The organism is Streptomyces sp. NPDC057694 (assembly GCF_042799415.1).
Classification (GTDB): domain Bacteria; phylum Actinomycetota; class Actinomycetes; order Streptomycetales; family Streptomycetaceae; genus Streptomyces.
Genome location: NZ_JBHVIX010000025.1, coordinates 1 through 56,068 on the forward strand (window position 1 = coordinate 1; position 56,068 = coordinate 56,068).

General features: G+C 69.8%; 51 protein-coding genes and 2 pseudogenes (1 of these 53 cut by a window edge). 19 read left to right on the forward strand and 34 right to left on the reverse strand.

The genetic code is table 11. From position 1 onward, the window contains the following. Positions 1-229: 229 nt before the first annotated feature. Entirely contained in the window at positions 230-1,111 is an 882-nt protein-coding gene (panB, locus tag ACFVDP_RS35475) for a 3-methyl-2-oxobutanoate hydroxymethyltransferase (RefSeq protein ID WP_383498872.1), read from the reverse strand. Positions 1,112-1,306: 195 nt separating this feature from the next. Here panB and ACFVDP_RS35480 point away from each other — a divergent pair, with 195 nt between their 5' ends. The 4 genes from ACFVDP_RS35480 to ACFVDP_RS35495 all read left to right on the forward strand — a co-directional run bounded on the left by ACFVDP_RS35480 (position 1,307) and on the right by ACFVDP_RS35495 (position 6,357). Beyond that, positions 1,307-2,902 (forward strand): DHA2 family efflux MFS transporter permease subunit, encoded by a 1,596-nt coding sequence (locus ACFVDP_RS35480; protein ID WP_383498875.1) that lies wholly within the window; start codon positions 1,307-1,309, stop codon positions 2,900-2,902. Positions 2,903-3,050: 148 nt separating this feature from the next. Beyond that, positions 3,051-3,734 carry a TetR/AcrR family transcriptional regulator gene (locus ACFVDP_RS35485; protein WP_383499191.1) on the forward strand — a complete coding sequence of 228 codons (684 nt, stop codon included), beginning with the start codon at positions 3,051-3,053 and terminating at the stop codon, positions 3,732-3,734. A 209-nt stretch (positions 3,735-3,943) separates the two neighbouring features. After that, positions 3,944-4,963, forward strand: a complete 1,020-nt coding sequence (locus ACFVDP_RS35490) for an endonuclease/exonuclease/phosphatase family protein (protein ID WP_383498878.1) — start codon at positions 3,944-3,946, stop codon at positions 4,961-4,963. A gap of 173 nt (positions 4,964-5,136) precedes the next feature. Further along, complete coding sequence (locus ACFVDP_RS35495) at positions 5,137-6,357, forward strand: MFS transporter (RefSeq protein ID WP_383498880.1); 1,221 nt, start codon at positions 5,137-5,139, stop codon at positions 6,355-6,357. Positions 6,358-6,420: 63 nt separating this feature from the next. Here ACFVDP_RS35495 and ACFVDP_RS35500 read toward each other — a convergent pair whose 3' ends face one another. From ACFVDP_RS35500 to ACFVDP_RS35525, 6 genes are all read right to left on the reverse strand, one after another. Continuing rightward, complete coding sequence (locus ACFVDP_RS35500) at positions 6,421-8,094, reverse strand: multicopper oxidase family protein (protein ID WP_383498883.1); 1,674 nt, start codon at positions 8,092-8,094, stop codon at positions 6,421-6,423. Positions 8,095-8,201: 107 nt separating this feature from the next. Further along, the gene (locus ACFVDP_RS35505; RefSeq protein WP_383498886.1) at positions 8,202-8,639 is read right to left on the reverse strand and encodes a DUF6153 family protein; all 438 of its coding nucleotides are present in this window, start codon (positions 8,637-8,639) and stop codon (positions 8,202-8,204) included. Between the two features lie 44 nt (positions 8,640-8,683). Further along, on the reverse strand, positions 8,684-9,730 hold the full coding sequence (locus ACFVDP_RS35510) for a LacI family DNA-binding transcriptional regulator (RefSeq protein ID WP_383498888.1): 1,047 nt from the start codon (positions 9,728-9,730) through the stop codon (positions 8,684-8,686). Between the two features lie 84 nt (positions 9,731-9,814). Beyond that, entirely contained in the window at positions 9,815-11,464 is a 1,650-nt protein-coding gene (locus ACFVDP_RS35515) for a sugar ABC transporter substrate-binding protein (RefSeq protein WP_383498891.1), read from the reverse strand. Positions 11,465-11,522: 58 nt separating this feature from the next. Continuing rightward, on the reverse strand, positions 11,523-12,386 hold the full coding sequence (locus ACFVDP_RS35520) for a carbohydrate ABC transporter permease (protein ID WP_383499194.1): 864 nt from the start codon (positions 12,384-12,386) through the stop codon (positions 11,523-11,525). A gap of 32 nt (positions 12,387-12,418) precedes the next feature. After that, positions 12,419-13,273, reverse strand: coding sequence for an ABC transporter permease (locus ACFVDP_RS35525; RefSeq protein ID WP_383498894.1), 855 nt, complete (start codon positions 13,271-13,273; stop codon positions 12,419-12,421). Positions 13,274-13,634: 361 nt separating this feature from the next. On the opposite strand from ACFVDP_RS35525, the gene ACFVDP_RS35530 reads away from it, so the two are divergent. Then, entirely contained in the window at positions 13,635-14,606 is a 972-nt protein-coding gene (locus ACFVDP_RS35530; RefSeq protein ID WP_383499197.1) for a hydroxyacid dehydrogenase, read from the forward strand. Between the two features lie 252 nt (positions 14,607-14,858). On the opposite strand, the gene ACFVDP_RS35535 is transcribed toward ACFVDP_RS35530, so the two are convergent. The 3 genes from ACFVDP_RS35535 to ACFVDP_RS35545 form a co-directional block, all read right to left on the reverse strand. Continuing rightward, positions 14,859-16,793, reverse strand: a complete 1,935-nt coding sequence (locus tag ACFVDP_RS35535; protein WP_383498898.1) for a protease pro-enzyme activation domain-containing protein — start codon at positions 16,791-16,793, stop codon at positions 14,859-14,861. A 145-nt stretch (positions 16,794-16,938) separates the two neighbouring features. Continuing rightward, the gene (locus tag ACFVDP_RS35540) at positions 16,939-17,565 is read right to left on the reverse strand and encodes a DUF305 domain-containing protein (RefSeq protein ID WP_383498901.1); all 627 of its coding nucleotides are present in this window, start codon (positions 17,563-17,565) and stop codon (positions 16,939-16,941) included. Next, positions 17,562-18,245: a DUF3105 domain-containing protein gene (locus ACFVDP_RS35545; protein ID WP_383498904.1), complete on the reverse strand. Its 684-nt coding sequence runs from the start codon at positions 18,243-18,245 to the stop codon at positions 17,562-17,564. Before ACFVDP_RS35545 ends, ACFVDP_RS35540 begins: the two co-directional genes overlap by 4 nt. A 319-nt stretch (positions 18,246-18,564) precedes the next feature. Between ACFVDP_RS35545 and glnA the strand changes: the two genes are divergently transcribed. Further along, positions 18,565-19,926 (forward strand): type I glutamate--ammonia ligase, encoded by a 1,362-nt coding sequence (gene glnA, locus ACFVDP_RS35550; protein ID WP_383498907.1) that lies wholly within the window; start codon positions 18,565-18,567, stop codon positions 19,924-19,926. A 443-nt stretch (positions 19,927-20,369) separates the two neighbouring features. Here glnA and ACFVDP_RS35555 read toward each other — a convergent pair whose 3' ends face one another. The 4 genes from ACFVDP_RS35555 to ACFVDP_RS35570 all read right to left on the reverse strand — a co-directional run bounded on the left by ACFVDP_RS35555 (position 20,370) and on the right by ACFVDP_RS35570 (position 22,537). Further along, positions 20,370-20,861 carry a hypothetical protein gene (locus tag ACFVDP_RS35555; protein WP_383498910.1) on the reverse strand — a complete coding sequence of 164 codons (492 nt, stop codon included), beginning with the start codon at positions 20,859-20,861 and terminating at the stop codon, positions 20,370-20,372. A 2-nt stretch (positions 20,862-20,863) separates the two neighbouring features. Beyond that, entirely contained in the window at positions 20,864-21,343 is a 480-nt protein-coding gene (locus ACFVDP_RS35560) for a helix-turn-helix domain-containing protein (RefSeq protein WP_383498913.1), read from the reverse strand. Continuing rightward, positions 21,340-21,696: a type II toxin-antitoxin system RelE/ParE family toxin gene (locus ACFVDP_RS35565; RefSeq protein ID WP_383498916.1), complete on the reverse strand. Its 357-nt coding sequence runs from the start codon at positions 21,694-21,696 to the stop codon at positions 21,340-21,342. Before ACFVDP_RS35565 ends, ACFVDP_RS35560 begins: the two co-directional genes overlap by 4 nt. Positions 21,697-22,009: 313 nt before the next feature. Beyond that, positions 22,010-22,537, reverse strand: coding sequence for a helix-turn-helix domain-containing protein (locus ACFVDP_RS35570; RefSeq protein WP_383498918.1), 528 nt, complete (start codon positions 22,535-22,537; stop codon positions 22,010-22,012). Positions 22,538-22,860: 323 nt separating this feature from the next. Between ACFVDP_RS35570 and ACFVDP_RS35575 the strand changes: the two genes are divergently transcribed. Then, complete coding sequence (locus ACFVDP_RS35575) at positions 22,861-23,727, forward strand: DUF6602 domain-containing protein (protein ID WP_383498921.1); 867 nt, start codon at positions 22,861-22,863, stop codon at positions 23,725-23,727. Here the strand turns inward: ACFVDP_RS35575 and ACFVDP_RS35580 are convergent. Together ACFVDP_RS35580 and ACFVDP_RS35585 are read right to left on the reverse strand one after the other, a co-directional pair. Next, on the reverse strand, positions 23,719-24,171 hold the full coding sequence (locus ACFVDP_RS35580) for a hypothetical protein (protein ID WP_383498924.1): 453 nt from the start codon (positions 24,169-24,171) through the stop codon (positions 23,719-23,721). The genes ACFVDP_RS35575 and ACFVDP_RS35580 overlap by 9 nt on opposite strands. A 46-nt stretch (positions 24,172-24,217) precedes the next feature. Continuing rightward, positions 24,218-25,366, reverse strand: a complete 1,149-nt coding sequence (locus ACFVDP_RS35585; RefSeq protein WP_383498927.1) for an ImmA/IrrE family metallo-endopeptidase — start codon at positions 25,364-25,366, stop codon at positions 24,218-24,220. Positions 25,367-25,947: 581 nt separating this feature from the next. On the opposite strand from ACFVDP_RS35585, the pseudogene ACFVDP_RS35590 reads away from it, so the two are divergent. Then, positions 25,948-26,838: pseudogene (locus tag ACFVDP_RS35590) on the forward strand (ISAs1 family transposase); the annotation flags it as partial. Positions 26,839-27,046: 208 nt separating this feature from the next. Further along, a complete protein-coding gene (locus ACFVDP_RS35595; RefSeq protein ID WP_383498930.1) occupies positions 27,047-27,304 on the forward strand; it encodes a hypothetical protein in 258 nt (85 codons plus the stop codon). Here the strand turns inward: ACFVDP_RS35595 and ACFVDP_RS35600 are convergent. Both ACFVDP_RS35600 and ACFVDP_RS35605 read right to left on the reverse strand, forming a co-directional pair. Further along, the gene (locus tag ACFVDP_RS35600; protein ID WP_383499201.1) at positions 27,301-27,978 is read right to left on the reverse strand and encodes an ATP-binding protein; all 678 of its coding nucleotides are present in this window, start codon (positions 27,976-27,978) and stop codon (positions 27,301-27,303) included. The two genes, ACFVDP_RS35595 and ACFVDP_RS35600, sit on opposite strands and share 4 nt — an antisense overlap. Positions 27,979-28,169: 191 nt before the next feature. Further along, positions 28,170-28,499 carry a helix-turn-helix transcriptional regulator gene (locus ACFVDP_RS35605; RefSeq protein ID WP_383498932.1) on the reverse strand — a complete coding sequence of 110 codons (330 nt, stop codon included), beginning with the start codon at positions 28,497-28,499 and terminating at the stop codon, positions 28,170-28,172. Positions 28,500-28,803: 304 nt separating this feature from the next. Between ACFVDP_RS35605 and ACFVDP_RS35610 the strand changes: the two are divergent. Then, positions 28,804-28,896 (forward strand): annotated as a pseudogene (locus ACFVDP_RS35610) (glutamine synthetase); the annotation flags it as partial. Positions 28,897-28,996: 100 nt separating this feature from the next. Here ACFVDP_RS35610 and ACFVDP_RS35615 read toward each other — a convergent pair. Together ACFVDP_RS35615 and ACFVDP_RS35620 are read right to left on the reverse strand one after the other, a co-directional pair. Then, positions 28,997-29,374, reverse strand: coding sequence for a hypothetical protein (locus ACFVDP_RS35615; RefSeq protein ID WP_383498935.1), 378 nt, complete (start codon positions 29,372-29,374; stop codon positions 28,997-28,999). A 30-nt stretch (positions 29,375-29,404) separates the two neighbouring features. Beyond that, positions 29,405-30,502: a hypothetical protein gene (locus ACFVDP_RS35620; RefSeq protein WP_383498938.1), complete on the reverse strand. Its 1,098-nt coding sequence runs from the start codon at positions 30,500-30,502 to the stop codon at positions 29,405-29,407. A gap of 151 nt (positions 30,503-30,653) precedes the next feature. On the opposite strand from ACFVDP_RS35620, the gene ACFVDP_RS35625 reads away from it, so the two are divergent. The 4 genes from ACFVDP_RS35625 to ACFVDP_RS35640 all read left to right on the forward strand — a co-directional run bounded on the left by ACFVDP_RS35625 (position 30,654) and on the right by ACFVDP_RS35640 (position 32,555). After that, entirely contained in the window at positions 30,654-31,166 is a 513-nt protein-coding gene (locus ACFVDP_RS35625; protein ID WP_383498941.1) for a hypothetical protein, read from the forward strand. Positions 31,167-31,397: 231 nt separating this feature from the next. Then, entirely contained in the window at positions 31,398-31,826 is a 429-nt protein-coding gene (locus ACFVDP_RS35630) for a VOC family protein (RefSeq protein WP_383498943.1), read from the forward strand. 7 nt (positions 31,827-31,833) lie between these two features. Then, a complete protein-coding gene (locus ACFVDP_RS35635) occupies positions 31,834-32,109 on the forward strand; it encodes a hypothetical protein (RefSeq protein ID WP_383498946.1) in 276 nt (91 codons plus the stop codon). Next, complete coding sequence (locus ACFVDP_RS35640) at positions 32,106-32,555, forward strand: iron chaperone (RefSeq protein WP_383498948.1); 450 nt, start codon at positions 32,106-32,108, stop codon at positions 32,553-32,555. The genes ACFVDP_RS35635 and ACFVDP_RS35640 overlap by 4 nt, the downstream gene beginning before the upstream one ends. A 9-nt stretch (positions 32,556-32,564) precedes the next feature. Here ACFVDP_RS35640 and ACFVDP_RS35645 read toward each other — a convergent pair whose 3' ends face one another. The 5 genes from ACFVDP_RS35645 to ACFVDP_RS35665 all read right to left on the reverse strand — a co-directional run bounded on the left by ACFVDP_RS35645 (position 32,565) and on the right by ACFVDP_RS35665 (position 36,774). After that, complete coding sequence (locus tag ACFVDP_RS35645; protein WP_383498951.1) at positions 32,565-32,993, reverse strand: VOC family protein; 429 nt, start codon at positions 32,991-32,993, stop codon at positions 32,565-32,567. 3 nt (positions 32,994-32,996) lie between these two features. Then, complete coding sequence (locus ACFVDP_RS35650; RefSeq protein ID WP_383498954.1) at positions 32,997-34,022, reverse strand: TolB family protein; 1,026 nt, start codon at positions 34,020-34,022, stop codon at positions 32,997-32,999. Beyond that, complete coding sequence (locus ACFVDP_RS35655) at positions 34,019-35,305, reverse strand: MFS transporter (RefSeq protein ID WP_383498957.1); 1,287 nt, start codon at positions 35,303-35,305, stop codon at positions 34,019-34,021. The genes ACFVDP_RS35650 and ACFVDP_RS35655 overlap by 4 nt, the downstream gene beginning before the upstream one ends. Before the next feature lies 1 nt (position 35,306). Next, on the reverse strand, positions 35,307-36,140 hold the full coding sequence (locus tag ACFVDP_RS35660) for an alkaline phosphatase family protein (RefSeq protein ID WP_383499204.1): 834 nt from the start codon (positions 36,138-36,140) through the stop codon (positions 35,307-35,309). Between the two features lie 202 nt (positions 36,141-36,342). After that, on the reverse strand, positions 36,343-36,774 hold the full coding sequence (locus tag ACFVDP_RS35665; protein WP_383498960.1) for a VOC family protein: 432 nt from the start codon (positions 36,772-36,774) through the stop codon (positions 36,343-36,345). Positions 36,775-36,918: 144 nt separating this feature from the next. Here ACFVDP_RS35665 and ACFVDP_RS35670 point away from each other — a divergent pair, with 144 nt between their 5' ends. After that, a complete protein-coding gene (locus ACFVDP_RS35670; protein WP_383498963.1) occupies positions 36,919-39,909 on the forward strand; it encodes a bifunctional [glutamine synthetase] adenylyltransferase/[glutamine synthetase]-adenylyl-L-tyrosine phosphorylase in 2,991 nt (996 codons plus the stop codon). 495 nt (positions 39,910-40,404) lie between these two features. On the opposite strand, the gene ACFVDP_RS35675 is transcribed toward ACFVDP_RS35670, so the two are convergent. Continuing rightward, complete coding sequence (locus ACFVDP_RS35675) at positions 40,405-41,013, reverse strand: TetR/AcrR family transcriptional regulator (protein ID WP_383498966.1); 609 nt, start codon at positions 41,011-41,013, stop codon at positions 40,405-40,407. 160 nt (positions 41,014-41,173) lie between these two features. On the opposite strand from ACFVDP_RS35675, the gene ACFVDP_RS35680 reads away from it, so the two are divergent. Continuing rightward, positions 41,174-42,628, forward strand: coding sequence for an APC family permease (locus tag ACFVDP_RS35680; protein ID WP_383498969.1), 1,455 nt, complete (start codon positions 41,174-41,176; stop codon positions 42,626-42,628). Between the two features lie 195 nt (positions 42,629-42,823). Further along, positions 42,824-44,401: an amidohydrolase gene (locus ACFVDP_RS35685; RefSeq protein ID WP_383498971.1), complete on the forward strand. Its 1,578-nt coding sequence runs from the start codon at positions 42,824-42,826 to the stop codon at positions 44,399-44,401. Positions 44,402-44,450: 49 nt separating this feature from the next. Here the strand turns inward: ACFVDP_RS35685 and ACFVDP_RS35690 are convergent, their stop codons facing one another. Further along, positions 44,451-45,317 (reverse strand): phosphatase PAP2 family protein, encoded by an 867-nt coding sequence (locus ACFVDP_RS35690; protein ID WP_383498974.1) that lies wholly within the window; start codon positions 45,315-45,317, stop codon positions 44,451-44,453. A gap of 75 nt (positions 45,318-45,392) precedes the next feature. Continuing rightward, a complete protein-coding gene (locus ACFVDP_RS35695; RefSeq protein ID WP_383498977.1) occupies positions 45,393-46,427 on the reverse strand; it encodes a LacI family DNA-binding transcriptional regulator in 1,035 nt (344 codons plus the stop codon). A gap of 217 nt (positions 46,428-46,644) precedes the next feature. Here ACFVDP_RS35695 and ACFVDP_RS35700 point away from each other — a divergent pair, with 217 nt between their 5' ends. After that, positions 46,645-48,306: a SpoIIE family protein phosphatase gene (locus ACFVDP_RS35700; protein ID WP_383498980.1), complete on the forward strand. Its 1,662-nt coding sequence runs from the start codon at positions 46,645-46,647 to the stop codon at positions 48,304-48,306. Here ACFVDP_RS35700 and ACFVDP_RS35705 read toward each other — a convergent pair. Beyond that, positions 48,245-48,754: a GNAT family N-acetyltransferase gene (locus tag ACFVDP_RS35705; RefSeq protein ID WP_383498983.1), complete on the reverse strand. Its 510-nt coding sequence runs from the start codon at positions 48,752-48,754 to the stop codon at positions 48,245-48,247. The genes ACFVDP_RS35700 and ACFVDP_RS35705 overlap by 62 nt on opposite strands. 57 nt (positions 48,755-48,811) lie before the next feature. Here ACFVDP_RS35705 and ACFVDP_RS35710 point away from each other — a divergent pair, with 57 nt between their 5' ends. Beyond that, positions 48,812-49,162, forward strand: a complete 351-nt coding sequence (locus ACFVDP_RS35710; protein WP_383498986.1) for a 5-carboxymethyl-2-hydroxymuconate Delta-isomerase — start codon at positions 48,812-48,814, stop codon at positions 49,160-49,162. A 104-nt stretch (positions 49,163-49,266) separates the two neighbouring features. Here ACFVDP_RS35710 and ACFVDP_RS35715 read toward each other — a convergent pair whose 3' ends face one another. From ACFVDP_RS35715 to ACFVDP_RS35735, 5 genes are all read right to left on the reverse strand, one after another. Next, a complete protein-coding gene (locus ACFVDP_RS35715; protein WP_383498989.1) occupies positions 49,267-49,959 on the reverse strand; it encodes a TetR/AcrR family transcriptional regulator in 693 nt (230 codons plus the stop codon). Positions 49,960-50,005: 46 nt separating this feature from the next. Next, positions 50,006-51,076, reverse strand: coding sequence for a PDR/VanB family oxidoreductase (locus ACFVDP_RS35720; protein ID WP_383498992.1), 1,071 nt, complete (start codon positions 51,074-51,076; stop codon positions 50,006-50,008). Then, positions 51,073-51,966 (reverse strand): metal-dependent hydrolase, encoded by an 894-nt coding sequence (locus ACFVDP_RS35725; protein WP_383498995.1) that lies wholly within the window; start codon positions 51,964-51,966, stop codon positions 51,073-51,075. The genes ACFVDP_RS35720 and ACFVDP_RS35725 overlap by 4 nt, the downstream gene beginning before the upstream one ends. 132 nt (positions 51,967-52,098) lie before the next feature. Further along, entirely contained in the window at positions 52,099-53,985 is a 1,887-nt protein-coding gene (locus ACFVDP_RS35730; RefSeq protein ID WP_383498998.1) for a hypothetical protein, read from the reverse strand. A gap of 91 nt (positions 53,986-54,076) precedes the next feature. After that, positions 54,077-56,068, reverse strand: the 3' portion of a protein-coding gene (locus ACFVDP_RS35735) for an alpha-N-acetylglucosaminidase (RefSeq protein ID WP_383499001.1). 1,113 nt of this gene lie beyond the right edge of the window; 1,992 of the gene's 3,105 nt are visible here — the last part of the coding sequence; its start codon lies beyond the right edge, outside the window; its stop codon occupies positions 54,077-54,079.

The window sequence follows — 56,068 nt, forward strand, 5'->3', positions numbered from 1 at the left end:
GCGGTGATCACCGCCCACGGGCAGTCAGCCGCCGATGGCGGGGAGCTCCACTGGAAGACCGTTGGCCGACAACGGATTCGCACGGGTGGCTGCGGGTGGGTGCAGATCCCCGCGCAGGCCGAAGGCCGCGCCGAACACCCGCACCAAAAAAGGCCGCGGCCCGCCGACGGGGGAAGATCGGCGGGCCGCGTTGGTGCCGCGATGGATCAAGGGGTGGACCCGCTACGGGTCAGTGGACGGAGTGTTCCTCCTGAGGGAACGTTCCGCCGACGACATCCTCCGCAAACGCCTTCACCGCGTCGGACATCACAGAACGCAGATTCGCGTACGTCTTCACGAAGCGCGGCATCTTCCCCCCGGTGAGCCCGAGCGCGTCCGTCCAGACCAGAACCTGCGCGTCCGTCTCGGGCCCGGCGCCGATGCCGACCGTCGGGATGTGCAGGATCCGCGTCACCTCGGCCGCCAGCTCCGCCGGAACCAGCTCCAGGACGACCGCGAACGCGCCCGCGTCCTGCACCGCCTTCGCGTCCCGCAGCAACTGCTGCGCCGCCTCCTCGCCACGGCCCTGCACGCGGTACCCCTGCGTGTTGACCGACTGCGGGGTCAGCCCGATGTGCGCCATGACCGGGATCCCGGCCTCGGTGAGGAGCTTGATCTGGCTGTGCGAGCGCTCGCCGCCCTCCAGCTTCACGGCCCCGACCCCGGCCTCCTTCACCAGCCGCATCGCCGAGCGCAGCGCCTGCGTGGGGCTCTCCTGGTACGAGCCGAAGGGCAGGTCGCCCACGATCATCGCGCGCGAGGTGCCGCGTACGACCGCCGCCGAGAGCATGATCATCTGGTCCAGGGTGACCGGGACCGTCGTGTCGTAGCCGAGGTGACAGTTGCCCGCCGAGTCGCCGACCAGCATCACCGGGATGCCGGACTCGTCGAAGACCGAGGCCGTCATCGCGTCGTACGCGGTCAGCATCGGCCACTTCTCGCCCCGCTCCTTGGCGAGCGAGATGTCGCGCACCGTGATGCGCCGGCTGCTGGTGCCTCCGTACAGCGCCTTCGGATTGCTGCTGTCGGCGGACTGCGTCTGGGCAGCCTGGAGTGGCGTGTGTTGCGTCATCGCAACCGCTCCTTCAATTCCGTCGTCTCGAGGCACCCTGACGGCGTCCCCGGATCCCCTCCATGGTGGCACCCGGTGCCGGTCGGGCGCCAGAGGCCACCTCCGCGTAAAGGCCGGGTAAGGGATTTGCCCGGATGTTCTCAATACTTTCAATACGAGACGGGTCCGTATCGAAATGAGTCTAGGGTCGTACACATGACCACTCCTGCCGTTCCCGCGGCTCCCCGGATACCGGAGGCCGTGCATCGCCGTCGCTGGGCGATCCTCGGCGTGCTCATGCTGAGCCTGTTGATCGTCGTCCTCGACAACTCCATCCTGAACGTCGCGATCAAGACGATCTCGACCCCCGCGCCCACGGGCCTCGGTGCCACGCAGAGCGAGCTCGAGTGGGCGATCAACGCGTACACCCTCGTCTTCGCGGGGCTGCTGTTCACCGCCGGACTCCTCGGTGACCGCCTCGGGTGCAAGAAGGTCCTCATCGGGGGACTCCTGGTGTTCGGCATCGGCTCCGCGCTCGCCGCCGAGTCCGGCTCGTCGGTGCAGCTCATCGCGTTCCGCGCGGTGATGGGCCTCGGCGCCGCCTTCGTCATGCCGGCCACGCTCGCCGTGCTGATGAACGTCTTCGAGCGCGACGAGCAGCCGAAGGCCATCGGCATCTGGGCCGGCGGCGTCGGCCTCGCCATCGCCATCGGGCCGATCACCGGCGGACTGCTGCTCGACCACTTCTGGTGGGGCTCGGTCTTCCTGGTGAACGTGCCGATCGTGATCATCGCCGTGGTGCTGATGTTCGCGCTCGTGCCCGACTCCAAGGACCCGAAGCCGGGCCGGATCGACCTGATCGGCGTCGTCCTGTCCATCGTCGGTCTCGTGCTGCTGGTCTACGGGATCATCAAGGGCGGCGACGAGGGCGACTTCACCGGGCCCAAGGTCCTCGCCACGATCGTCGCGGGCATCGTCGTCCTCGCTGCCTTCGTCCTCTACGAGAAGCGCAGCGACCACCCGTCGATCGACATCGACTACTTCAAGAACAAGGTCTTCTCGGCCGCCATCGCCGCGATCGCGCTGGTCTTCTTCGCGCTGATGGGCGTCACGTTCTTCTCCGTCTTCTACACGCAGAGCGTGCGCGGCTACTCGCCGCTGCAGACCGGCGCCCTGATGCTGCCGCTCGCCGTGGCCCAGCTGATCTTCGCGCCGCGGGCCCGGCTCGTCGTGGAGAAGATCGGCGTGAAGGCCACCACCACGGGCGGCCTCGTGCTGCTCGCCGGAATGCTTGCCGCGTTCACGGTCCTCGACGCAGGCACCCCGATCTGGCTCCTGGAAGTCATCTTCTTCCTCATGGGCACGGGCATGGCGCACGTGATGACGCCGACCAGCGTCGTCATCATGCAGGCGCTGCCGCGCGAGAAGGCGGGCTCCGCGTCCGCGCTGAGCAACACCTTCCGCCAGGTCGGCGGCGCGCTCGGCATCGCCGTGCTCGGCTCGGTGCTCTCGACCACGTACCGCAGTGGCATCGAGGACAAGCTCGGTCTGCTGCCCGCCGGGGTGCGCGACACCGCGGGCGCGTCCATCGAGGCCACCCTCGGCGTCGCCGAGAAGATCGGGCCGCGCGCCCAGGGCCTGGTCGGCGCGGCCAACGACTCGTTCCTGCACGCCATGCACGTCACCGCCCTGTGGGGAGCGGCCATCGCGCTGCTGAGCGCCGTCGTCACCGGGCTGTTCCTGCCGGGCAGGACACCGGCCGCGCCCACCGCGCAGAGCGACGAACCGGAGAAGGTCGGCGCGGGCGGCTGAGCCGGGCGCACGCAACCGGGCGGCGCTGGGACAATCGCCCCGGAGCCCGGTCGGAGGACTGGATTCCGGTCGCAGGGCCGAGTTCGGGTCACCGGCCGGGATCCGGGGCCGAGGCGGAAGATGCGCGAGGTGGAAAGCCGTGGGAAGCATGGAGGGCGTCGACACCGGTCAGGGCGCGCGACGAGAGGGGCGGCACCAACTGCCCGCCTCCCGGGGCCCGGCCCCGGACGCCGCGGCGCCCGCCCGGGGCCGTCCGCGCAGCGAGGCCGCCGAACTGGCCATCGTCGAGGGCGTCATCCGGCTCTTGGAGGAGGGGGCGCCGCTCGCCGGGCTGTCCATCGAGCGCATCGCCCGCACCGCGGGTGTGGGAAAGGCCACGATCTACCGGCGCTGGTCCGGCAAGGAAGAACTCTTCGTCGACGTGGTCGCCTCCATCGAGGAGCCGGATCCCGACCTGCCCGGCACCTCGCTCCGCGACGACCTGGTCCGGCTCCTGGAGCACATGCGCCGGCGCGGCCTCAACCTGCGCACCTCGGCCCTGCTGCACAACGTCTTCGCGCAGATGAAAACCCTGCCCAAGCTCTGGGACGCGTACCACTCGGTCGTCGTGGAACCCCGGCGCCGCCTGCTCTACGACGTGCTGCGGCGCGGGGTCGCCGACGGCGAACTGCCGGCCGGGATCGACGTCGAACTGTCCGGCGACCTGTTCACCGGACCTATGCTGCTGCGCACCATGATGCGGTCCGACGCACCGCTGGCGGACGACCTCTCCGAGCGGATCGTCGACACCGTGCTCGCGGGACTGAAGGCGCAGGGCGCGCGCACCGAGTGACCGCCGGGCGAATGTGCAGGTTTCGTCACAGAGAGGCCCAGAAACCTCCACGTCCGGAACTCCGCACGCCGCCTCGCTCGTCCTCGTGGCAGTACGGACGAGACCGAACCGCCCCCTGGAGGGTGTGACGGGACCGAAAGCCGCTGAGCATCGCCTAGGGTCGGACGGGCGAGAACGGCGGGCACGGCAGGCAGTGAGGCGACGAGGGCATGGCGCAGGCGTACGACGGCGGGGACGCCGAGGGTTCCGGGCGGCAGAAGCCGGGTGCCCGGCTGCGGCTCTTCGGGGAGCGGCTGCGACGCGATCGCGGGTACTGGCGGCGCGGCATCGTGCTGGCGGTCCTCGCGGTGCTGGTCGCTCTGGTCATGCTCTTCCACGCCCAGATCCCCAACACCATCGGCAACCTCGGTTCGCTGACCGAGACGTTCCTGCCGTGGCTGGGCGTGTTCGTCCCGGTGCTGCTGGTCCTGGCCCTTCTGCGGAAGTCGGCGACCGCGGTGATCGCGGTGCTGATCCCGGTGATCGTGTGGTTCAGCGTCTTCGGCGGGCTGCTCACCGACAAGCAGAAGAGCGGCGGTGACCTCACGGTCGCCACCCACAACGTGAACGCGGACAACCCCGACCCCACCGGCACGGCCAAGGACGTCGCCGCGTCGGGCGCCGAGGTCGTCGCGCTGGAGGAACTGGCGAGCGACGCGCTGCCGACGTACAAGAAGGCGCTCGCGTCGACGTACCGGTACCACGCGGTCGAGGGCACCGTCGGGCTGTGGAGCAAGTACCCGCTCTCCGCCACGAAGCCCGTCGACATCAAGCTGGGCTGGACGCGCGCGCTGCGCACCACGGTCGCGACGCCCGAGGGCAAGGTGGCCGTGTACGTGGCCCACATGCCGTCGGTACGGGTCAAGGTCGACTCCGGGTTCACCGCCAGCGAGCGCGACGAGAGCGCGGACGCGCTCGGGGCGGCCATCGCCGCCGAGCCCCTCGGGAAGGTCATCCTGCTCGGTGACCTCAACGGCACGATGAACGACCGCGCCCTGACCGCCGTGACCTCCCAGATGCGCTCCACGCAGGGCGCGGCGGGCAGTGGCTTCGGCTTCAGCTGGCCGGCCGCGTTCCCGATGGCGCGGATCGACCAGATCATGGTCAAGGGCGTCGAGCCGGTGTCGTCGTGGACGCTGCCGAGGACGGGCAGCGACCATCTGCCGATCGCCGCGCGGGTACAGGTGTGACGCACGTCGCCCCGAGTCCCTTCGTCCGCACCGTCGCGTACACACGGCTTTAACCTGCCGGAATACTGGATGCGGCAGGCTTTGTTCCGCGAGTAAACTTATGAGTTCCGTTCGCGGGGCTCCGCGCGCACTCAGCCCTCTTTGCCCCCTCCAGTACTCCGGGAAGATCTTTCATGCCCCTCGCCCTGCTCGCGCTCGCCGTGGGCGCCTTCGGCATCGGCACGACCGAGTTCGTGATGATGGGCCTGCTGCCCAACGTCGCCGACGACCTGCACCTCTCCATCCCCACCGCCGGTCACCTCGTCTCCGCGTACGCGCTCGGTGTCGTCATCGGCGCCCCGCTGCTCGCCGCCCTCACCGCGCGGATGCCGCGCCGCCGGGTCCTGATCGGCCTGATGGTGCTGTTCGTCGTGGGCAACGCCGTGTCGGCCGCCGCCCCCGACTACCACTGGCTGATGGCGGCCCGCTTCGTCAGCGGCCTCCCGCACGGCGCGTTCTTCGGCGTCGGCGCGGTCGTCGCCACCTCGCTGGTGGCCCCCGAACGCAAGGCCCGCTCGGTCTCCCTGATGTTCCTCGGCCTGACCGTCGCCAACATCATCGGCGTCCCCGTCGCCACGGCCATGGGGCAGCAGCTCGGCTGGCGCGCCACGTTCCTCGCGGTCAGCGCGATCGGCCTGGCCGCCATCGCGGCGCTGGCCGCGCTCGTCCCCGCCGACCACGGGCACGGCGCGAGCGTCGGCATCCGCGGCGAACTGCGCGCCCTGAAGTCGCTGCCGGTCTGGCTGGCGCTCGGCACCACGGTCGCCGGATTCGGCGCGCTCTTCTCCGCGTACAGCTACATCACACCGATGCTCACGGACGCCGCCGGGTTCGCGGAGTCCAGCGTGACGCTGCTCCTCGCCCTGTTCGGCGTCGGCGCCACCATCGGCAACCTGCTGGGCGGCCGCCTCGCCGACCACTCGCTGCGCGCCACGCTCTTCGGCGGGCTGACGTCGCTGGGCGTGGTCCTCGCGTTCTTCCCGCTGCTGATGCGCACGGAGTGGAGCGCCCCGCTGGGCGTGCTGCTCCTCGGCCTCACCGCGTTCGTGACCGGCTCCCCGCTCCAGCTGATGGTCATGGAGAAGGCCGCCTCCGCCCCCTCCCTGGCCTCCTCCGCCAACCAGGGCGCCTTCAACCTGGCCAACGCGGGCGGCGCCTGGATCGGCGGCCTCGCCCTGGCCGCGGGCTTCGGCGTGACCTCCCCGGCACTGGCGGGCGCAGCACTGGCCGTGCTGGGCCTCGCCGTGGCCGGGATCGCCTTCACGGTCGACCGTCGGCGGGAGCCGGTCCACGCCGGACGGCTGGTGGCGGGCAGCGCCGCGGTGGCGGTCGAGGCGGAGTCCGTACGCGGTTGATCGCGCGGTCGATCGTGCGGTCGATCGCGTGGTGATGGGGACCCCGCCCCGGCCTCGCGGGGGTCAGCCCCGGTAGCCCAGCACCGTCATCATCCCGGCCTCCGAGTGGTAGACGTTGTGGCAGTGGAGCATCCACAGCCCCGGGTTGTCGGCGTCGAAGTCCACCGTCAGCGTCCCGTTCGGCAGCACGACCGCCGTGTCCTTGCGCGGGCCGCCCGCCACGTTCGCCAGCGAGAACGTGTGGCCGTGCAGATGGATCGGGTGCCACATCGCGGTGGAGTTGGCGACGACCAGACGCACCCGCTCGCCCGCGCGCACCGGGTGCCGCTGGTCCGCCGAGTACGGCTTCTTGTCGAACGCCCAGTCGTACGCGGCCATCCCGCCCGTCAGCTGCAACTCGACCGTGCGGTCCGGCTCGCGGGCGGGAAGGGCCACCTCGTCGGCCGCCTTCAGCTTGTCGGCCGTCAGCAGGCGACCGTCCAGCTCCTTCGGCCGGACCGACGCGGCGGGGGCCGCGCCGGCGCCCGTGCGCAGCACCGCGAGCGCCGACGCCTTCTTGCCCTCGGCCAGCGCCGTCAGCGGGAAGACACCGTCGCCCGCCGTGACCAGCACGTCGTAGCGCTCACCCATGCCGAGCAGCAGCGCGTCCGTCGTCGCGTGCCGGACCGGGTAGCCGTCCGTGTGCGTCACCGTCATCGCGTGGCCGCCGAGCGCGACCCGGAAGGCCGTGTCGCCGCCCGCGTTGATGAAACGGATCCTGATGCGGTCGCCCGGGCGGGCCCGGAAGGACGAAGGGGCCTTCGGGGTACGGCCGTTGACGACGTAGTACGGATAGGCCACGTCGCCCGCGTCACCGCCGAGCAGATCGCTGGCGGCGCCCATCATCATGCGGGACGGGCCGGAGGAGTCCGAGGAGCCCGAGGAGTCGGGGGAGGCCGTCCCGGAGGTCATCGACATGCCGCTCATCCCCGGCATGTCGTGGCCGGAGTGACCCCCCGAGCCGCCGCCCGAGCCCATGCCCGCGCGCAGCTCCTTCAGGACCGCGTCCGGCGTCGAGCCGTCCACCCCGTCGACCCAGTCGTCGAGGACGACGACCCACTCCTTGTCGTACGAGAGGGGCTCCCTGGGGTCGTCGACGATGAGCGGGGCGTACAGGCCGCGGTCCTGCTGGGTGCCCGAGTGCGGATGGAACCAGTACGTGCCCGGGTGCGCGACCTTGAAGCGGTACGTGAAGTCGGCGCCCGGGGCGATCGGCTGCTGGGTGACGCCGGGGACGCCGTCCATGTCGTTGCGCAGGGCCAGGCCGTGCCAGTGCAGGGACGTGGGCTCGGGGAGATGGTTGGCGAGGGTGAGGGCGAGGGTGTCGCCCGCGGTCACCCGCACCTCCTTGCCGGGCAGTTCGCCCCCGTACGACCAGGACCTGACGGTGCGCCCGCCGAGGTCGAGCCGGGTCGCGGCGGCCGTGAGGGAGACCTTGCGGAGCTGCCCGCCCGAGCCGCGCCGCCGTTCCGCCGCAGCGACCTCCGGGCCCGCCGGATCGACGTAGCCCTGGGGCGGCGCGCCGTGGTTTCCGTGCCCTGAGTCCGGGCCGGATCCGGAGCAGGCGGCCAGAACTCCCGTACCGGCCAGGGCGATCGACGCGCCGAGGAGAGTACGGCGGCCGACCTGAGAAGGCTGAGAGGCCTGAGAGGCCTGAGAGGCCTGAGAAGGCTGGGATGACTGCGGATTGTTGCGCATGACTGAGTCGCACCTCGATGTCGGTGTCGTGCTGCGTGCTGTGCCGGACGCGTCCGCTGCTTCGGGCATACCGGATCCGGGCATGCGGGAGCAGCGGCTGCGCGGGCCTATATGCGCAGTACCGACAGGAGCGACAACGTCGTGCGGGGTGGGGGAGGGTGCGGGCGGTGCGCGTGGCTCAGGCCGCGCCGGGCGGCCGAGAGCACGACCGTGGCCGCGGGGCGCAGCGGCGCCGTCGCGAGCAACAGCAGCAGCGTGAACGAGCCGAGCACCGCGAGGCACACGCTCAGCGGGTCCATCCCGCCGTCACCCGGCCTCTCGTGCCCGCGCGCGGTGACCGGGGCGGCGTGCGCGACGGCCGGTGCCTCCATGCTGTGCCGCGCCGTCGTCACGTGCGCGATGCCGTGCTCCATGCCGTGCCCCGTCGGATGCCCCAGCGTGTGCATCCCGACGATCCCGAAGAGCAGGGCCACGAACAGCAGCAGCCGGCCGCCGGGACGCACGCCCGGGCGGCCTCGCGACGGTGGGGTCGGCTGCGACGGCACAGCCCGCACCTTACCCCCACCCGGTATACGCGCGGGTACGGGCCCTACGGCCGCACCCGCGCCACGCTGTCCCGGACCACGATGTGCGTGCCCAGCAGATGGCGCTGCTGCGTGGTGCGCCCCGTGCCGTCGAGGGCGAGGCGGACCGCCGTGCGGCCCAACTCCTCGCCGGGGATGTGGACCGTGGTCAGGGCCGGGGTGATGTCGGCGGCGACCGGGTCGTCGTTGTAGCCGACCACCGAGATGTCCTCGGGGACCCGCAGGCCGTACTCCGCGAGGACCCTGATCGCGGCGGCGGCCACCCGGTCGTCGCCGGCGAAGACCGCGGTGAAGTCGGGCTTCCCGTCGCACTTGCGGAGCAGGTCGCGGATCGCCTCGTCGCCGTTGAACTGGCCGAAGCCCACGCCGTGCAGCAGCGCGTCCGGGCGCGGCACGCCGTGGTCCTCCAGGGCGCGCAGATAGCCGCGGACGCGGTCCTCGCCGGTGGTGTTGCCCGGCTGGTAGCCGATCAGGGCGATCCTGCGGTGCCCGGCGCCCAGGAGATGGCTGGTGATGGCGTGGGCGCCCGCCTCGTTGTCGTACTCGACGACCAGCGCGGGCACGTCGGGCGCGGGCGCCGGGCGGCCGCACAGCACGAGCCGCGAGCCCGCGGCGGCCAGCGACTGCGCGTACCGGGCCATCCGCTCCCGGTACTCGTCGTCCTCCACGACCCCGCCGACCAGCACGACCGCCTCGGCAGCCTGCTCGCGCATCATCTGCACCAGGGCCAGTTCGCGGGCCGGGTCCGCGCCCGTGGACGCGACGAGGGTGAGCCGGTCGTGCCGGGCCGCCTCCATCTCCACGCCCTGCGCCACGGCCGCGTAGAACGAACTCACCACGTCGAGCATCAGCACCGCGATGGTCTTGCGGCCCGCGCCCGCGAGCGCCCGCGCGTGCGCGTTCGCCACGTAGTCCAGGTCCTTCGCCGCGCGCAGCACCTTGGCGCGGGAGGCGGCCGAGGTCGGATAGGTGCCCGCGAGCACCCGCGACACCGTCGCCACCGAGACGCCCGCCCGCGCCGCCACGTCCCGGATGGTGACCTTCTCGCCCACTGGTCTGTCCCCTCAGTTCCGCGGTGCGGGGCCTGTCCGCCCCGCACCATCATCGCCTGCGCCCGTCCGGCCGGTCCGGCCGGATCAGTGCGCCGCCGCGTACTCCTCGCCGAACTCCTCAAGGACCTTCTTTCCGCCCTGCGCCTGCCACTTGGCGTAGACGGCGTCCCAGTCGGAGGGCTTCTTGCGGCCGCTGACGATCGCGGTGACCCCGTCGTCGATGAGTTGCTGGAGCGCGGTGCCCTGCTTGTTGTACGTGTCCGACTGGAGGCCGAAGCGGATGTCGGGCTGCATCAGCGGCACCACCTTCTCCTGCCAGGCGTGCAGCCGCTTCACGACGTCCGGGTAGCCGGGCGCGTACAGCACCTGCGGGGCGTCGCAGAGGTACATGAACGGGACGTTGGTCTTCGACTCGACGAGGCCCAGCTCGTTGGCGATCGGGTTGTTGTCCTTGTCGCGCTTGAAGTGCGTGCCCTCCAGGCCGAAGTGGGTGAGCTCGTACTCCTCGGTGCCGAACGGCGCGGCCAGGTAGTCGAGGACGCGCAGGATCAGCTCGACGCGGTCCTTGGACGCCTTCTTGATCACGGTGGTGCCGAAGCAGCCCTGGCTCTGCTGGTAGTGGGTGGTCGCGCCGTCGACCGTGTACGGCACGAGCGCGTCGAGCTCGAAGGTGTCCTTGATGCCCTGCGCGGCGGTCGGGTAGGCGAGGAAGCCGTCGGTCATGGAGAGCACCGAGCCGTTCCAGAACTGCGTCTTCAGGTCGACCTGGGAGACCGAGGTGGCCTCCGGGTAGTACACGCCCTGCGCGCGCAGCTTCGCCAGGTATTCGAGGGTCGCCCGGAACTCGTCGGTGGCGCCCCAGTGCACCGCCTTGCCGTCCTTGACGGCGAACTCGTTGGGCGCGCCGAACCAGTTGGCGTGCGTCTTGTAGCCGAAGAACGCGGTCGCCGACGAGCCCAGCGCCCACTTCTTGGAGCCGGTGGCCTCCTTGGCCATCGCCGCGAAGTCGTCCGCGGACATGCCCGGCTTGTAGCCGGCCTTCGTGAACGCCCCGCGGTTGAAGTACAGGGTGTCCTGCGGCTTCGGCCGCTCGACGGGGATGCCGTAGATGCGGCCGGAGACGCGGCCCATGCCCTCCCAGGCGTAGGTGGGGATGCCCGCGAGGTTCGGGTACTTCTTGACGGCGTCGCCCGACAGGTACTCGGTGAGGTCGGCGCAGCGGGTCTTCATGAACTGGGCCTGGCGGGGCAGCACATAGCCGCCGCCGAGGTTGATGACGTCGGGGATGTCGTCCCCGGCGAACACGGTCGCCATCTTGGCGCGGTAGTCGGCGTCGGCGACCACCGTGAACTCGACGTCGACGCCCAGCGCCTCGTTGACCGCCGCCCAGTACTTGTTCTGCGCCGCGGGCTTGGGCGGAGTCCCGTACGTGATCGTCATGACTCTGATCTTCTGCTTGCCGGTGCCCGGCTTCTCGGCGACCGCCTTCACCAGGTCCGACGGATAGCGGGTGAAGCCGGCCTGCACGCCCTCGGCGGTCGCGGCCAGGTCCGGCGTCGCGCCCTTCGACGGGGTGTACGTGGGCCAGGCCGCCGCCTTCTTGCCCGCGTTGGAGACGTCGCCGCCCCCGGCGGTCTCGGTGGAGCAGGCGGTGAGCACGGACGGGGCGGCCAGCGCGGCGCCGCCGACGGCGATCGAGCGCAGCAGGGTGCGGCGCGACAGGTTCGCGGACATGGTGAAGAGCCCTTCGGATCAGAGGAGTTGGGAGAGACGCGCGAAGCGGCGGGGTGACTCAGCTCTTGATGGCGCCGGTGAGCACGCCCTTGGTGAAGTACTTCTGGAGGAAGGGGTAGACGATCAGGATCGGCACGGTGGCGATCACGAGCACGGCCATCTGCGTCGTCTGCGGCGCGGAGACCATGCCCGCCTCGCTCAGGCCCGTGTCGGCGATCTGCGCGCCCCCGACCACGTACATGCGCAGCACCTGCGACAGCGGCCAGTGGTCGGACTCCAGATAGATGGAGGCGGTGAACCACGAGTTCCAGTAGCTGACCGCGTAGAACAGGCCGACGACCGCGAGCGCGGCCTTCGACAGCGGCAGCGCGATCCGCCAGAACGTGGCCCAGTCACCGGCCCCGTCCAGCCGGGCCGCCTCGTACAGCTCCTCGGGGATGCCCTGGAAGAAGCCGCGCAGGACGACCAGGTTGAAGACGTTGATGAGGACCGGCGCGACGACGGCCGCGTACATGTTCTCCAGGCCGAGCCCCTTGACCAGCAGGAACGCCGGGATCATGCCGGGCGGGAAGAGGAACGTGAACAGCACGAGCATGAGCACCGGCTTGCCGCCGAAGACGCCGGGGCGGCTGAGCGCGTAGGCGAGGAACGCGGTGCACGCCAGCGACAGGAACGTGCCGATGACGGTGATGCCGACGCTCACGCCCAGCGCGTGCGTCACGATGCCGCCGGACAGGATGTTCCGGTACGCGCGCAGGCTCGGCTCGGTGGGCCACAGCACCCAGCCGCCGTTGGCCACGACCTCCTCGTTGGAGGCGAGCGACGTGGAGACGATCACCAGGAACGGTACGAGGACCAGGGCGAGCAGGGCGATCACCGCCAGGCCCTTGGCGGCCTGGGTGACGGGCTTCGGCTTCTCCATCCACGCGGGACGGGCCGGACGGACTGAGGTGCTCACTTGTAGACCCCCTGCTCGCCGAGCTTGTGCGCGATCCGGTTGGCGACGAAGACGAGCAGCGCGCCCACCAGGCCCTTGAAGAGGCCGGCCGCGGCGGCGTAGCCGGTGTCGCCGCCGACGATGCCCTGCCAGTAGACGAAGGTGTCGAGGACCTCGCCGGCCTCCGGGCCCACCGACTGCCGTTGCAGCAGCATCTGTTCGAAGCCGACGGAGAGGATGTCGCCGAGCCGCATGATGAGGAGCAGCACGACGATGGGCCGGATCGAGGGCAGCGTGACGTGCCAGAAGCGGCGCCAGGGGCCCGCCCCGTCGATGGCCGCGGCCTCGTAACTCTGCTCGTCGACCTGCATCAGGGCGGCCAGGAAGATGATGGTGCCCCAGCCGGCGTCCTTCCAGATCACCTGGGCGACGACCAGCGGCCGGTAGGCGTCCGGGTTGCCGATGATGTCGACGGTGTGCAGGCCCGAGCCGCTCAGGAAGCTGTTCAACAGGCCGGTGTCGGAAAGGACTTGCTGGAAGAGGGCGACCACGATCACCCACGACAGGAAGTGCGGCAGATAGACGACGGACTGCACGAAGCGGCGCAGGACCCCCGACGTCAGGCTGTGCAGCAGCAGCGCGATCCCCAGCGGAACCGGGAAGTAGAAGGCCAGTTGGAGCACGGCGATGGAGAGGGTGTTCCACGTCGCGTGCCAGAAGTCCGGGTCGGTGAACATCCGGCTGAAGTTGCCGAAGCCGGCCCAGGGGCTGGCCCACAGCCCGGCGAACGGGTCGTACTCCTTGAACGCCACGACGTTGCCGACGAAGGCGCCGTAGTGGAAGAGCAGGAAGTACGCGAGGCCCGGGACCATGAGCAGCAGCAGGGTACGGCTGCTCCGAAACCGTTTCCACGCCGAATCTTGCGCTGTTATAGGGGTGGTTGACCCTTTTCGTGGCCCCGCCGGGGGCTCCACCACCCCGGCCTCGGGCCTGTTCTTCGCCACCGTGGGCACGGGAACCCCTCTGTCGTTGGAACAAGGTGAGCGGGAATCTAAAACGGTTACAGAGGCCGGTCAACCCCCTTGACCCCAAGAACTATTGGTTCGTTGAAGGACTGGCGCTCCGGCGCGTGAGGCGCTTTAGTAACCGGTTACATAGATGTATGAGGGCACGAAAGAAGACAAGGGGTGGGACCGAGTGACGACGGCATACCGACCGACCGCGGCGCTGGCCATGGGCGCCGAGGTGGTGGAGCGGGTCTTCCCGCCCGGGCTGCGCGCACGGCTCGGGCGGAGCGTACGGCTCGCGCCGCACCCGCTGACCGGACCGCTCGACGGGCCCGCCGCGGCCGAGGCGCTCGCCGCCGCCGAGGTCCTGGTCACCGGCTGGTCCTGCCCGCCGCTCACGCCCCAAGTGCTGGCTCGCGCACCGCGGTTGAAGGCCGTGGTGCACGCGGCGGGCTCGGTGCGGCCGCTGGTCACGGACGCGGTGTGGGAGCGCGGCCTGCTCGTCTCGTCGGCTGCCGACGCCAACGCCGGGCCCGTCGTCGCCTTCACCCTCGCCGCGGTCGCCTTCGCGGCGAAGGGGGCGCTCTCCGTGGCGGCCCGCTATGCCGATGCCTGGCCGCGCTTCGACGAGCGGCGGGGGACCGACGGCTGCACGGTCGGCGTCATCGGGGCGTCCCGGATCGGACGCCGGGTGATCGAGGGGCTGCGCGCGGATCCTGCGGGGTACCGGGTGCTGCTGTACGACCCGTACGTCGACGAGGCCGGGGCCGCGCGGCTCGGCGCGGAGCTGACGGATCTGGCCGGGCTGTGCCGGCGCAGCGACGTCGTGAGTGTGCACGCGCCCGAACTGCCCGAGACGCGGGGTATGTTGAGCGCTGAGATGCTGGGGCTCGTCCGCGACGGGGGCACGCTGATCAACACCGCGCGCGGGTCACTGGTCGACACCGAGGCGCTGGCCGCCGAGTGCGCGGGGGGCCGTCTGTCGGCCTTCCTCGACGTCACCGAGCCCGAACCGCTGCCCGCCGGGCATCCGCTGCTCACGCTGCCGAACGTGCTGGTCACTCCGCACATCGCCGGGGCGCAGGGGGCCGAGGTGGAGCGGCTCGGCCGGTTCGCCGTGGAGGAGGTCGAGCGGTATGTCGCGGGGCGGGAGCTGGTCGGGCGGATGTCGCGGGGCGACTTGCTCCGCGTGGCCTGACCACCGATTTCGGCCGCGGTCCGGTGGGGCTTCTCGCGCAGTTCCCCGCGCCCCTCGGGGTCGCGGCTTCGCCGCTCGTCAGACGGGTGCGGGCCGGTGGGGCTTCTCGCGCCGTTCCCCCGCGCCCCTGGAGGTGCGCACTGCGTGCGCCACCTCCATCGATGAAGGCTTGCGGCGAAGCCGCAGTCTTCAGGGGCGCGGGGAACTGCGCGACCAGCCCCCACCGGCCCGCACCCGTCCGTACTCGCTACATCAGCGGCGGCGGAACGACGAGACGTAGCCCGGTGCCGGCGAGCCGACCCCGGTGACGTCGTCGTAGCCGCGGACCGCCTTCAGCGAGGCGTCCTTGCCCAGGCTGCGCACAGAGGTGAGCACCCCGTCGGCGGCGTCGTACCCGTTGGCGTAGTCGACCCGCGCCACGGCAAGGTCCTTGCCGGTCGGCTTGTCCGTCACGTCGTGGTAGACCGACGAACCGTAGTGGTCGTAGATCGCCGGGTTGGCGAACCCGATGGCACGCCCCCCGCGCGTCTGCTGCGCCAGCGCCTGCACACCCGCGATCACCGGAGCCGCCAGCGACGTACCGCCGATGCGGTACTCGTCATAGCCGAGCGAGCCGTCGGGCAGCGTCTGCGTCTGGCCCACCAGGAAACCGGTGTTCGGGTCCGCGACGGCCGAGATGTCCGGGACGACGCGGTTGCTGCCGCCGTTGGCCGACGACAGGGACTTCGGCACGACACCCTTCTGGTAGAAGGGCTGCGCGACGGTCTTGCTGGTGCCGCCGCCCGCGCCGGAGGTGTAGGCGCCCGGGAAGTCGGTCCAGGACTTGCCGTCGGCCGACAGGTTGGCCTTCTCGGTGCCCCAGCCGGTCTCGAACTGGTACTTGTCCTTCTTGCCGACGGCCAGCGACGTACCGCCGACCGCGGTCACCCACGCCGAGTTGGCGGGCGTGTCGACCTGCTTCACGCCGGTGTTGGCGACCTCGTCGCCGTTGTCGCCGGAGGAGAAGTAGAAGCCGATGCCCTCGATCGCGCCGAGCTGGAACACCTGGTCGTAGGCGGTGGCCAGTTCGGGCGTCTGGTTGGCCTCGATGTCGCCCCAGGAGTTGGAGACGATGTCGGCCAGGTGCTTGTCGACGACCTTCTGGAGGGAGTCCAGCAGATCGTCGTCGTAGCAGGACGAGGCGCCGACGTAGGTGATGTCGGCCTGCGGGGCGACCGCGTGCACGGCCTCGACGTCGAGGGTCTCCTCGCCGTACCAGCCGGAGGCGCCGCACTCCTCGGTCTTGGTGTAGTTCTTCGGCAGGACCTGCTTCAACTGGCCCTTCGAGTAGGCCGCGTCACCGTTCTTGGCGGCGTAACTCTTGGCGTCCTTCTCGATGTACGGCGAGGCGTACGCGTCGGTGATGGCGACCCGCACCCCCTTGCCGGTGGCCTTGCCCGCGCCGTAGGCGGCGCGCAGCTGCTTGCCGGTGTACCCCTTGACCGCGTACGGGATCTTCTGACCGTAGGCGCTGGGCAGCGTCGAGGCGGTCTTCGAGCCGTAGTACGAGGAGAACGGGCCGGCGTTGCGGAACACCGCGTCCGGCGGCGGCAGTTCGTCCTGCTTGGTCGCCTTGTGCGGGGCGCTGTCCAGGCCGGTCACGGTGAGCACGGCGCCGTCCAGCGAGACCGGCACCGAGGCCGTGCCGGACGGGGCGCGGTACGTGTGCTTGCCCTTGGCGTAGTTGTGCAGCTGGGTGCCGAAGGCGCGCTCGGTGGCGGCCACGTCACCCGAGACGGATATGTAGTGCGCGGTGGTGCCGGTGACCGTCAGACCGGAGTCCTTCAGCCACTGGGTGACCTCGGAGACCTGCTCCTTGGTCGCACCGAAACGGGCCTGCGCCTGGGCGGCGGTCAGATACTTGCCGTAACTCGCGGACGACGGGTCGGAGACGGCCTTCGCGTACGCGGCCAGCCCCTTGGCGTCCCGGCCGGCCAGGTACACGCGGGCGGTGACCTTGTTGCCGTTCGCGGTGGCGCCCTGGTCCGCGGCGTTCGTCGCCCACGTCGGCTTGGTGCCGGTGAGGTGGTCGCGGGCGGTCGCGGCGTCGGCCGGAGTGGCGATCGCGAGAGCGCCGGCGACCAGTGGCAGTGTCGCTGCGACGGCGAGGCCGGTGCGGCTGCGGCGTATGCCGCTGTTGGATCTCATAGCGGGAACCCCCTGGGTGAGGTGCACGTGTAATGCACACGCAGAGGGGTCCCACTCTCACCATGAACCGTTCACGCGGGGGGAATGGATCGATCAAGAAGCCGTCAAGTCAGTGCAACTGAGGCCGACATCAACCGATTTGGGGTCACGGCTTGGCGCCGCGCTCCTTCAGCATCCCCGTCATCAGATCGATCTCGGACTGCTGCGCGGCCACCATCCCGCGAGCGAGCCGCCGTTCGGCCCCGACCTGACACCGCTCGACGCATCCCTGGGCCATGTGCACCCCGCCCCTGTGGTGGGCGATCATCAGCCGCAGGAACATCACCTCGGCCGACTTCCCCCGGGCCTTGCGGAGTTGACCGAGCTGGGTGTCGGTCGCCATGCCCGGCATCAGCGCACCGTCCTCACCGGCCGGCATGTCGCCCATGCCCATCCACGCCATCGGCGGCTTCTCCGACACCTTCGGCAGCTCCCACAGGTCGAGCCAGCCGAGCATCATGCCCCGCTGATTGGCCTGCGTCTGCGCGATGTCGTAGGCGAGCCGGCGCACGTCCTCGTCGTCGGTCGCGTCCCGCACGCTGAACGCCATCTCGACCGCCTGCTGATGGTGCACCGACATGTCGCGGGCGAACCCGGCGTCCGCCGACTCGGCCGCGGGCACCGTCAGGTCCTTCGGCCCGCCGTCCCCGTCGGCCACCGCGTAGGTGACGGCGCCCGCCGTGACGGCCAGCGCCGCCACGGCCGACACCAGCCACCCGGTGCGGCGCCTCACTGACCCAGTCCGCCGGTGCAGGGCGCGCCCTGCTCGGGCGTCTGCTCACCCTGCACGAACGTGGCGAAGAACTTCGCCGCCGCCGGGTCGCTCGCCGACTTCACCGTGCGCTGGTGGCCCCAGGCGCTGAGCATGATCGGGTCCTTCTGGTCGGCGATCGGGCTCATCAGCGTGTAAGGCGTCTGCTTGACCTTCGCGGCCAGCGCCTTGACGTCCGCGTCCGACGCCTTGTCGTTGTACGTCACCCAGACGGAGCCGTGCTCCAGGGAGTGCACCGCGTGCTCGTTCGCGAGGGGCTTTTCGTATACGTCGCCGTTGCAGTTCATCCACACCTGGTTGTGATCCCCGCCGACCGGCGGGTTCATCGGATAGGTGGGTTTGCCCCCGACGTGATTACGGGTGAGCTTGCCGCTCCAGGTGCCCACACCGTCCTTGGCGTACGTGAAATGCCCCGCGGACTTGGCGGGCGCCTTGGCGTCGTCCTTGTCGTCTCCACCCTTGGTCACCGCCCACGCGCCTACTCCTATCAGCGCGGCCACGACGACCGTGCTCACCGAGATGACGGCGATCCGGCCGCGCCGGGCGCGGGAGCGCTCGGCACGGCGCATCTCCTCTATGCGCGCCTTGCGGTCCGTGGCGGGCGTGGCGGAGGAGGGGGAGGTGTTCTTGGCGGATCCCATGGCAAGTCCTTATGAGAAAAGGATGAGACGGGGCTGGCCCGCTGATCGTAGTGGGGAACGAGGGGCCGCGGGAGCACGCGGTACGGGCCCGCTGTCGAGCTGTGGGCGAACGGCAGGCACTATGGCCGAGGGGGGTCCAGCAGGCACTATGAGTTCCACACCGGCCGGTCAATGACGATCATGGTCGGCAACGCGCTCGAAACGGGCGTGTGGTGGGATGTGACCAGGCCCTTTTACGGTTTCTTTTCGAGGTCCCCCGATGGCGCCCGTGGGCGTGGGAGCAGGCGGCCTGACCAGCAAGGATGGGTGGAAGCGGAAGATGGACAAGCAGCAGGAATTCGTGCTCCGTACGTTGGAGGAGCGCGACATCCGGTTCGTACGCCTGTGGTTCACGGACGTTCTCGGCTTCCTGAAGTCGGTGGCCGTGGCCCCGGCCGAGCTGGAGCAGGCCTTCGACGAGGGCATCGGCTTCGACGGTTCGGCGATCGAGGGCTTCGCGCGTGTCTACGAGTCCGACATGATCGCCAAGCCGGATCCGGGCACCTTCCAGGTCCTGCCGTGGCGCGCCGAGGCACCCGGCACCGCCCGCATGTTCTGCGACATCCTGATGCCCGACGGCTCGCCGTCCTTCGCGGACCCGCGCTACGTGCTCAAGCGCGCCCTCGCCAAGACCTCCGACCTCGGCTTCACCTTCTACACCCACCCCGAGATCGAGTTCTTCCTGCTCAAGAACAAGCCGCTGGACGGTTCGCGCCCCACCCCGGCCGACAACTCCGGCTACTTCGACCACACCCCGCAGAACGTCGGCATGGACTTCCGCCGCCAGGCGATCACCATGCTCGAATCCATGGGCATCTCGGTCGAGTTCAGCCACCACGAGGGCGCCCCCGGCCAGCAGGAGATCGACCTCCGCTACGCCGACGCGCTCTCCACGGCCGACAACATCATGACGTTCCGCCTGGTCATGAAGCAGGTGGCGCTGGAGCAGGGGGTCAACGCGACCTTCATGCCGAAGCCGTTCTCGGAGTACCCCGGCTCGGGCATGCACACGCACCTCTCCCTCTTCGAGGGCGACCGGAACGCGTTCTACGAGTCCGGCGCCGAGTACCAGCTCTCCAAGGTCGGCCGCTCCTTCATCGCGGGCCTGCTGAAGCACGCCGCCGAGATCTCCGCGGTGACGAACCAGTGGGTCAACTCCTACAAGCGCATCTGGGGCGGCTCCGAGCGCACCGCGGGCGCCGGCGGCGAGGCCCCCTCGTACATCTGCTGGGGCCACAACAACCGCTCGGCCCTCATCCGGGTCCCGATGTACAAGCCCGGCAAGACCGGCTCGGCCCGCGTCGAGGTCCGCTCGATCGACTCCGGCGCCAACCCCTACCTCACCTACGCCGTCCTCCTGGCCGCCGGCCTCAAGGGCATCGAGGAGGGCTACGAACTCCCGCCGGGCGCCGACGACGACGTCTGGGCCCTCTCCGACGCCGAACGCCGAGCGATGGGCATCGAGCCCCTCCCGCAGAACCTCGGCGAGGCCATCGCCCTGATGGAACGCTCGGAACTGGTCGCCGAGACGCTGGGCGAGCACGTCTACGACTTCTTCCTGCGGAACAAGAAGCAGGAGTGGGAGGAGTACCGCTCGGAGGTCACGGCGTTCGAGCTGCGGAAGAACCTGCCGGTGCTGTAAGAGGAGGCCAGGGCACTTCTCGTACGCTTCCTGATGAGGGCCCACGGTCGCCGACCGTGGGCCCTCTCGGCTGCCTGAGTGCGCCTGGGCCGTCTGTGGGCCGTGTGGCGCCGGATCGGGCCGTTGATCCGGGCCCTCCGTTACTCCAGCGGCGCGGGCGCGTTCGGGAGCGATTCGCTGTGCGGCCACGACGGCTGTGGCCTGCGGTCGTCCACGCGATCAGCGTCCTGGCCTGATGCTGAGCTGTCGATAGTTGTCAGCATTTGGTTTGCTCGACACCGAGCGCCCTTCAACGGCCCCTGGACGGTCCGGAAGTTCGATCGTGCGTGTGAGACAGCATCGGGAGTTCGGGATCCACTCGATCAGGGCCAGCCCTGTATGGGCTCGCTGTAGAGATGCCAGTTCGAGCGCACAGCGACGGAGCGACTGTTTGGTCCAGGTACTCAGTCGGCCTCGGCGGGCCCGTGATCCTTCGACTGACTCGCAGAGTCCTTTCCACCGACGGCATTCGAAGGGGTCGGGGGATCGAGCTTTACCCGTCCCAGCCCAACTTGCATCGCCATCAGGTCAAGAGCTTGCCTCAAATACGGGAATACATCCCGAACCCCAACATCATCACCGAACTGCGTCGCTTCTGATGCCGAGATATCTGGATGATCTTCACCGATCTGATAATTACCGACCACTTCGGCTTCAATCGTGCCCAGGGGTTTCTCTGATTTATTCTCGGCTGTGGCCTTGCAGGACAGGATGATGTGGATGTGGTCGTTACTGAAGCCAAGTGACTTCTTGAGGGAGAAATCCCATTTGACGGCTCGCCCGGGACGTACTTTTTCGGCGCCTAGGCGCTTGGTGGAAACCTGGCATAGGTGAGCGTTGTCCCTTAGCCAGTTATCTGAAGCCGTGGACTTTGAGGCGTGAGTGATTTCTGACATGTTCACTGCACCTGCACCATGCGATATTCAACTACGGAGTCGTCCACGCTGTTCCATGAGAAGGTCTCATCGGAATCCTTTTCCCAGGCCGGCGGGTCCACTGTTCGTGTGACCTTGAGTTCCACAACCTCGGCCCATTCCACGAGATGACTTTCGCCCTCGTCCTCGCACTCTGTGTGAGGACGGTTAGCTAGAACTTGCTTTCGTGCTGCGCCCGCTGCAGCCTTGGCAAGGCTCAGCTCGAAGCCCAAAGCGTGCAAGTATTCGGCTAGAGTGGAAACGCGCATGTTGCCGTCGCCGTGCACGACTTGATTAACGGCTGACTTTCGAATTCCGAGACGCCGTGCAAGTTCCGTCTGGGTGGCTCCGGAATCTTCGAGGCTCTCGTGAATGACAGCCAGTGCCTCGTACCGTAGGCGGGCGGAGGCCAGTGCTCGCGCTCCGTCTTCCGTGGCGGCGAGTCGCTCATACAGGTTTTTCATGGCGCTTCGCTATCCTTCCTCATGACCCAAAATGCTTTGTCGATGTGCTTCCTGGGTGTCTTTTCTGACTTTTTCAGAAAGCCGTGAGTCAAGCGCACTGTCTTACCAGTGAAATGGGTACAATAGAAGAAGGGCAGTCTTACGTCCCCCGCCTTGACCTCGTATACCTCGTCGCGGAGATGATTCAACTGTAGTGGCACTCGAAGAGTGCCACTCTCTGCAAACTCCTCCAGGCGGATGGCAATATCTGCGAGCCTTTGGAGGTTTCCTCGCCGTTTAAAATTCTTTTCTAAGTCGGCGATGAACTCGTCTGCTTCGAACCTCTCTTCCATTGTCCGCGCAGCTTCGATCATGAGTGCCGTCCCCTGCTCGTAACTGATCCTGCTGCAGTCGGTGCACGTCGTCCGCTGTACAGTTTCCACTGTACCGCCCTCCCCAAACCTGCGACACGAGTGAGCGGGATGGTATCCCAGCCATACCTGTGTTGACTCCGGTTCTGAACGGATCACTCAGGTTGGTCACCTGCGACTCTGCCTAGTTGACGAGGGCTAGCGGGGCAACGGAGCGGCTTTGGGCTGGAACTGCTCTGGGGCGAGTGATCATGGCCCGTTCAGCTCACGCGACTCGGGCAGTCTGTGGATCTGCGCGCTAATGCACGACGTTGGGTCATGATCTGAGGTGGGTGCGGGCGGACACTGCCCAGCAATCTCCGCGGTCTTCTCCGCGCCGTGTCGCTCGTTCTTCCAGTTCCTGCGCGGTCTGGAGCAGCCCCGGAAGGGCCGCGATGACGCTGCCGAGCCGCCCGCCCTGGTAGTCATTCCACGACTGCTCCACGCGTACAGCCACCGGCGCGGGGGTCGGGAACTGCGTCTCGTCCTCGGGGCCGAAGAGCAGGCGGGACAGTCGGCGCGGGCTCATGAGGGCGTCGCGCACCGCAGGGACGTCGTCCTTTTGCCGTTCGTCTTCCATGAGTACGGTCTGTCCGAGCAGGTCCCCGAGCGGAACGCGCAGGATGCGCGCCAGCTCGGCGAGCATGTCGACGCGGGGAGGCTTTCGGTCCCCTCGTTCGATCTTCGCCAACCAGTCGGTGCTCCGGCCGACAAGTCCAGCCAAGACCTCCTGCGTGTGGCCGCGACGCCTGCGGTAGAACGCGATCCGCTCGCCGATGCTGAGGTGATCTCCGAGACCGCGCATTGCGTCTTGCCTCCAACTGGTGGTGAGGGGCCAGTTTCACGGTACAGAGCCACTGATGAGGCTGGTAGCGAGCATTGACCTCTGCCCGCCCCGATACCAGAGTGAGGGACCTACAACGGAGGGACCCTGACACTTTGTCCGGGTCCCTGGGCTCGCGCCTTCCGGGGCATGGCCGGGTCGTCCGTGGGCCCTCCGATGGCAATCACTAACAACAGCAAACGACCGCCGCGCTGCCGCAGATCAGAGGCCGCGTGCCAAAGAGGCATCCAAGTGCTCAGTCCTGAACGTGAGTTGAGGGGCCAGTGCGTTAACTCGGGGGGAAAGTGTCTGTAGTTGAGGAGTACTGGAACGGGGTGCTACGGCGCCTGCAAGCTGAAGTTGATGTTTTCAATAGGCTGATCAAACACTGGGGGGAGCGGGGAAAAGAGAACGAACTCTCCCTGGCCCGCTTGCTGGAGAATCTAATACCCAAAAGGTATGGAGTGGGCTCCGGCATGGTGATAGATCGAGCTGACAGTTACTCCCAACAAACAGACATCATTGTCTATGACCAGGCCAACGAACCCGGGATTCTCGCACAGAGTACACAAGTCCTGTTTCCGGTCGAAAATGTTCGTGCTTGCATAGAAGTCAAGACAAGCGTCAATAAGGCGGAAATTCAAGAATCTGGGAAGAAGCGGGCCAGTCTACGGGCTCTCTCCTCCATGGCCCCTATCCTGCCGCTTTTTCACCTGGTGGGGTACAAGCCATCGCAGGAGCCTGAAACGATCGCCAGGCATCTCGCTGAGCTTAGTGAAGAAGAGAAGCCGGATCTATTCTGCGTTATCGACGCCGGCATGGTGGGTGGGCGCAAAGAGATTCTTGAGCAGGTTTTCGGCGACGTTCTACAGGGAGCTCCCGCCTATGTAATCGGAGTTGCCCACCTGCATTTGCGTGCAAAGGGTCAGCGAGTAGAGGGGCAGTACATGGAGCCTCCAGATGACTTCACTGAACCGAGTCTGTTGATGGACGGCAGTAGTTATCCCATTATAAGAACCGATGGAAAATGGAGAGTGGCCGAGCCTTCTCGTGCGCTTCTAATATTTTGCGCCGCCTTAGTTAACTCTTTAGCAACTCACGATGGTCACGCTCCACCGGCTATCACTCACTATCTATCGCCGGCCACGCTAGATCTGGTGCACTTATCTTAAGATGTCTGACCGCTGGAGAATCTGCTCTATATAACTGTGCATGTTGAGGCGGCCCCATCCAAATTCCTTGCACAGGTCGGCCGCACTTGGTCGCAGAGGGTTTGCCGTGGTGTCGTCGCTGATCAAGGTGAACTCTCTACCCTCAGATTCGCACCTTCTCGCTAAGGCAATAACATCTATCAGGCTGGGATCCCGCCCCTCCATGTCTGATATGCCTTCTTCGAAGCCGAACTTTAGTTGGACGACCCTCATGAACCATGTCTTTTCTTGAAGGTAGGCAGAATCACTCAGCGAAACGCTCAGACCTTGCATCCAATAATGGATGGGTTCGCCGCGGGCCATCATTTCGACGTCTTCAAGTACCGACTTGGCGATCACCAATTCCCCGGAGGACGCCCTCGGAGTCAACTCGTCGAATAGCTCTGGAATCATTGATTCGAGCACGCAATATTTGGAGGCGACAAGCGCAGTCGCGTCAACGATGCAGCGGTTATCCACCCTCGACGCTCGACCGCGCGTTAAATTCGAGCTTAGAAAGCTCGCTTCGAGAGATCTTGAGGAGCTCTAAAACCTGAGTCTCTGGAATCTTGCGAGAAGCCTTGGCCTCGAAGAGGAGATTGAGGTATCCCCTCCCGTAAGTCTGGAGCCGCACGACATCCCTCGTCCGAACGTTCTCGACGCTGGATCCTCCGCCCTTTCTCCTTTCCATGGCCCAATGAACTGATGGGTAGAATCCAGGTTCGGAGAGGTTGAGTTTATGTAGCCGCAGGGCTGCTGCTTGCGTGCTGACTTTGTATCGGTTACGGACAGGGGATACCTGTTCAAGGCTTGAAATCTTGGTGCCCCCGTACCGGGCGCGCACAAAACTCCGGACGTCATGCTCGGGCATCAGGAAGCATGCCGCTACTTCATTGCACCAACGCTCCACACCCTCGTCTGTCTTGACTAGGCACAGCGAGTCATCGCCGAGGGCGAGGTGGGCAAGTTCATGGATATACGAGAATGTACGTGCCCCGTATCGCTCTTTGGTGTTTATTACCACCACGGGTGTAGTGCTGTGCGGTAGAGAGAATCCGCGGACACCCGTCTCGGTGTCGATTGGGATGTGCAGGATGATGAGGCCATGCTCTTCGAGGCGACCGCGGAGAGCTTTAGTTACCTGTGCCTCTGTGCTATTCAGCTGTACGTTGAGGTCCCAATGCAGCCACTGTTGAAGCTCTTTAGCTAAGCTGGCAGCTGCGGCGGATGTGCTCGATTTAGGAATTTTTGGGCCGTGGCTGTCGAGTTGATTATGCAGCCAGCTGGCTACCCTCTGAACCCGCTGGGCTAAGCGAAGCTCTTTGCCGACCTCTATCGTGGATGCCGGTGACCCTAGCTTTTCTATAGTTGTTCTAAAAGAGACCGCCGCGTCACCTATTTGCGGGGGTCTGGCAAGGAAGAAGAAGCTCTCAGGACGTCCCAGCCTCTTAGCCAGTTCCTTGAACTGGCCTGTGCTGGGCTTGCGCCTGTCGGACTCCCAGGCGATTACTTCTTCTGTGCTTGCCCCGACGGCATCTGCCAGGGCTGCGGGAGACATGCCGGCCTCGGCTCGTGTCCAAGCCAGGACAGAACCTGTAATAGGTACCGGCTTCAACGCCATATCCATAGTGAACCAGCCCATTGCGTACGGCGGAAGAGCGCGTAACCCAACTCTCTGCCTCGCCACCCTAGGGCTAAGCCGAGTGCTGACGCGCCCAAAGATGTATCTGTTCCGAAGGTTGTTCCCTCGGTCTGTGCGGTCCTGGGGCAAGCGCGGGCCCGTTGGATCGTTCGGCGCCAGCGTCTGTCCGCGCTGTACGTGGTGGAGTGCAGCGCGGACAGGAGCGGAGCGCTTCTGCCGCAGCAAGATCCGCTAAGCGGACCGACAGGTGTTCACGAGGATCTACCTGCCGGGCGACAGGAAACTAGCAGGCCAAGCAGGGCTTCGGCGTAGTCGCGTGACGCCCTGTTTGTGATGATCTGTCAATTCGAAGGCGCCTGGAACGTGACAGGCACGACTTCCAAGATCATGGAGTTCCCTACGCCCCGTGATCCGAGTGGACGACCTTGCCTGCCGACGCATCATCGCTGATCCCGCCTGCCCTTGACCAACTCCGCGAGCACAGCGGGCTCGCATCTGAGGAGCTGCCCGGCCTACTGGAGCGGCTGTCCGGGATACCCGATCCCCGTGACCCGCGCGGCGTGCGCCACGCGCTGGCCGCGGTGCTCGCTCTAGTCGCATGCGCGGTTTTGACCGGCGCGACCTCGCTGCTGGCGGTGGGCGAGTGGATCGCCGATGCCCCGCCGCACGTCCTGGAACGCATGGGAGTGCGGCTGGACCCACTGCACGTCCAGCGGTCCCGGCCTTCGGAGACCACAGTGCGCCGACTTCTCGCCCGCATCGACGGCGACGCACTCGACCTGGAGGTGGGCCGTTGGCTCGCCGACCGTCGCACCCCGGCTACGGGCAGGTTCCAGGCGCTGGCGGTCGACGGCAAGAGCCTGCGCGGAGCCGCCAGAGCCGGCGGCCGCAGGATCCACCTGCTCGCCGCCCAGGACCACACCACCGGTCTGGTTCTGGCCCAACTCGACGTCGGCGACAAGACGAACGAGATCACCCGCTTCCAGCCCCTCCTGGACACTGTCGCCGACCTGGCCGGCGTGGTGGTCACCAGCGACGCCATGCACACCCAGTGCGAGCACGCCGACTACCTCCTGGGGCGCGGGGCCCACTACATCGTGATCGCCAAGGGCAACCAGAAACTTCTCCGCAAGCAGCTCAAGACCCTTCCGTGGAAGGAGATCCCGCTCCAGGGCCGCACCCGCAACAGCGGCCACGGGCGGTCCGAGATCCGACGAATCAAGGCGGCCACCGTGAGCAACCTGCACTTCCCCGGAGCCCGGCAGGCCATCCAGGTCAAGCGCCGCCGCACCGACCGCAAGACCGGCACCACGACGATCAAGACCGTATATGCCGTCACCAGCCTGGCCGCCGAACACACCACACCCACCTACCTAGCACAGCTCATACGTGGCCACTGGCAAGTCGAGGCCCTGCACCATGTCAGGGACACCACCTTCGCCGAGGACGCCTCGCAACTGCGCACCGGCAACGCGCCCCGGGCCATGGCTACCTGCCGCAATCTCGCCATCGGAGCCCTGAGGCTGGCCGGGGTGAATGACATCGCCACTGCCCTGCGTCACAACGCCCGCAACCCCAAGCGCCCGCTCGGACTGCTCGGACTCGCCTGAGCAGGAATCGCCTCGCCGCGCTCAAGAGAAGCGACATAGGGTGGCAAGGGTGAACAGCATCCCGACCCGTGCATACCTGGAAGTGGTCCGCGATGGGGACGGACGCTGGGACACGCGGTCGATCGACCTGGAACTCGGAAGGCGTGGCGCCCACATCGAGACCGGCATCCTCATCGACTTGCGCTATCTCGCACATCAGCACCTGATTCAGGAAGACGACACCGAGCCGCGCGGGACCGGCCCGCGATGGCGCCTGACCGATCTCGGCGCGGCCTGGCTCGATCGCGTTGCATCACCCGAAAGCTAGCCGCTCCCGGGCACCCCGCCAGCTGGCCGCATGATCACAAACTGGGCATAACGCAACTTTGCCGAAGCCCTGGCAGGCCAAGTGCCTCCTTCTGGAGTCAAATCGACCACCACGCCCGCGTCTGAAGGGAGGTGGGTGAGAGCGTCTAGCTCGCCGGGTGCCCTTCCGACGATGAGCACTGGGCAGTTCAAGCGAAGGGACTGCAGGGCCTCAACAGTCACCGCGTCAGCTTCGTCAACGATGAGCAGGTCGAGTTCTTGCGATGCGTGGACCAGCCGGTCCCGCATCTGGGAGCTGACGTGGATTGGGCGGCTTGCAACTGTCCACGCGGGGGCACTGACGTATGTGACCTTCTTCCCGGCTTGGTCGAGGCACTTGTACACCCAATGCGTGGCTGTCGTCTTTCCGCAGCCCGGGGGGCCGATGAGGAAGTGTGAGCGGTTCCGTACCCTCGGTTCCTCGTTGAGGATGCCTGACATCAGTTCGGAGCATGCCCTCGCTTGCCCCGCCCAGCGAAACGTCGCGGCGTCGCGGTTCCAGTAGCGAGGCCGCCCGGTTGGCAGCAGGTCATCAAGGCTTGGCCTTGCCCGGGTTGTGTTTCGGACTGCTCGCAGTGACCAGCGGATGCGCGGTAGAGCCGCCAGGTAGCTCAGGGCGGTCAGGAGGTGTGACATCTTCCCTGGGAGGTGTTCAAGCTCCGCGGTCCACTCTTCCGTGTACCGATCTGATGCAGCGCTATCGCCAAGCCTCCGTGCAGTCCACCGGGCTAGTCGTCTGGCGAGTGCGGGGGACCAGTCGCCGAGTTCGGTCAGCAACAGTGGCAAAACCACCGCGGTGCCCAGAAAGAGCAGGGCCTCTTGGGTACTCACTGGGCGCCCCCCAAGCCAGGGCGCAGGATGCTCGACAGGCGCTTGCGTGAACTCTTGCCCCTCTCGTTCACCAACTGCCTGGCGTCGCCGATGCGGTCGGCGTGGAGGCGGTAGAAGCGACGGCGGGGGCCCCGGGCGGCTGAATCCTGCTCCCACTCGCTGAGGACCCATCCACAGCCTTCGAGCCGCATGAGGATGGGGACTACGCTGCCGCTGGCGCGGCCGGTCAATTTGGCGATCTTCAAGCCGTAGAGCTCTTCGTCGCCGGAGAGAAGGGTTTCGACAACGTCGACCGTCGCGTCGGTAACCCTGAACGGGTAGCTCATGTGAAAACTCTAGCTAACTAGAGATAGTTGCGCCAGGGTCCAGCCATGCCGCCCAGTGGACGAGCTGTGGACGGTGGGCTGAGCCTGGGCATGGAGCGCCGAGGTTTCCGCAGGTCGAGTCCCGTGCTGTTGTCCGATCTGGGGGTGAGTGTAAATCTGCCGGTGTTGTTGGGGTGGGGCTCCGCTGGGCCGTCGCTGGGCCGTCTAAGGGCGGCTCGGAGCGACCAACAACGACCACTAACGGCTGTCGCTCAGCAGGTCAGAAGGGTTCCGCAGCGGATCGCCGCAGGCCGCCGGCAGCGCTGATCAATTCCTGCGGAACAAGAAGCAGGAGTGGGAGGAGTACCGCAGCGAGGTCACTGCGTTCGAGCTGCGGAAGAATCTGCCGGTGCTTTAGCGCCCAGTAAGGGGCGCGGGACCGGTAGAAGGCTGGCTTGTACGCGCCTGTGCCGGGGCCGCGTCCCGATGAGGCCCCCGGCACAGGCGCATGGAGAGGATCAGCCGACTCCGAATTCGTCCGCCTGGACGCTGCCGGTGCTGCGCAAGGAGTTGTCCCGCATCTTCCACATGCCCACCAGCGGCGGGGTCGGCGTCCGGTGGTAGTCGGGGGCGACGAAGTGCATCGCCCCATCGGCCCAGAGCGCGAGGTAGGCCGTGCCCTGGGCGGTGCGGGCGGCGACGACCTGTTCGGGGGCCGGGTCCGGTCCTGTCCACCGCGCCGGGGTCACTACCGGCTCCGATCCCATCTGCTGACTCAGTGCGGTGCGGAAGTTGGTCAGCGACGATTCGACGCCCGCGTCGGAGTGGAACTTGCGCCCGATGTATTCGGGCGGCCGTGCAGGTTGCCGCTGCTGGCGCCGTCCGAAGAATCCCATGGTGCCTCCAGTGTTGTGACGGGGATGTGCTCAGGTCTCTGGACCGGGTGGTGCGGGCTCGAGACCCAGGCGCGCGAGGTAGGCACGGCAGCGGGTCTTCCAGTCCGATTCGGATGTCTGGGAGAGGCATCTCTCCAGTAGTGCCGTGACCGCGGCCTGAAGCCCCTGGCGGGCAACGGCGTCCTCATGTGCCTCGAGAGCCGCGGCCAGCCTGCGCTTACTGCCGACGTCCTCGAGTTCGAGCAAGGTCATGGCCTCGATCCCACTCGGCAGGTCCATGGCCAGCAGGACGGGGATGAGGCGTCGGTGGACACCCACATCGTCGGAGGAATTGGCCACGGCCACGACGTGCTCCAGCAGATCCGGGTCGGGCGGCCGGACGGGATGCAGATCGGCCAGCAACTCCACCGTCATCCGCCGGACGCCTTGCTCGCTGCTGGCCAGCAGTGAGTGCAGTGCCTCCGCATCCAGTGCCCGACGGGCGGCCAGTGCGCGCAGCGCCACCTTGCGGACCTGCTTGTCCTCCCACTCGTCGACGGCGATGGCCTGGGCCGCCCTCAGATCGGTCACGGTGAGCCGCGCAGGATCGTTCAGCAACGGCCGGATCGACTTCCTCCGGTTACGTTCCTCCATCTGCCCCAGGGCGATGTCGAAGAGCTTGGAGAGTTCCCGCCGCAGGATCTCCCCGAACCTTCCGTGGTCGAAGGGGACGGCGGTCAGTCGCCTCTCCTGCTCGATCTCACGCAGGGTCCTGACCAGATCCCTTTCGTTCTCCGGGAGGAGGTCGAGTGCTGCGGGCGGGCGGAACGCGGCGTTCAGAACGAGGTACCGCTGGTATGTCGCGTGCAGACAGAGCACCAGGAACGGCTTGCCGGCCAGCAGCGCCGCGGTCACCTCGGTCTCCCAGGTGATGCGTCCGATCTCCTCCACGATGACGAACACGCACACGTCTGCCTCTTGGACCGTGGCCCGGGAGTTCTCCTCCCAGTCGGACGAGGCGGAGTTGATGTAGTTCACCGTGCCGTCGAGGAAGTGCCAGGAAACGCCACCGAAGTCTGTGACGGTCCGGACGAACTCGTCCTGCACCCGACTCGTGTCCGCGGCGCCGCACAGCATGACTCGGATCATGGCGCATCCTGACATGCGCCGGTATGCCGGATGAGGGGGCGGGAGGCCGGACGGTCCATATCCGTGCACGGCCGTCCAGGCGCGATCCGCAGCTTGGCGTATTCCCTCTCCTCAGCCTCGTCGTGACCGGCCGCCGGACCACAATGGACCGGTGACGGGTACCGGAGACGACCTGTGGAACACCGCCATCACCCCCTCCACGTACGACGCCGAGGGGCAGCACTACCGAGCGGCGGTGCTGGAGCAGTACAAGCTGTGCGTCGAGATGTCGGACCGGGTCAGTGCCCGGCGCAATGCTGCGAACACCTTCTTCCTGACTGTGAACAGCGGACTGATTGCCGCGTTCGCCGTGTCCGGAGGGGGCCGCCTGTCCGCAGCACCCCGCTGGTCCGTGACGGCGGGGCTGCTCGTGGTGCTGGCCCAGTGCGCCGCTTGGTGGATCACGGTCCGGTCGTACCGCCAACTGAACAGCGCCAAGTACCGAGTCATCGCTTCCCTGGAGGAGCGGCTGCCCGCCATGGCCCTCTCCAGGGCGGAGTGGCGGTCGCTCGGTGAGGGCGCGGACTGGCGGCTCTACGTGCCGCTGAGCCTGGTGGAGATGTGGGTGCCGCTGATCTTCGGCTCGGCCTATCTCCTCGGCTTCGGAGCGCTGTTGTGGCCCTAGCCGCGCTACCGAGTCCGGTGCCGACGGTGTGGCTCACGGGGCTTTTGCGGGCTGTAGGCACGGGGCCTTGTCGATTCGTCCACGCACGGGCCGCCGAGTGCCTCCGCGTGGTGCCGCCGCAGAAGCCGACGGTCCGTTCACCAATGGACCGTAGGCCTCCATTCGTTCGGCTCTCGGATCCGATCAGGATTCGAGAAGCGATGCCCCGGCGCCGCCGCTAACTTGAGGTTCATGGACCTCACCATTCATACGACCGCCCTCCCGCACGACGACCCCGACGCCTCCCTCGTCTTCTACCGGGACGTGCTCGGGTTCGAGGTGCGCAGTGATGTCGGGCAGGGGGCGATGCGGTGGATCACCGTCGGGCCGCCGAATCAGCCGGAGACCTGCATCCTGCTGGCGCCGCCCGCCGCCGATCCCGGCGTCACCGATGACGAGCGGCGGGTCATCACCGAGATGATGGCCAAGGGGACGTACGGGTGGATCATGCTGGCCACCCGGGACCTCGACGGGGTCTTCGACAAGGTGCAGGCCGCCGATGCCGAGGTGGTGCAGGAGCCGACCCGGCAGCCCTACGGGGTGCGGGACTGCGCCTTCCGTGATCCCGCCGGGAACATGGTGCGTATCCAGGAGACCGACGGCTCCGCCGGCAAGGGCTGAGGCCGCGATGTGCCCGCCCGGCTGGCGGCAGGCCCTCATCACCGCGCAGCACCTGCGTGACCTGGCCCGGCTGCGGCGGGTCCGCGACCGGATCGACCGGGAGTGCGCCCGGCCGCTGGACGTCGAGGCGCTGGCCCGCGCCGTCGGCCTGCCCGGACGGCAGCTCGGCCGGGAGTTCACCGCGGCCTACGGCAGGTCCCCGTACGCGTACGTCACCGCGCGCCGCGCCCAGCGCGCCGCGATTCTGCGACACCACACGACCCTGGAGGGGCAGAGATCATGAGCGCGAGCACGAGCACCGGACAGCAGGGCGCCTTCTCGGCCGAGGAGCGGGCCGCGATGAAGGAGCGCGCCAAGGAGGCCAAGGGCGGCCGGGGCAAGGCCAAGGCCGACCCCGAGGCCGACTGCCTCGCGAAGATCGCCGAGATGGAGGGCACCGACCGGGTCCTCGCCGAGGGCATTCACGCCCTGGTCAAGGCGAACGCGCCGCACCTGATCGCCAAGACCTGGTACGGCATGCCCGCCTACGCCCAGCCTGGCAAGAGCGGCAAGCTGATCTGCTTCTTCCAGCCCGCCGCGAAGTTCAAGGCGCGCTACGCCACCCTCGGCTTCGACGGCGCGGCGGCCCTGGACGACGGGACGATGTGGCCGACCGCGTTCGCCCTCACGGAACTGACGCCCGACACCGAGGCCCGGATCGCCGCGCTCGTCAAGCAGGCGGCCGGCTGACCGCGACCGTCAGGGCGCGGGGGTGATCGCGTCCCGCAGCGGCACGGTGGCCCGCCTGCGGTACTCCTGCACCGACCACCCGTTCCCGTCCGGGTCGGAGAAGTACATGAACGTACCGCCGTCGTCCGTCCCGAACTGCACCGGCTCCGACACCTCGACGCCCCGGCCGGTCAGCTCCTCCCGGGCCGCCTTGATGTCGCTGACCACGAGTTGCAGGCCGTGGTACGTGCCGGGGGTCGGGGTGCCGGTCGGGATCGGGACGCCCGCCGCCAGCACCACCGAACACCCGGAGCCGGGCGGGGTGAGCTGCACGATCCGGGAGCCCGGCATCACCTCCCGGTCCACGTCGCAGTGGAAGCCGACCTTGTCGACGTAGAAGGACTTCGCCCGGTCGATGTCCGAGACGGGCAGGGGGATCACTTCGAGTGTCATCTCCATCGGTCAAAGGTATGCGGGGGAGACGCCCGCCGTAAGGAGCCTGCGCGGTGCGCCCGTGCCGTCCGCCGGGACGCTGTAGAGATCGGCTCCGTAGTCGCCGGGCAGCGCGTACGTCACGTGCGCGTCGTCGCTCCAGACCGCCTGGTCGTCGACGCTGCGGGACTCCGCCAGTGAGGTCTCGCGCATCGTGGCCAGGTCGAGCACGTAGAGGTGCCAGGGGGCGTCGGCGGGCAGTCCGTCGACGCGTTTCTTGTACGCGATCCGGGTGCCGTCGGGGGAGAGGGACGGGCACTCGACGTTGCCGTGCAGGGTGGTGACGGTCCGCGTGCGCAGGTCGCCGCGGACCAGGTACGTCTTTCCGTGCGTGGCGAGCGTCGCGTAGAAGTGACGGTCGTCGGCGGCGAAGGTGACGCCCCAGAAGTTCGCGTCGGCGGCCCGGTAGGGGTGGCCGTCCTTGACGATGCGGTACGTCTCAAGTGTCGGCGTCAGCTTGCCCGTTGAGGTGTCGAGGATCGCCGCGCGGGTGGAGAAGTTCGTGCCCGCGTAGCTGTCGCCGCCGACGAACGCCGTCCATGCCGCGTACCGTCCGCTCGGCGATACCCGGGCCCGGGAGGGGATGCCGGGGACGGGGTAGTGGGCCTTCTCGTGCAGGCCGGCGTCCAGGAGGGTGGCGCGGTAGGTGTCGGAGAGGGCGCCGTGGACGGCCTGGAGGCAGATGCCGGTGCCCGAAGCGGCGTAGAAGCGCAGGCACTTGAGGCCGGTGGCGGTCGCCCGGCGTGGCCCCGAGGGCGCGTTCGCCGGGGTGGTCGCCAGTTCGTCGCGGTGCGGGCCCCAGGCCATGTTCCGGAACACCAGCCGGTGCCCGCCGGTGCCGAGCCGGACCTCGCCCGTGGTCACGGCCGGTCCGCCGGGATGGGCCCGGTCGAGGCGGACGGCGCGGGCCTGCGCGTGCAGGACGGCGCCGGTGGCCACCGCGGCCAGGGCGAGGACCGCCGCGATCAGGACCATGAGCTTGTTGCGGGTCGTCATGTGCTCGCTTTCGTACGGACCGGTCGGAGAACACAGGCCGCCGCCACACAGACGGCCAGCAGGACCGCCGCGGCGGACAGCGCCGTCCGGTCGCCCCACGCCGTCCAGGCCGCGCCGAACCCGAGGGAGCAGCCGAACCGGGCCGCGGCCTGCCCGGTCTGGACGACCGCGAGGCCGGAACCCCGGCGCTCCTGCGGGATGCCTGCCGATGCGGCGGCCATCAGGACGCCGTCCGTCGCCGCGTAGAACGTGCCGTGCAGTAGGAGGACGAGGTAGGGGAGGGCCGGTGTGTGCGCGTGGGTGAGCAGCAGTGCGTACACCGTGAGCAGGGCGACGTGGCCGCCCACGAACACCGGCCAGGGGCCGATCCGGTCCGAGAGGCGGCCCAGCGGTGCTGCGAGGAGCAGGAACGCGGCGGCCGTGCCCAGGGGGAGCAGGGCGAACCAGCTTTCCGGTACGCCCAGTTGGCGCTGGAGGACCAGGTAGACGAAGGCGTCGCTGACCGTTGCGAGGCCTAGGAGGGTTGCGCACAAGGTAATGCGGACGAGAGCTCGGGAGGGTCTCGTTCGTTGCCGGGTGCGGGTGGTGGGTGGCTGGTCGCGCAGTTCCCCGCGCCCCTCACGGGGCGCCTGCCGATTGGCTCGGGGGACGAAGAGGAGCAGGACCACGACGCCGAGCAGCGCCACACAGAAGCTCACCGTGAACACGGCGTCGTACCCGTTCACCGTCCACCGCAGGATCAGGAAGGCCACCAGGGGACCGAGCAGCGCCCCCGCCGTATCCATCGCCCGGTGCACACCGAAGGCGCGGCCCCGCCCCTCCGGCGTACTCGACAGGGAGATCAGCGCGTCACGGGGCGCCGTGCGCAGCCCCTTCCCCGTGCGGTCGGCGGCGAGCACCGCGCCGATCAGCGGCAGCGTCCCGGCGACGAGGAGCAGCGGCTTGCAGAGGGCGGACAGGCCGTAGCCGATGACCGCCACCGTCTTGTGCCGCCCGCCGCCGCTGTCCGCGAACCGCCCGCCGACCAGCCGCACCAGCGCCGAGAACCCGTTGTAGACGCCGTCGAGGAGCCCGAAGCCGAGCGGGCTCAGGCCGAGCCCCGCGACGAGGTACAGCGGCAGCACCGCCGTGACCATCTCCGACGACACGTCCGTGATGAGACTGACCGTGCCGAGCGCGAACACGGTGGAACCCACGGCGCGCCGCCGCCCGGCCGGGGGCCGGACGGCGGGCTCCGCGGACACCGGCGCCGTACCGCTCGCGCGAGAGTCCGCTACGTACATGTCAGGACGTCCAGATGCCGGTGATGTCCTTGGCCGACGCCGCGTTGCCCGCGTGCGAGGTCAGGCCGTGCATGTCCTCCAGGGTGCGCAGCAGGTCGTAGTGGTTGTACGTCGTCGAGGACGTGGCACCCGGGGTGACCTGCTGCCCGTAGAACACGGTCGGGATCTTGTTGCCGCTGAGCCGGTTGTCCTCGTCGAAGGTGACGACGAGGAGGCTGTTGTGGGTCTTGGCCCAGGTCGCGTACGCGCCCAGCTTGTTCTTCAGCCAGGTGTCGCCCGTGGCCACCGAGCAGTCGTGCATGTCGCTGCACAGGTTCGGCACGACGTAACTGACCTGGGGCAGCGTCGAGTAGTCCGACGGGAACTGCGCGAAGGTCTTCGCCGACGACGTCGGTACGTTGCTGAACCCGAACCACGGGTTGTGCTTACGGGCGTAGTCGCCCGAGGAACAGGTCGTCGAACCCTGGCTCGGCAGCGTCTCGTTGTAGCTACCCCATGTCTTGCCCGCGGCGATCAGCTCGGAGGCGAGGTTCGGGGCGGAGGAGAAGCCGGGTGTGTAGCAGCTGTCGTCCGTGATGCCCTGGGTGGAGCCGGAGAACATCGCGAAGTAGTTGGGCTGGCTGGGGTGCGTCTCGGCGTACGAGGCCGTCAGGTTGGCGCCGCCCGACTTCAGGCTGTTGATGTACGGCGCGCTGGAGGAGCCGATGACCTGGCTGTACGCGTGGTTCTCGAAGACCACGACGATCGTGTGGTCGGGGGTGGGTACGGTCGCCGCGGCGTGGGCGGGCGAACCGCCGCCGAGCGCGAGCCAGCTGCCCGCGGCGGCGGCCGTCAGCGCGAGCGCCGAGAGGAACGCCTTGCCGCGGGTGCGGACGGGACCGTGGGTGCGGACGGGAACAGTGCTGGTACTGCCGGGCACGTGGGACCTCCGGTGTGGGGGAGGGAGCGGATGCTGGCGGTGCGAGCAGAGCATGCACACGCCAAGTCGCCGCGGTGTCACGTGTTCCGGTCCGGCCGGGTGAACCGTCGGTGAATCCTCAGCGCTCGGAAAGAGGCGCCGGCGCCTCCTGCACCGTCCACCCGTTCCCGTCAGGGTCGGAGAAGAACAGGAAGGAGTTCCACTCCCCGCCGGGCCCGTCCTCCCAGCCGCCCGGGCCCGCGTGCCGCACCGGCGACACGTCCACGCCGCGCGCCACCAGCTGCTCGTGCGCGGCCGCGATGTCGGTGACGCACAGCTGGAGTCCGCTCATCGACCCCGGCGCCATGCCCTGCTGCCCCGGGGCGCCGGGCAGCCCCTGGGTCAGCGAGACGGAACAGCGCGAACCCGGAGGGGTCAACTGCACGACACGGATCCCGGGCGCCACCTCACGGTCGAGGTCCACCTCGAATCCCACCTGGTCCGCGTAGAACTCCTTGGCGCGGTCCACGTCCGAGACGGGGAGCACCACGACCTCCAGGGTCCATTCCATGGCCGGTCCTTCCTGAGACGCGTACGTGCCTTCCGAGGGATCGTCCCTCGGAAGGGAAGACCGCGCGCCCGTCCACGACTCATCGGTCCACCACGTTGAGCAGTAGGCTCAGCCCCAGCGAGTGATCGAACAGGAGGCCGGGCGATGTCGGTGCCGCAGGGGAGAAGGAGCAGCACGTTCACGCGGCTGCTGCGGCACGGATTCACCGATCCGTCCGGCGCCGAGCGGCTGCTCGACGCCGAAGCCCTGTCGTCGGTGCGCTCCGACCCGCTGCTCCTGGACGCGCTCGGCGCCACCGCCGACCCCGATCTCGCCCTGCTGGGCCTGGTCCGGCTCGTCGAGGGGCAGCCCGACCCCACCGCGCGCCGGGAACTCCTCGACACCCTGATCACCGCGAAGCCGCTGCGCGACCGGCTGCTCGGCGTGCTCGGCGCCTCCGAGGCGCTCGCCGACCACCTCGCCCGGCACAGCGGCGACTGGCGGGCCCTGGTCACCTACGAGCCGAGCGACCTGCATCCCGGGGTGGAGGAGTTCGAGCGGGGCCTCGCCGAGGCCACCGACCCGGTGTCGCTGCGCGTCGCCTACCGGCGGTGCCTGCTGTCGCTGGCCGCCCGTGACGTGTGCGGCACCACCGACATCGTCGAGACCGCCGCCGAACTGGCCGACCTGGCCACCGCGACCCTGCGCGCGGCGCTCGCCATGGCGCGGGCCGCCGCGCCCGCCGACGCCGCGCTGTGCCGGCTCGCCGTGATCGCGATGGGCAAGTGCGGCGGCCACGAGCTGAACTACGTGTCCGACGTCGACGTCATCTTCGTCGGCGAGGCCGTCGAGGGCGCCGACGAGGGCAAGGCCGTCCAGGCCGCCACCCGGCTCGCCTCCCACATGATGCGGATCTGCTCCGACATGACGGTCGAGGGCACGATCTGGCCGGTCGACGCCAACCTGCGCCCCGAGGGCCGCAACGGCCCGCTCGTGCGCACCCTCTCCTCGCATGTCGCCTACTACCAGCGCTGGGCCAAGACCTGGGAGTTCCAGGCGCTGCTCAAGGCCCGCCCGGTCGCCGGCGACCCCGAACTGGGGCAGGCGTACGTCGACGCGGTGTCCCCGATGGTGTGGCAGGTCGCCGAGCGCGAGAACTTCGTGTCCGACGCGCAGAAGATGCGCAAGCGCGTCGTCGACAACATCCCGGTGGGCGAGGTCGAGCGCGAGCTGAAGCTGGGCCCGGGCGGACTGCGTGACGTCGAATTCGCCGTCCAGCTCCTGCAATTGGTGCACGGCAGGTCCGACGCCTCGCTGCGCAGCGGTACCACGCTCGACGCGCTGGCCGCGCTCGCCGACGGCGGCTACGTGGGCCGGGTCGACGCCGTCCAGCTCGACGACGCCTACCGCTTCCTGCGTACGCTCGAACACCGCATCCAGCTCTACAAGCTGCGCCGCACCCACCTGCTGCCCGAGGACGAGGCCGACCTGCGCCGCATCGGCCGCTCGATGGGCATGCGCACCGAACCCATCACCGACCTCAACCGGGCCTGGAAGCGCCACACTTCGGTCGTCCGGCGGCTCCACGAGAAGCTCTTCTACCGTCCGCTGCTCGACGCGGTCGCCCAACTCGCCCCGGGAGAGATCCGGTTGAGCACCGAGGCGGCCCGCGAGCGGCTCGTCGCCCTCGGCTACGCGGACCCCGGCTCGGCCCTGCGCCACCTGGAGGCCCTCTCCTCGGGCGTCTCCCGCAAGGCGGCCATCCAGCGCACGCTGCTGCCGGTGCTCCTCGGCTGGTTCGCGGACTCCGCGGACCCGGACGCCGGACTGCTCAACTTCCGCAAGGTCTCGGACGCGCTGGGCAAGACCCCCTGGTACCTGCGGCTGCTGCGCGACGAGGGCGCCGCCGCGGAGAACCTGGCCCGCGTCCTGTCCGCCGGCCGCCTCGCCCCCGACCTGCTGATGCGCGCCCCCGAGGCCGTCGCGCTGCTCGGCGACGCCCAGGGGCTCCAGCCGCGCCCGCACGCCCAGTTGGAGCAGGAGGTGCTCGCCGCGGTGGGCCGGGCGGACGGCGGCGAACAGGCCGTGGTCGCCGCGCGCGGGGTGCGCCGCCGCGAGCTGTTCCGCACCTGCGCCGCCGACATCATCGCCTCGTACGGCACCGAGGACACCCCCGCCGTCGCCGACCAGGGCGCCTTGGTCGACCAAGTCGGCGGCGCCGTATCGGACTTGACCGCGGCCACGCTCGCCGCGACGCTCCGCGCGGTCGTCCGTGACGGCTGGGGCGACACCCTGCCGACCCGGTTCGCCGTCATCGCCATGGGCCGCTTCGGCGGACACGAACTGGGTTACGGCTCCGACGCCGACGTCCTCTTCGTGCACGAGCCGCGCGAGGGCGTGGGCGACCAGGAGGCCGCCCAGGCCGCGAACAAGGTCGTCTCCGAGATGCGCCGCCTGCTCGCCCTGCCGAGCGCCGACCCGCCCCTGCTCATCGACGCCGACCTGCGCCCGGAGGGCAAGTCAGGGCCCCTGGTCCGCACCCTCAAGTCCTACGAGGCGTACTACCGCCGGTGGTCACTGGTCTGGGAGTCGCAGGCGCTGCTGCGCGCCCAGTACGTCGCCGGTGACGAGGAGCTGGGCCGCTCCTTCATCGAGCTGATCGACCCGCTGCGCTATCCGGCCGAGGGGCTCGGTGACGACGCCGTGCGCGAGATCCGCCGCCTCAAGGCCCGGATGGAGTCCGAACGCCTGCCGCGCGGCGCCGATCCCACGCTCCACACGAAGCTGGGCCGTGGCGGCCTGTCCGACGTGGAGTGGACGGTGCAGCTCCTCCAGCTCCAGCACGGCTGGGTGGAACCCGGGCTGCGCACGACCCGTACCCGGGAGGCGCTGGCCGCGGCCAGCGCCGCCGGTCTGCTCGACACCGAGGACGCGGCGACGCTCGACGAGGCGTGGGTGCTTGCGACCCGGGTGCGCAATGCCGTGATGCTTGTGCGCGGGCGGGCCGGTGACACGTTCCCCTCCGACGGGCGTGAACTCGGCGCCGTCGGCCGTTACCTGGGCTACGACCCCGGGCACGTCGGCGACATGCTGGACGACTACCGCCGCACCACGCGCCGGGCGCGCGCCGTGGTGGAGGAACGCTTCTACCAGTAGGGCTGCGCCTCGCGACCGACTCAGGCGCCGTCGTGGCTGATGGGTTGCAGGTCGGGTGCGGCCCGGTGGCCCCTTCTCGCGCAGTTCCCCGCGCCCCTTATCGGGTTGTTGTTCGTGTGCGGGCCGGTGGGGGCTGGTCGCGCAGTTCCCCGCGCCCCTGGAGATGCGCACTTCGTGCGCTATCTCCATCACGGGTGCGCCCCCTGTCCAAGGAGGAGGTGCGCCCCTGCGCCGGGTGGAGGTGCGGGCCCTGCCCAGGGCGGAGGTGCGCCCCGCCCCTCAGGAGAGGCGCGCGGAGCGCAGCCTCTGAGGGGAGGCGGCGCGCAGCGCCTGCCTCAGGGGCGCGGGGAACGGCGCGAGAAGCGGCCACCGGCCGTCAGCCGACAACGCTCCCAGGGGCGCGGGGAACTGCGCGAGAAGCCCCACCGGGTCGCGGATGAACGACAACCCGACAAGGGGCGCGGGGAACTGCGCGATCAGGCCACCACTGGCGCACTAGGCCCCGAGCAACCCCCGAACACCCCCCACAAACGCCCCGAGCGCCAACTCGAACGCAGCGTCCGACCGACTCCCGGTCACCGCCCCGAGCGCCCGCTCCAGCAACGGCATAGAGGCCCCGCCCGGCACCTCCCACATCTCCTCCGGCGCCGCCATGTCCAGCGCCGACCCGAGCACCACGTTGTCGAGCCCGATGATCACCGTCATGACATCGCCGAGCGCGAACCCGGCATCGAGCAACAGCCCCACCGCCAGCTCGTACTGCGCGAGAACCCGAGGCGCCCGCACCGGATGGGTGGTCAGCAACGGGATCGCCCTCGGATGCGCGGCGAACGCGGCCCGATAGGCGCGGGCCCACTGAGTCAACGCCTCGTCCCACGGCAACCCCGAGCGGAGCGACGCCGCGTCGATGCCGCCCGCCACCCGGTCCCGCAGCAGCTCGACGATCCCGTCCCGGCCGTCAACATGGTGATACACCGACCCGGTCTGGACTCCGAGCCGCCGCGCGATCTGCGGCACGCTGAAGTCGCCCTGCTCGTCGACGAGCGCCAGCGCCGTCGCGCCGATGCGCTCCCGGTCGAGAAGTGGCTTGCTCGGCCGCCCCATCCGATGTGCTCCTCCGTCAGATCCCCGTCCCGTCCGTGAAGACGGGTCTTCCCGTATCCCCAACCGGAGGTTACATTGCGGAAACCGAAAGGCTTTAGGTTTACCCGCTCACGCCGTTTCCCGTCCTCTGCTGCCTGCCACCAGAAGGGCCTCCTTCCGCATGTCCGCACCCTCTTCGACGACCCGCACGGCGCCCGCCCCCGCGCCGCCCGAGCCCGGTCTGCGCACGGGTTCCCTCGGCACCTCCGACATCGCGTTCTTCGTGGTCTCGGCCGCCGCCCCGCTCACCGTCATGGCGGGTGTCGCGCCCCTCGCCATCGCCCTCGGCGGCATCGGCGCCCCGGCCGGTTACCTCCTGGCCGGCCTCACCCTCGCCGTCTTCGCCGTCGGCTTCACCACGATGAGCCGTCATGTCACCGGCGGCGGCGCCTTCTACGCGTACATCACCCAGGGGCTCGGCCGCCCGGCCGGCATCGGCGCCGCGCTGCTCGCCATGGTCGGCTACAACGGCATGGGCATCGGCGTCTACGGCCTGCTCGGCTCCGCGACCCAGGACACCGTCCACGCCCTGTTCGGCACGGACATCCCCTGGCTGCCGGTCTCCCTGATCGGCCTCGTCGTCATCTGGTACGGCGGCTTCCGCTCGATCGACTTCGGCGCGAAGCTGCTCGGCGTCCTGCTCGTCGCCGAGACCGGCATCCTCGTACTCCTCGCGGCCGGAGTCCTCCTCAAGGGCGGCGCCCACGGTCTCTCCCTGGCCTCCTTCGCCCCCGGCAACGTCTTCGTGCCCGGCACCGCCGCCGTACTGGCCTTCGCCTTCGCCGCGTTCACCGGTTTCGAGTCGACCGTCATCTACCGCCGTGAAGCCCGCGACCCGGACCGCACGGTGCCCCGCGCCACGTACATCGCGGTCGCGTTCCTCGGGCTCTTCTACGCGTTCACGGTCTGGATCGCCATCCAGTCCTTCGGCGACGCGCGCGTGGTGAAAGAGGCGGGCAGCAACCCGGCGGACCTCTTCTTCACCGCGATCAGCACCTTCGTCGGCGGCTGGGCGGCCGACGTCATGCACGTCCTCATCGTCACCAGCCTCATCGCCTCCCTCCTCGCCTTCCACAACGCGATCAACCGTTACGGGCTCGCTCTCGCCGACGAGGGCGTCCTGCCGCGCTCGTTCGGCCGGATCCATCCCCGGCACGGGTCGCCGTACATGGCGGGGCTCGCGCAGACCGTCCTCGGCGCCGTCGTCGTCCTCGTCTTCTGGGCGGCCGGACTCGACCCGTACGCCCAACTCCTTTTGTGGGTGAACACCCCGGGAATGCTGGGCCTGATGGCCCTGCAACTCCTCGCGGCGATCGCCGTCCCGTTCTTCTTCCGCCGGATCACGCACCAGGAGGGTGTTCTGCGTACGGTCGTGGCTCCTGTGGCGGCGACGCTGCTGCTCGGCGTGGCCATAGCTCTGGTGATCACCCACATAGACCTCTTCACCGGCGCCTCCCCGCTGGCGAACGCCGTGATGGTGGCCGTGGCCCCGGTCGTCTTCGTCCTGGGCTTCCCCCTGGCCCACCGCCTGAAGCGAACCCGTCCGGATGTCTATGAGCGGTTCGGCCAGTCGTAGCCGAGCCCCGGGGCTCCGCCCCGGCCCCCGCTCCTCAATCGCCGGAGGGGCTTGATCTGTGCCCCGTCAGGGGCGCGGGGAACTGCGCGAGAAGCGGCCACGGCCCGCAGACGGCGAACTACCCAGGGGCGCGGGGAACTGCGCGCCCAGCCACGACGCACCCGCACCCGCACCCGCACCCGAAACGGAGCCCCCATGACACCCCCGGCCGACCTCCTCCTCACCGACGCCCGCCTCCGCACCCTGACCCCCACCCCGCCGAAGGCCACCGCGCTCGCGATCACCGACGGCCGCATCACGGCCATCGGCGACACCGACACCCTGGTCCAGGACTTCACCGGCCCCCGCACAGAGCGCATCGACCTCGCGGGGGCGACCGTCACCCCGGGCCTCGTCGACTCCCACAGTCACCCCGTGTGGGGGCTGCGGATGGCGACCGGCGCCGACCTCAGCGGCGTACAGGACCTGGACGGGCTGCGGGACGCCCTGCGCCGGGCGGAGCGGATCGACGGCTGGGTCGTCGGCTGGGGCCTCGACCACAACGCGTTCGGCGGCCGCCCCCTGCACCGCGACCTGATCGAGGACGTGCTCGACGGCGCCCCGGCGTTCCTGCGCCTGTACGACGGCCACTCCGCGCTCGTCAGCGCCGCCGCCCTGACCGCCGCCGGGGTCACCGGGCCGCGCTCCTTCGCCCAGCGCTCCGAGATCGTCTGCGACGCCGACGGCCGGCCCACCGGGTATCTGATCGAGCACGCCGCCATGGACCTGGTCGACGCGGTCGTGCCCGCGCTGTCGTACGAGGAACGCCGCAAGGGACTCGTCGACCTGCTCACCGCCATGGCCGCCACCGGCCTCACCGGCGCCCATGTCATGGACGGCTCCGACCTCGACCTGCTCGCCGCGGTCGAGGCGGAGAGCGACCTTCCGCTGCGCCTGACGATCGCGCCCTGGTGCATGCCGGGCGTGGACACGGCGGGCCTCGACGAACTGGTCGCGCTCCAGCGCAGGCACGGCCGGAACTGGCGGGTCGGCGGCGTCAAGTTCTTCATGGACGGCACCGTCGAGGGCGGCACCGCCTGGCTGGAGCACCCCGACTGCCACGGGCAGGGCACCGAGGCGTTCTGGCCGGACACGGCCGCGTACAGCGCCGCCGTGCGGCACCTGCACGCCGCCGGGGTGCGCACCGCGACCCACGCGATCGGGGACGCCGCCGTGCGGCACGTCCTGGACACCATCGAGGCGCTCGGCGCGAGCGGCCGCGGCGCCCACCGCGTCGAGCACATCGAGTCCGTGCCCGACGACACCCTCCCGCGGTTCGCCGCACTCGGCGTCACCGCCTCGATGCAGCCGCCGCACACCGCGTACACGAAGGGTGACCACAGCGACGAGTGGTCCAAGCGGCTCGGCGACGAGCGCGCGGCCCGCGCCTGGCGCACCCGCGACCTGCGCGACGCGGGCGCCACCCTCGCCCTCGGCTCGGACTGGCCGATCGCCCCCTACGACGTACGGCGGGTCCTGGCCATGGCCCGGGTCCCCGAGGGCGCGGCCGGACCGGGGCAGGGCCTCACCGGACTCGAAGCACTCGAAGGAGTGACATCGCACGCCGCGGTCGCGGCCGGGGAGTCGGCCGTGACGGGCCGGATCGAGGTCGGCCTGCGCGCCGACCTCACCGTCCTCGGCCTCGATCCGGTGACGGCACCGGCCGGCGAACTGGCCGAGACACCCGTGCTGCTGACCACCGTGGGCGGCAGGATCACGCACCGCACCCGGTGACACCCGGTGAAGGGAACGCGCTTTCTATAGGATCTGCGGAGAAATCGCCCTAGGCCTTGATCGGGAAACCGGGGCGCTGCGCCGCCACCAGGCGCGGCAGTGCGTACGGCAGCGCCCCGTACCACAGCCGCGCCACCAGGAATCCGAACGCCAGACAGAGCATCCCGCCCACCGCGTCCAGCCAGAAGTGGTTGGCGGTCGACACGATGACCGTCAGGGTCGCCGCGGGGTAGAGCAGGCCGAGGATCCGCGCCCACGGCGCCGAGGCGAGCGCGAAGATCGTCAGGCCGCACCAGAGCGACCAGCCGATGTGCATCGAGGGCATCGCCGCGTACTGGTTCGACATGTTCTTCAGGTTCCCGGAGGCCATCGATCCCCAGGTCTGGTGCACCGCGACCGTGTCGACGAAGTGGCCGCCGGTCATCAGGCGCGGCGGCGCCAGCGGAAAGAAGTAGTAGCCGACCAGGGCGACCGCCGTCGTCGCGAACAGCACGAGCCGGGCCGCCGCGTACCGGCCCGGATGGCGGCGGAACAGCCACACCAGCACCCCGAGCGTGATCACGAAGTGCAGGGTCGCGTAGTAGTAGTTCATCCCGATGATGAGCCAAGTCACCGCGTTCACCGTGTGGTTGACGCTCTGCTCCACGGCGATGCCGAGATGCTGCTCCAGGGACCAGATCCAGTCCGCGTTCCGCAGCGCCTTCGCTCTCTGCTCCGGTACCGCGTTGCGGATCATGGAGTACGTCCAGTAGCTCACCGCGATCAGCAGGATCTCGAACCAGAGCCGGGGACGCCGCGGCATACGCAGACGGCGCAGGAATCCGCCGGCGCCCTGCGTCGCACGGGATCTCTCCGCGGCGAGCGAGGCGGCGGGTCCTGGTCGGCCGTCCAGAGTTGTCACGGTCGTTTCACCCATAGTCACCGAGTCTGCCAGATTTCCCACCCCAGCCAGATCATCCCTCGGTCGGGTCACGCCCGCACCTGCTACGCCCTACGGACGAGAGCGGACCCCAGGGGACGAGGCCGTCGACCCACGGACCACCAGCTCCGGCATGAACACGAATTCACTCCTGGGCGCGGGTGTCCCGGCCACCTCTTCGAGCAGCGTGTTGACGGCGGCCTGGCCCATGGCCTGCACCGGCTTGCGGATCGTGGTCAGCGGCGGGTCGGTGAACGCGATGAGCGGAGAGTCGTCGAAACCGACCACGGAGACGTCCCCCGGCACGTCGAGACCGCGCCCGCGCACCGCCCGGACCGCTCCGAGCGCCATCATGTCGCTCGCGCACACCACGGCCGTGCAGCCCCGGTCCAGGAGGGCCGAGGCCGCCGCCTGGCCGCCCTCCACCGTGTACAGAGAGTGCTGGACGAGATCCCGCTCCACGTCCTTCGGCGGCAGCGCCAGGAGCTGCGCCATCGCCGCCACGAACCCCTCGACCTTGCGCAGTACCGGCACGAAACGGCGCGGGCCGAGCGCCAGACCGATCCGGGTGTGGCCGAGCGAGACGAGATGGGTCACCGCGAGACGGGCCGCCGCCCGGTCGTCGGGGGAGATGAAGGGCGCCGCGATCGCCGGTGAGAAACCGTCCACGAGCACGAACGGGACGCCCCGGTCGTGCAGCCGCTCGTAGCGCAGCGTGTCCGCCGTGGTGTCCGCGTGCAGCCCGGAGACGTAGATGATGCCGCCGACGCCGCGGTCCACCAGCATCTCGGTCAGCTCGTCCTCGGTGGAGCCGCCGGGCGTCTGCGTGGCCAGCACCGGTGTGTAGCCCTGGCGGGTCAGCGCCTGCACGACGACCTGGGCGAGCGCGGGGAAGATCGGGTTCTCCAGCTCCGGCGTGATCAGCCCGATCAGGCCCGCGCTGCGCTGCCGCAGCCGGACGGGACGCTCGTAGCCGAGCACGTCCAGTGCGGCGAGCACGGACTGCCGGGTGGCGGCGGCGACCCCGGGCTTGCCGTTGAGCACGCGGCTGGCGGTCGCTTCGCTGACTCCTGCGTGCGCGGCTATGTCGGCCAGGCGTGCGGTCACGGGAGTGGACTGTACCGGTCACCTGCCGTATTGCCCACCGAACGGCCTGTCGCACAACTGCGTTGAGTCCAGCGGCGGTTGGGGGCGGAAACGGGACCATCACCACTCGGAACGGTGAAGGCCCGCGAACGGCCGACACACCCCTTGCGGACGGCGGTAGCGTGGTGATGCGGGCCGACGGAGCCCGCACCGGTCCGCCCGCGAGGGGCTGTTGCACGTGAACGCCACTGCCCTGCATCCCCGCACCGGGGAGAGCAGCACGGTCCTGGTGGTCGACGACACCGCCGCGAACCGCTTCGCGCTGAGCGCCGTCCTCAGCCGCGCCGGGCACGTCGTCGTCCCCGTGGCCTCCGCCGGTGAGGCACTGCTCGAACTCGATGTGCGGCTGCGGGCCGGCTGTCTGCCCGACCTGGCGCTCGTCGACGTGGGGCTGCCGGACCTCAGCGGCTTCGAACTGTGCCGCCGGGTCAAGGCCCTGCCCTCCCTGGCCGGCATCCCCGTCGTCCACTTCTCCGCGCGCCCCTCGGGTTCCGTCGACCGCTGCCAGGCGCTCGACGCGGGCGGCGAGGCGTATCTGACGGTGCCCGCGGAGCCGGAGGAGATCCGCGCCGTGGTGCGGGCCGCGCTGCGCGGCGCCCGCGAACTCACCGCCGCGCAGAACCAGTTCACCCGCCTCACCCTGCTCTCCGAGGCCGTCGTCGAGGTGCAGGGCGCCCGCTGCCTCGCCGAGCTGGCCGCCGCCGCGGCCGACGCCGCCGACCGGCTGACCGGCCAACCGGCCGCCGTGTTCGTCCTCGGCGGCGAGAGCGACGTGCACTGCGGCCTGTCCCGGCACGCCGCACAAACCGGGCTGCCCCGCGGACGCGACGAGGAGCGGGCCGCCGCCCTCATCAGGCGGGTGCTGTGCGCGCCCGGCGGGATCCGCTCCACCGTCCTGCCGGGATCGCTGTGGCCCGCGGCGTACGTCGGACCCGGCGACGTCCGGCTCGTGCTCGCCCGCAGCCGGGACGGGCTGTCGGTGTGCCTGGTCACCCCCGTCCACGCCGACAAGGCCGGGCGGATCGGCCCGCTCGCCACCCAGCTGGCGCGGGCCACCGTGCTCGCCGCCGAACCCCTCCTCCGGTACGAGCAGGAGCGCCACGTGGCCCTCACCCTGCAACGCAGCTTCCTGCCCGCCCAGTTGCCCCGCATGCCGGGCCTCCAGGTCGCCTTCCGCTACGAACCCGCATCCCAGCAGGCCGAGATCGGCGGGGACTTCTACGCCGCGCTGCCCACCCCCGCCGGAGTCCTCGCCGGTATCGGCGACGTCGTCGGGCACTCCCTCGACGCCGCCACCGTGATGGTCGAGATCCGGCACGCGCTGCGCGCCTACAGCATCGAGGACCCGCGGCCCGCACGGCTGGTGGACCGCATCGACCGGATGCTCCAGCACTACCACCCGGACACCACGGCGACCCTCTGCCTGATCCTCGTCGACCCGGACACCGGCCGCGTACAGGTCGCGAACGCGGGGCACATCCCGCCGCTGATCCTCCCCGAGCGCGGCGAGCCCTACTACGCCGCGGCCGCGGGCCCGCTGCTCGGCCTCGGCCTGCCGCACCCCCGGCCGGCGGAGCTGGTCCTCGCGCCCGGCGACCGGCTGCTCATGGTCACCGACGGCCTCATCGAGACCCGCGGCACCGACCTGGCCGTCTCCATGGAGCAACTGCGCGGCGCCGCGGCCGTCGCCCCGGCCGGACCCGGGGCCCTGTGCGACACCCTGATGTCCTGCTTCGGCCAGGACCGCGCGGACGACATCGCCCTCCTCGCCCTGCGCGTCAGCCCAGGGGTTTCTCCCACAGGGTCACCCCGTAACTGCTGCCCCCCGCACCGGCCTTGAAGGGCTGCTCGCCCACGACGGTGTACCCGCGGCCCGCGTAATAGGTGCGCAGTCCGGCGTTGGTCGTCACGCAGTCGAGGCGGCAGAGCGAGCGGCCCGTGTCCGCGATGCGCCGCTCGGCGTGGGCGAGCAGCAGGGCGCCGGTGCCGGCCGGGGCGCCGCGCCGCACCATCAGCCGGTGCACATAACCGGCCACGGGCGGCTGCGCGCCCCACGCCGCCTCGTCCTCCCACCACAGCTCGTACGCGCCCGCGACGGCGCCGTCGACCTCGGCGAGCCACACCTCGCCCGCCTCGATCCGCCGCCGGAAGTGGTCCGCGTCCTTCTGGCCAGGCTTCCACTGGTCGATGCCCCGGGCGATCATCCAGCGGGCCGCGTCGTCGTGGAGCGAGACGAGAACGCCCAGGTCGCCGGTGTCCGCTCTGCGGAACGCGAGTTGTGCCGTCATACCGATCACCGTAAAGGTGAGGGGCACACCGTCCGCACGTGACCCCACGGAGCCCTCATGCCGAACATCACCGTCGACCACTCCGCCGGCCTCGACGACCGGATCGACCGCGCCGGACTGGCCGGCGCCGTGCACCAGGCCTGCGTCGACACCGTCGCCGCGCGCACGGCGGCCTGCAAGACCCGCTTCCGCCGAGCCGACGAGACCGTCGTCGGCGACGGCACCGAGCAGGCCGACCTCGTCCACATCGAGATCGCCCTCCTCGCGGGCCGCACCCAGGAGGCGAAGACGGCCCTGGTGGAGGCGGTGCTCTCCCTCCTCCCGCAGCACATCAAGAGCCCGGAAGGCGCCCACCTCTCGGTGGAGGTACGAGACCTGGAGGCAACCTACAAGTCGGCACGAGGCTGATAAGGCTGCGCGCAGCGCCCCGCCAGGGGCGCGGGGCTGTGTCGATTTGCGGCTCCGCCGCGTGGGCGCGCCCAGCCACGACGAACCCGCAGCCGACCGACAACTCAAACAGGCGCCAGCGCCGACAACCGCCCGATCAACTCGGCGAACGGCCCATCGACCGGCTCCCCGGAAAGCAGCCGCCCCAGCAACGAAGCCATCTCGGAGTCATAGGCAGCGCTCACCGCAGCCAGCGCAGCGAAATCGTGTACCAGCTGAAGCTCCAGCTCCCCGCGAGGAATCCGTCGCCCGTCCAGCCAGATCAGCGCCGTCGACTCGGCGAGCGAGATCCAGGACCGGACGACGAGTTCGAGGCGCGGGGACGGAGCCACGACCCCGAGATGCGCCAGGATCTGCACGTAGGCGGCCTGCCGGACGGAGTCGATCAGCGCGTTCGTCGCGGAGGAGCCGACGGCCGGCCCGCCCCGCATCAGGGCGGAGAAACCCGGCCCGTGCTCGTCCACGAAGTCGAAGAACCGCCCCATGACCCGCAGCAGCCGGGCCCCGAGCGGCCCCTCCCGGGGCTCCTCGAAACGTTCCGCCAGATCCTCGGCGGCCCGCTTCAACGCGGCCTCGTACAGGCTGAGTTTGCCCGGGAAGTAGTGATAGACGAGCGGCCGCGAGATCCCCGCGGCGGCCGCTATCTCGTCGATGGAGACCTCGTCGGGGGAGCGGTGGCTGAACAGTTCGAGGGCGACCCCGATCAACTGCCGTCGCCGCTCCTCGACTCCCATTCTGCGCCGCACCCCGGTAGTCATACCGAACACTCTACCGAGCGGATCACGCCGGTCACCGCGGTGGTCGCTACAGGTCGAGCACGAGACGTTCACCGCGCGCCCGCGAGACGCAGATCAGCATCGAGCCGTCCCGCTCGGCGTCGGTGAGCAGCTCGTCGCGGTGGTCGATCTCGCCTTCCAGGACCCGCTGTTGGCACGTTCCGCAGAAGCCCTGCTCGCAGGAGTACGAGACGTTCGGCAGCTCCGCGCGGACCGCCGCGAGCACCGTGGACGACGCGGGGACGTCCACGACCTTGCCGCTGCGGCGCAGCTCCACCTCGAACGGGGCGTTGCCCTCGACGGTGTTGCGCGGCGCGAACCGCTCCAGGTGCAGGGTCCGGCCCTCGGGCAGCGCCGCCTCCACGGCCGCCATCAGCCCCTCGGGCCCGCAGCAGTACACGGCGGTGCCGGGTGCGGTGGCGGAGAGCGCGGCGGTGAGGTCGGGCAGCCCGGCCTCGTCCTGGGGGACGACGGTGACCCGGTCGCCGCCCAGCTTCGCCACGTCCTCCAGGAACGGCATCGAGGAGCGGCCGCGGCCCCCGTACAGCAGCCGCCACTCGGCGCCGCGCGCCTCCACCTCGCGCAGCATGGGCAGGATCGGCGTGATCCCGATGCCGCCCGCGACGAACAGATAGGCGGGGGCGTCCGCGTCCAGCGCGAAGCGGTTGCGCGGCCCGCGCACCTCGATCTCCGCGCCCTCCCGCACCTGCTCGTGCACCTCGCGCGACCCGCCGCGCCCGCCCTCGGCCTCGGGGATCAGCCGGGTGGCGACGGTGTACGAGGAGGTGTCCTCCGGGTCGCCGCACAGCGAGTACTGCCGGACGAGTCCGGAGGGCAGCACCAGGTCGAGGTGGGCGCCCGGCTTCCACGCGGGCAGTCCTGCGCCCTCCATGCGGAGCTGGACGACTCCGTCGGCCACCTCCTCGTACCGCGTGACGAGCAGCCTCAGCGCCCGGGCCCGCGGCCGCCCCGAGACCGGCTCCTCCAGGGCGGGCAGCGGCCACAGCGGCGAGCGTTGCACCCGGCTGCGCAGCGCGCGCCGGACGACGAGCGCGGCGCCCGCGACGACGGCGGCCCGGGTCAGCGTGCGGGCGTTCATCCGGCGGCTCCGGTCCGGGCGGCGGTACGGGCCTCGGCGGCGGTCGCCGCGGGGGAGGCGGCGAGATAGGCGACGGCCTGCGCGGTGTCGCCCTCCTGCTCCGGGTGGTAACCGCGGCTCAGATAGCGCGGGATGGACCGCATCATCGCCCCGGTCGACGGCAGCACGCCCTGCTTGCCGCCCCGGTAGAAGTCCTTGAAGCTGGCCTTGCCGTCGAGCAGCGTCGGATCGTTCTCCATGAAGAACCGTGCGCCGCGCTGCCACAGGAAGACCAGCGCCGTGAAGGCGGTGGCCCAGGTGCGCACCCGGCGCCGGTAGCTGCCGTCCACGTGCTCGAACAGCTCGAAGGCCACCGAGCGGTGCTCGACCTCCTCGGCGCCGTGCCAGCGCAGCAGGTCGAGCATGGTCGGGTCGGCGCCGCGCCGGTCCAGCTCGTCGGCGTTCAGCACCCAGTCGCCGAGGAACGCCGTGTAGTGCTCGATCGCCGCGATCAGCGCGACCCGCTCCATCAGCCACCACTCGCGCGCCCGGCCCGGGGGCAGCGTCCGGTCGCCGAGCAGCTTCTCGAAGAACCAGTCCACCTGGGCCGTGTACGGCGTCGGATCGAGACCCTGCTCGCGCAGGTGCGGCAGCACCTCGTCGTGGGCCTGCGAGTGCATGGCCTCCTGGCCGATGAACCCGATGACGTCCTCACGCAGCCGGTCGTCCCGTATGTAGGGCAAAACCTGCTTGTACACGTGCACGAACCACCGCTCACCGGCCGGCAGGAGCAGGTGCAGCACGTTGATGGTGTGCGTGGCGAACGGGTCGTCCGGGAGCCAGTGCAGCGGGGTCTTGTCCCAGGCGAAGGACACCTGGCGTGCCTTCAGCGTGACGCGCGTATTAGACATGGCGTCAATGTACTGACGGGTAGACCCGGGGGTACAGCCCCTTGCGGGGACTTTCTTTACTTGATCGTCAGCAACATGATCCAGCCCCTCCGGCGTTCGAGGAGCGGGGCCCGGGGCGGAGCCCCGTGACCGTCACTTCAGCGTCGTCACCTTTGCGCCCCCGGCCGTGCTCCCGGTCAGCGACACCTTCGCGTTCCGCGCCGCCTTCACCGCCAGCAGATTACCGGCGACCGTGGAACCCGCCGCCGTAACGGAGTTGACCCCCTTGCTGCCCGCCGCGACCAGGTACCAGACCCCGGCCCGCGACTTCCAGCGGACCCCGGCCAGGACCAGCGGGTCGCGGGAGCCGCACGCGGGCGAGGTCTGCGACTTCGCGGCGACCACCGAGGCGGTCGCGCCCGGGGTGCGGAACAGGGTGAGGGTGCGCGGGCTGCCGCCCTGCCAGGTCTCGGCGCGGGTGCACACCCACTGGGCGGTGCCGTCGGCCTCGGGCAGTGGCTGCCGCGCGTAGGACCAGGAGTTGACCGAGCGCACCCCGTGCGAGCGCGCCGCGGCCAGCGAGCAGGCGGTGGCCGCCCAGTCGGCGGGCGCCGCGTCGTGCGGCGCGTCCGGGCTGCCCGAGGTGAGCTGCGCGGGGACGAGTTCGCCGAGGTCGGTGGTGAGCCGGGTGCCGGTGGCGGTGGTGAGCGACAGCGCGTTCCACGACGTACAGGACCCGGAGAGGGCCGGGCCCGCGAACGGCGCGGTGGCGCCGTCCGCCGAACGGGACACCTTGCTCGCCGCCGCGTCCGGCTTCAGCAGGTCGTGGACGGAGACGCCCGTCACCCAGGGGGCCGTCAGATAGCGGACGTTGCCGTCGGCACGGTCCAGGACGACGGCGCTCGACTGCCCGGCGTCCGCCCCGTCGACCCGGGCGAAGTCGAGGGCGGCGCCGCTCGTCCCGTTCTTCGGCTCCGCGTAGCGCACGACGCGCAGACCGTCGTAGAGGAGGACGACCCGGGCCTGGTCGATCTCGCCCGCGTACAGCAGCTGGGCGGGTCCGGGCGGGGCGCCCGCCGCCGTGCCGGGCGTCGCCGAGACCTGCACGGACCCGCCGGGCCGCGCCCACACCGCGAGGGCCCGGCGCAGCAGGCCGGAGTCGCCGGTCAGCGACCCGCGCGCGGGCCACACCGAGAAGTCGGTGCGCGCGGAACTCTGCCAGGCCGTCGGCGCCACCCGCGTCAGCTTCGCCGGGTCCAGCGCGGCCTGCCCCGCGGGGTTGCGGGCGTACGGGGGCGCCGCCGCGCCGTCGGGACCCCAGCTCTCGCCGCCGGGCAGACCGAGCAGCGCGCCGCACACCACGAGCGCGACGAGCCCGGCGACGCCCGCCTTCGCATGCTGACGGCGGCGCATCAGATCGGTGGGGCGGGCGTGCAGGGAGCACGGGTCGAACTCGGGGGAGGCCAGCAGCGCGGGCTGCGACTCGACGGCCGCCGCCGTGGTCAGCGCCGTCGCGACGACGTCCGGAGTGCAGCCGGCGGCCAGCAGCGTCGTACGGACCGCGGTGTCGTCGAGCCGCTCCAGACCGCGCAGCACGTAAGCGGCGCGCGCCGGGCCGTCGAGCGCGGAGAGCCGCTGGTCCAGGGCGAGTTCATCGGCGCCGCCGGACTTCGGGAAGAGCCGCAGCCCCCACACCTGCGGCAGCAGCGGCGGCAGCTGGGCCCGCTTGGGCCAGGCCGCGCGGCGCAGCGGGAGCCCCGCCTCCAGGGCGCTGCGCAGCACCCGCAGCCGCACGTAGGCGTAGCCCGGGTCGCCGCCGGCCCTCGGCGCGGGCGCCGTCCGGCCGCGGGGCAGCGCCCGCTGCGCGACGGAGTGGGCGGTGAGCACCCGGCGGTTGCGGCCGAGACCGGGCGGCAGCACCAGATAGGCGAGGCGGACCAGGCGCGGATAGTGCTCGACCAGGGCCGCCTCCGCCTGCTCGACGTCGATCTCGGCGGCCGGACCGGCTGCGGCGGGGGAGGAGGGCTCGGGTTGCTGCACCTTTGACTGCACGTTCAGCTGAACGAGCGAATCGTGCGATGGTCACAGGGCCCCGCGCCCCACCGCCCCCACCCCGGCGGCCGGTCGGCCGCTACGTCAGCCGCCAGCCGCTGAACTCCACCGTGCCGCGCGCCCCGTTCCCCCCGTTCGTCGCGCTCATGAACAGGCCCACGTCCTGGGCCGCGGCCGCCCCCGGCGCGGCCGCCGTGGCCACGGTCCGCCAGGTGTCGCCGCCGTCGGTCGAGCACGCCCCCGTGACGGAGCCCCCGGAGCGGGTCAGCCGGAGCAGCACCGGGGCCTTGATGCCCGTAATGCGCTTGTACGTGTCCAGCGTGCCGTCCCCGTTCGTGTCGTAGGAGAGGACGACACCGTTCGACGGCGTGACCGACAGATTGACGAAGCCCGCCGATCCGGGTGTGGCCAGCGAGTTGCGCACGATGATGCCGGCCCGCGCCCACGCGCCAGTCACGTCCTGGCTGTCGACGCGGAGCACCACCGACGTGCCGTCCACGAAGGCGCCCGGCCGGTACACCGTGCCGAACTCCGTCGTGCCCTTCCACAGGTCGGCGCCGCCGCCGTCGATGGCGAACGCGTCCCCCAACTGCCCGCAGATCGCACCGTTGTTGGAGTACGTCTTCCAGCCCGCGTCGAGCGGCCCCGCCTCGAACAGGGTGCCCTTGTGGACGTACGTGATCCGCGCTTCGCCCGCGGGCCCGTAGGCGACGTCGACCTCGTACGGCAGCGGGCGCAGCGGCTTGTCGAGCGGGGCGGCGGGCGCGGTCGCCTGCCAGGCCACCGTGCCCGTGCCCGCCGGGGCGACGCTCCTGAGGCTGGTCGCGCCCTCCGGGTCGGCGTCGATGCCCTTCAGGGTGAAGTCGACGCGGCCCGTGGCGCGCAGCCCGTTGACGTTGTGGAAGGTGGCGGCCACCCGCGCGTGCCCGTTCGGCGGGAACGCGGGCGGCTCCGCCGTGACCGTCACGGAGCCCTGGTAGGGGGCGGCCGCCAGCACGTCACGGACCCGCGCCGCCGTCCGGTAGGCGTCGCCGTACGGCCGCAGCGGATAGTCCTTCGTCTCGCGCGTCCACGGCTCCTCGAACGCGAACCAGTCCACCGCCACCGGCTCGCGCCCCGCCGCCAGCGCGTCCTGGAGCTCGTCGAGCCACTTCTGCCAGCGCGGCAGGTAGAAGTCGGCCGTCAGGCCGTGCAGTTCGCGGTTCGCGTACTCGTGCAGATTGCCGGGGTCGGAGGTGGCCCGGTCGCCCCACACGGTGATGAGCACCTTGGCGCAGCGCTCGAACTCGGCGCGCTCCGCCGCGTTCGTCGCCAGGGTGCGGGCGTCCTGGATCCACGGGCCGAGCAGGAACGCCGGATGGGTGCCCGTCACGTCGTCGGACAGCCGCATCAGCTTGAGCCACAGCGAGGCGAGCGCCTTGAAGGTCGCCCGGTCCTTCGCCGCGTACGCCGCCTTCAGCTGCGGCAGGAGCTGCCGGCTGCGGTGCGCGAGGGCCTGGCGGGCGATGTCCACGAGGTCGTACTTGTAGGCGGAACTGCGCCGCAGGCCGGGAGCCACGCCCAACAGGCCGGTGAGCGCCGCGTCGAAGCGGGACGGGTCGTAGGTCAGGGCGCGCGGCGCGTAGTAGGCGGCCCGGTCGGCGGACAGGTCGGGACGGGCGGCGAACAGCGAGTCGTGCGGATCGGAGCGCTCCACCGCCTTGTGCTGGTACGCCGTGTCGTGCAGCGCCTGCCAGGCGGCGCGCGCGTCCTTGTCCCGGCCGCCGTACCGGAAGTCGGCGTACCCGGCGAACCAGCGCGCCCGGTCGAGACTGTCCGTCCACGCCAGTTCGGACCACAGCTCGAAGGCGGCCGGATCGCGGTCCGTGCCCTCGGGCATGTACGCCGTGCCCGCGAGCGCGCTGCCGGCCTTGTCGCGCCAGGCGAAGAATTTCTCCTGCCAGATGTGCGCGCGGGCCCCGATCGTGGTGCGGCCGCCGAAGTTCGGGATGGTGCCGAACGCGTACGGGGTGCCCGCCCAGTCCTTCTCGCGGTCGGTGACCGACGTGTACCGGTCCGAGACGCCGTCCAC

Coding starts and splice junctions, on each gene's coding strand:
- ACFVDP_RS35650 (WP_383498954.1), bottom strand. CDS start 34,022: ATGACGACCCGCAACAAGCTCATGGTCCTGATCGCGGCGGTCCTCGCC.
- glnA (WP_383498907.1), top strand. CDS start 18,565: ATGGACAAGCAGCAGGAATTCGTGCTCCGTACGTTGGAGGAGCGCGAC.
- ACFVDP_RS35655 (WP_383498957.1), bottom strand. CDS start 35,305: ATGTACGTAGCGGACTCTCGCGCGAGCGGTACGGCGCCGGTGTCCGCG.
- ACFVDP_RS35710 (WP_383498986.1), top strand. CDS start 48,812: ATGCCGAACATCACCGTCGACCACTCCGCCGGCCTCGACGACCGGATC.
- ACFVDP_RS35670 (WP_383498963.1), top strand. CDS start 36,919: ATGTCGGTGCCGCAGGGGAGAAGGAGCAGCACGTTCACGCGGCTGCTG.
- ACFVDP_RS35485 (WP_383499191.1), top strand. CDS start 3,051: ATGGAGGGCGTCGACACCGGTCAGGGCGCGCGACGAGAGGGGCGGCAC.
- ACFVDP_RS35640 (WP_383498948.1), top strand. CDS start 32,106: ATGAGCGCGAGCACGAGCACCGGACAGCAGGGCGCCTTCTCGGCCGAG.
- ACFVDP_RS35560 (WP_383498913.1), bottom strand. CDS start 21,343: ATGAAAAACCTGTATGAGCGACTCGCCGCCACGGAAGACGGAGCGCGA.
- ACFVDP_RS35720 (WP_383498992.1), bottom strand. CDS start 51,076: ATGAACGCCCGCACGCTGACCCGGGCCGCCGTCGTCGCGGGCGCCGCG.
- ACFVDP_RS35520 (WP_383499194.1), bottom strand. CDS start 12,386: ATGGAGAAGCCGAAGCCCGTCACCCAGGCCGCCAAGGGCCTGGCGGTG.
- ACFVDP_RS35525 (WP_383498894.1), bottom strand. CDS start 13,273: ATGGTCCCGGGCCTCGCGTACTTCCTGCTCTTCCACTACGGCGCCTTC.
- ACFVDP_RS35480 (WP_383498875.1), top strand. CDS start 1,307: ATGACCACTCCTGCCGTTCCCGCGGCTCCCCGGATACCGGAGGCCGTG.
- ACFVDP_RS35705 (WP_383498983.1), bottom strand. CDS start 48,754: ATGACGGCACAACTCGCGTTCCGCAGAGCGGACACCGGCGACCTGGGC.
- ACFVDP_RS35490 (WP_383498878.1), top strand. CDS start 3,944: ATGGCGCAGGCGTACGACGGCGGGGACGCCGAGGGTTCCGGGCGGCAG.
- ACFVDP_RS35585 (WP_383498927.1), bottom strand. CDS start 25,366: ATGGCGTTGAAGCCGGTACCTATTACAGGTTCTGTCCTGGCTTGGACA.
- ACFVDP_RS35570 (WP_383498918.1), bottom strand. CDS start 22,537: ATGCGCGGTCTCGGAGATCACCTCAGCATCGGCGAGCGGATCGCGTTC.
- ACFVDP_RS35565 (WP_383498916.1), bottom strand. CDS start 21,696: ATGATCGAAGCTGCGCGGACAATGGAAGAGAGGTTCGAAGCAGACGAG.
- ACFVDP_RS35620 (WP_383498938.1), bottom strand. CDS start 30,502: ATGATCCGAGTCATGCTGTGCGGCGCCGCGGACACGAGTCGGGTGCAG.
- ACFVDP_RS35605 (WP_383498932.1), bottom strand. CDS start 28,499: ATGAGCTACCCGTTCAGGGTTACCGACGCGACGGTCGACGTTGTCGAA.
- ACFVDP_RS35535 (WP_383498898.1), bottom strand. CDS start 16,793: ATGAGATCCAACAGCGGCATACGCCGCAGCCGCACCGGCCTCGCCGTC.
- ACFVDP_RS35685 (WP_383498971.1), top strand. CDS start 42,824: ATGACACCCCCGGCCGACCTCCTCCTCACCGACGCCCGCCTCCGCACC.
- ACFVDP_RS35600 (WP_383499201.1), bottom strand. CDS start 27,978: ATGTCACACCTCCTGACCGCCCTGAGCTACCTGGCGGCTCTACCGCGC.
- panB (WP_383498872.1), bottom strand. CDS start 1,111: ATGACGCAACACACGCCACTCCAGGCTGCCCAGACGCAGTCCGCCGAC.
- ACFVDP_RS35675 (WP_383498966.1), bottom strand. CDS start 41,013: ATGGGGCGGCCGAGCAAGCCACTTCTCGACCGGGAGCGCATCGGCGCG.
- ACFVDP_RS35680 (WP_383498969.1), top strand. CDS start 41,174: ATGTCCGCACCCTCTTCGACGACCCGCACGGCGCCCGCCCCCGCGCCG.
- ACFVDP_RS35645 (WP_383498951.1), bottom strand. CDS start 32,993: ATGGAGATGACACTCGAAGTGATCCCCCTGCCCGTCTCGGACATCGAC.
- ACFVDP_RS35530 (WP_383499197.1), top strand. CDS start 13,635: ATGGGCGCCGAGGTGGTGGAGCGGGTCTTCCCGCCCGGGCTGCGCGCA.
- ACFVDP_RS35635 (WP_383498946.1), top strand. CDS start 31,834: ATGTGCCCGCCCGGCTGGCGGCAGGCCCTCATCACCGCGCAGCACCTG.
- ACFVDP_RS35555 (WP_383498910.1), bottom strand. CDS start 20,861: ATGTCAGAAATCACTCACGCCTCAAAGTCCACGGCTTCAGATAACTGG.
- ACFVDP_RS35495 (WP_383498880.1), top strand. CDS start 5,137: ATGCCCCTCGCCCTGCTCGCGCTCGCCGTGGGCGCCTTCGGCATCGGC.
- ACFVDP_RS35715 (WP_383498989.1), bottom strand. CDS start 49,959: ATGACTACCGGGGTGCGGCGCAGAATGGGAGTCGAGGAGCGGCGACGG.
- ACFVDP_RS35630 (WP_383498943.1), top strand. CDS start 31,398: ATGGACCTCACCATTCATACGACCGCCCTCCCGCACGACGACCCCGAC.
- ACFVDP_RS35545 (WP_383498904.1), bottom strand. CDS start 18,245: ATGGGATCCGCCAAGAACACCTCCCCCTCCTCCGCCACGCCCGCCACG.
- ACFVDP_RS35690 (WP_383498974.1), bottom strand. CDS start 45,317: ATGGGTGAAACGACCGTGACAACTCTGGACGGCCGACCAGGACCCGCC.
- ACFVDP_RS35665 (WP_383498960.1), bottom strand. CDS start 36,774: ATGGAATGGACCCTGGAGGTCGTGGTGCTCCCCGTCTCGGACGTGGAC.
- ACFVDP_RS35725 (WP_383498995.1), bottom strand. CDS start 51,966: ATGTCTAATACGCGCGTCACGCTGAAGGCACGCCAGGTGTCCTTCGCC.
- ACFVDP_RS35500 (WP_383498883.1), bottom strand. CDS start 8,094: ATGCGCAACAATCCGCAGTCATCCCAGCCTTCTCAGGCCTCTCAGGCC.
- ACFVDP_RS35615 (WP_383498935.1), bottom strand. CDS start 29,374: ATGGGATTCTTCGGACGGCGCCAGCAGCGGCAACCTGCACGGCCGCCC.
- ACFVDP_RS35515 (WP_383498891.1), bottom strand. CDS start 11,464: ATGTCCGCGAACCTGTCGCGCCGCACCCTGCTGCGCTCGATCGCCGTC.